Origin of the sequence: Azoarcus taiwanensis (assembly GCF_012910885.1) — a bacterium.
Taxonomy (GTDB): domain Bacteria; phylum Pseudomonadota; class Gammaproteobacteria; order Burkholderiales; family Rhodocyclaceae; genus Azoarcus_F; species Azoarcus_F taiwanensis.
Genome location: NZ_WTVM01000017.1, coordinates 1 through 44,545, shown reverse-complemented (window position 1 = coordinate 44,545; position 44,545 = coordinate 1). Strand labels below are relative to the sequence as shown.

Genomic DNA, 44,545 nt, shown 5'->3' with positions numbered 1-44,545 from the left:
GAGCTGCTGCGCGCCGACGTCCCGGCCGCCGCCGAAAAGCCGGACTCCGAACTCGCCCACTGGTGCGAACGCCTCGGGGTCGACCACAGCCGCTTCGCCGCCCGCGAACAACCCGCCGCCGATCACTCCCACCCCGGCATCGCCGTCGACCTCTCCGCCTGTATCCAGTGCACCCGCTGCGTGCGTGCCTGTCGCGAAGAACAGGTCAACGACGTCATCGGCTACGCCCATCGCGGCGGGCACTCCAGGATCGTGTTCGACTTCGACGACCCGATGGGCGACTCCAGCTGCGTCGGCTGCGGAGAATGCGTGCAGGCCTGCCCGACCGGTGCGCTCAGCCCCGCGCTTCCGAAGGTGGAACCCGCCGACCGCTCGGCCACCCCACGCTTCGTCCCGACCCGCCAGGTCGACTCCCTCTGCCCCTACTGCGGCGTCGGCTGCCAGGTCAGCTACCACGTCGCCGGCGAAGGCGCCGCGGCACGCATCGTCTTCGCCGAAGGTCGCGACCGCCCGGCCAACGCCGGCCGCCTGTGCGTAAAGGGCCGCTATGGTTTCAGCTATGCGCGCAACCGCGAACGCCTGACCGTGCCGCTGATCCGCCGCCCGGGCGTGCCCAAAACGCTGGACGTGGACCCGGCGAACCCGCTCAACGTCTTCCGCGAAGCCAGCTGGGACGAGGCGCTCGACTTCGCCGCCCGGGGGCTCGCTCGCATCCGCGACCAGGTCGGGCCGAAGGCGCTGGCCGGCTTCGGCTCTGCCAAGGGCAGCAACGAAGAGGCCTATCTGTTCCAGAAACTCGTGCGCACCGGCTTCCGCACCCATAACGTGGACCACTGCACGCGCTTGTGCCACGCCTCCTCGGTCGCCGCGCTGCTCGAGGGCATCGGCTCCGGCGCAGTCTCCAACCCGGTGCGCGATGTCGAGCATGCCGATCTGGTCATCATCATCGGCGCCAATCCCGCCGCCAATCACCCGGTCGCCGCGAGCTTCATCAAAAACGCCACCGAACGCGGCGCCCGCCTGGTGCTGATGGACCCGCGCCGCACCCCGCTCGCACGCCACGCCTGGCAGGTGCTGCAGTTCCGCCCGGATGCCGACGTCGCGCTGCTGCTTTCCATCGCCTGCACCATCATCGAGGAAGACCTCACCAACCCCGACTTCATCGCCCGCCGCACCGAAGGCTTCGACGACTTCCGCGAGGCCGCGCTGCGCTTCCCGCCGGAGCGCACTGCCTCGATCACCGGCATCGCCGCCGACACCGTGCGGGAGGTCGCCCGCGCCTATGCCGCCGGCCCCAACAGCATGATCTTCTGGGGCATGGGTGTGTCGCAGCACACCCACGGCACCGACAACGTGCGCTGCCTGATCGCGCTCGCGCTGATGACCGGCCAGATCGGCCGGCCCGGCACCGGCCTCCATCCGCTGCGCGGTCAGAACAACGTGCAGGGTGCCTCCGACGTCGGCCTGATCCCGATGATGCTGCCGGACTACCAGCGGGTCGCCGAGCCCGAAGTACGTGCCCGCTTCGAAGCCCTGTGGGGCACCGAGCTGCCCACCGAGCCCGGCCTCACCGTGGTCGAGATCATTGACGCCGCCTGCGAAGGCCGCATCCGCGGCATGTTCATCGAAGGCGAAAACCCGGCGATGTCCGACCCGGACCTCGCCCACGCCCGTGCCGGCCTTGCGAAGCTGGAACATCTGGTGGTGCAGGACATCTTCCTCACCGAAACCGCGATGCTCGCCGACGTGGTATTGCCGGCCTCGTCGATGTTCGAGAAGACCGGCAGCTTCACCAACACTGACCGCGCGGTGCAGCTCGCCCGCCCGGTGCTGCCGCTTCCCGGCGAGGCCCGGGAGGACTGCTGGATCATCCAGGAGATCGCACGGCGCATGGGGCTGGAGTGGAATTACGCCGGACCCCACGAGGTGTTCGCCGAGCTGGCCGCGGCGATGCCGAGCTACGCCGGCATCACCTGGGATGCGCTGGAACGCGCGGGTGCAGTGGTCGCACCCAAGGCCGCGGTCGATGCACCGTCCCAGCCGGTGCTGTTCGGGGAGTCATTCCCGACCGCGGACGGACGCGGACGATTCAAGGCGGTTGAACCTTCGTCGGCCGCCGAGCTGCCGGATGCAGAGTATCCGCTGGTACTCATCACCGGTCGGGTGCTCGAACACTGGCACACCGGCAGCATGACCCGCCGCGCAGCGGTGCTCGACGCCCTCGATCCGTCTCCCTGGTGCAGCCTGCATCCACAAGACCTCGCGCACCTGGGAATGACGAGTGGCGACACCGCGACGCTGGAAACCCGGCGCGGCGCGATCCGGCTCGAAGTGCGCGCCGACGAAGGCGTGCAGCCAGGCTCGGTATTCATGGCCTTCTGCTACGTCGAAGCCGCCGCCAACCTGCTGACCCAGCCGGCCCTGGACCCCTTCGGCAAGATCCCGGAGTTCAAGTACTGCGCGACTAGGATCCGGCCGGTGGCATGAATGTCGAGCTGCTAGCCCCGGGAACTCCTTTCGATGACCGGGGCAGTCAGGGGACCGAATTCCAGTTTGACGACCCCGCCCTCACACTCGCCGCGAGCGGTGGCGGTGAACCGCCATTCTCTGGATGGGGGGCGGTAGATCGGACCGGTCCTGACCTCGACGAGTTCGTTCCTCTGGCTCAGGCTCAACGGACACCTCTCAATCACACGCGCGGTAAAGGGTACGTCTGCGGGAACCCGAATGTACTTGTCCGGTGAAGACCCCTGGTCGAAGGCGCCGTAGACGATCACGCGCGTTGGCAACCGGTCGTCCTGCGCACGCTCGACACTCGAGCAGTCCTGACTGGGTGGAAACACCACGGTGCGGCCCACACCGGCCTGGCGCAGGGGTAGACCCAGCCAGTCCGGACCAAACTGAAAGACGGTCTCGAAGGGCTCGCGATACTGAAGCTCAGGCGCGACTGCGCTGTAACTCGCCTCCATGGCAATCGTGCGGCCCGCCGTACTGTCGGCCGGGATGCTGACGTCCACGTACGCCCCATCCCGCGATCCGGGCACCACCCAAAGCTCGGCGGATCGCACCGGCGTGCCCAGATCGACCAGCCGTTCCGCGGCAACCGATGCGGGAACATCGAGCGCGCCGGACGCCATCAACCAGTCCGGCGGATCATCGCAGTCAATCGGCGGATACAGATCGACCGCAACCCGCATCAGGCTCATGAGCGGTTCCGGCTCGCGGGTGGAGTCGATGACAGCCCCGACCACCAGAGGTGGCTGGAGGCGCTTGTTCGCGCTCGATGCAGGGTGGTTGGGCCATCGCTGGTGATGCCGGGGTTCGGTCGTGCGACGATGCTCCAATGGGTCGGCAAGGATGAAACCGGTCTCCTTCGACTCGAGCAGCCTGTCCCCACAGGCACTCAGCGCAACAGCCGTCAGGCACGCCACAGCCAACGCGATGGCACGACGTACGGCGCAGTCTGGGAGTCTCATCGCTTCTCCAGCATGATCCATGAACGGTTTCGTGCAGGGTCGGCAGAGCCCACCTCCAGCACCAGGTTGCGGACGAGGTCATGGCCGCGCGAGGCACACAGCCGCTTGATCTCGCGGGCAAACTCGTCGGCCGAGCACACGGTGTTCCGGCACCAGCCCCCATCGAAGAGGATGTCTCCTTCGCGGAACGGAATCGACGGGTCGCTCGAGACGATCTCACCCTGACCGACGATGCGGATTCCTTCGAAACGCTCGTCCACGATGAAGGGCTCGCCCTGGATCGGCCGCTGGATGCGCTCGAAAGCCCTGCACAGATCGGGAGCGGATGCGCGCTCCCGCGAAGGGTCGCGTCTCATCCACGCTTCGATCGGATCCGGCTCGTCCTCCACGATGAAGATGTCGAATCGCATCGGCGCATCGACGTCGCGCGTCCGGTTTGCTGCCCCCGCCTCGCGTGTCGCAGCCGCGTCCTCTGCGAGGCACGCCTCCGGCTCCAGACGGCAAAGCGCAGGATGCCACACACCCGCACTCCGACTGCGGGCGAGCAGATAGTCGGCAAGCGTCAGTTCGGGCGCCGCGCCCGGAATCAATGCCGGGACGGAATAGGACTGGACCCGGACCGGTGGCGACGAGGTGAAGCCGGGCTCCGGAGTGAAGATCACGAGGTGCCGGGCGAAGTGACTTAAACGCAGCAGACCACCGGCTGACTGGCCATCGTCGCGCGGAATGCCTGGCCTGAATTCGTGGAGTGCCGCGGGGTCGGTCGCATCCGGCCGGGCCGGCGAGAGCTCGCGCGGGGGGAAGGTGCTCGCATCCAGGATGATGGGTCGCCGGTTGTAGCTGTCCCATGCGACCAGCAGCTTGCCGTCGTTGCTTGCGATATAGCGCGAGTGAATGTCGACCTGAATCGGCTCGAGCAGCGCATCGCTCGGCACGAAGGCACGTCGGGCGCGATCCCGCGCGCTCTCCGGCGATTGACTGCATTCGCTGAGCTCACGGCTGTTGTTTGCGGTGCAGGCCGAAGGCGAGTGACGCCGTGCCACCCAGGCCTTCGGGGACCAAGTCCCGCCCCTTGGATCGAACGGCAGGGCGAGAAGACGCAGCGAGGTTTCGTTCGCCCCCAGCAGCCCTGCGCCGAAGGCCACCCAATTGAAGGGATTGCCCAGGCTCCGGCCCGAGTCCTGCAGTTTTACCGGCTGAAGCTCTCCGGCGGCTCCAAGCTCGACCAAGTGGAAATTGTATGCCGGCACCTGCCGTGTCGCGTCTCCGATGAAGGCCAGCCAGCGATCATCGGCCGAAATGACGATGTTCTCGCCCCGATACATGTTCCAGGTGTCGCCGTTCCCGAGCAGTCTCAGCCGCCTGCCTTCTGGTATCGCGATGCGGTGGAGTTGCTGCTGCTCGTGATCCCACAGCATCACGTAATCGTTGTCCAGCGAAAACACCGCGAAACGGGTCGAATTCGTCTGGTGCGCGACAACGCGTCTGGCTTCGGGAAATCGTGCCTTGAACACCATCTGGTTCTGACCGGTGTCCCACACCTGGAACTCGGTGACGGACACCGACTTGTCTTCGGCCAGTACGGCCAGATGATCGCCGTCCTCGCCCAGCAGTGCGAAACCGTAGGCATCGCTCAGCGCAAGGACAAGCTCGCCGCTGGCCAAGCGCCAGACATAGCTGTGCATGCGCCGGCTCGATGCATCGCGACCCATCACGCGGTTGTGCGCAACCGTCTGCCCGCTGGGCGCAACCACGGTCCGGACCGCGGTCCGGTTGGTCGGGTAGAAACGCAGGCGATCGGAGGGGCGCAGATTCAGGTCATCGGGGAGGCGGGGGCTCATCGGCAGCACCTTGAGCATGCTGCCCTCCCGCGGATCGAGGACGACAAGATCCTGGAACCTGAAGCCATACGCGTCCGTGCCGGCTTCCATGATGATGAAGTCCTGCCGGGGCATCGAAAAGCCATCCGCTTCGGTCGCATGGGACAACGGGAGCAGAGCGAAGACGAGTAACGCCACAGCCAGTCGACGGATGCTCGGCCACCGCGCAGTGAAGAGGATTCCAGCCTTCTCCATCAGGCCGCGGCTCGGACCGGCCACCACGAGCGGTTTGGCAACCTTGTGCGTCATGCGAAGAATGTCCTCAACCAACGACCTCGACGGAGCAACTCGACGATGCGGAACGGCATGAAGCCGATCACGATGATGCTGAGCAAGGTAAGCAACCCGGCACCCCGCCAGAGGATGTAGCCATTGATCGCCCAGAACAGCCACTCGAGCGAAGGCCCCCAGAGGATCTGGATGACGATGCCCGCGATCATCCCGATCACAAGGACGCGGGCGACGAACATGAGCTTGTCGGTAACCCTTGGCAAGCCGATGCGTATGACCAGCAATACGCTCACCGCGAAAACGAGGACGAAGGGCAGCAGGGCGAGCAGGTAGGCGAAGACCTCGATCAGCGCAATGCTTACGAACGACTCGATGGTTTGCCTGAAGGTGACCGACCATCGCTCCCAGTGGTGGTCGGCGAGCCAGGCGGGCGCGCTGGCGTTGAAATCGGCCACCCAGGTCGCGGGCATCACGCTGGCAATCAACAGGCCCCAGAACATGCAGTTCAGGCACAGAATGAGAAACAGCAGGGCGGCACGCCCCTTGAAGCCCGGACGACTCCCGTCCGGGCGCTCGTTCCAGCCATCCATTCGGACCCGCCAGTACGCGTGGGCGGCCGTAGTCAGCGCACCCAGCGCGAGCGCCCACTTGGCCTGTGTCACGAGCAGAAACAACAAGGCGAACGGTGATACGAAGGCGATGATCAGGCCGACCAGAATCTCGAGCGAGCGCCACGCCTTGCGCAGCCCCCTGCCGACTGCCGAGACAGGGTCGCCTCCCAAGCTCGATGATTGCAGCAAACCGCTCGAGCCTGCGCCAATCCGAGTCTTACCGCGATCATCGGCTCCGGTCGGCGGAACCCAGGCTTTGCCGACCGCAGCCTGCACCTTGGTGGGCTGGTTGCTCACGGCATGCTGCTGAATGGACGGCGGTTCCGACATGCAACAGACCTCGTCAAAAGTGAGAGCAGGCCCGAAGCGGTGCGCGCCCATATCGCTGCAATTCACGCACACATCTGTCGGTCTGGGAGCGCCTTCGATCCGCAGACTTTGACGTCGCAGACAATGACGCACGGGTTCCCTTCAGAATCAACATGACATGAAAACCGGCGGATTATAATCAAGCTCTCGACGAGCAAGCGTCACTTTATGTTGGAGATGTCGATGCAGGATCCCAATCACCCCGATGAGGAACCGCAAGCCGGTATCGCGAGCATCTTCAAGTTCCTCGCTGGCGCCATCGTCATCGTGCTCGCCCTGCTTGCCATCCTGCTCATCACGGATGTCATCGACGGAGGCCGTTTCGTGCGACTGGCCGGCACCACCATCGCCGTCGGCGCGGTTCTCGCTGTCGCGAGTGCACTGGTTTCAATGCTCGGCAGACGCGAGCGTTAGAAGCGGCCAGGAAAGCGTGACATCAGACGGGGTGCATTCCTGTGCTCACGCAATTTTCCGGCTCAGTCCCACATGCCGCGCATCTTGGCGGCCAGATCGATCGCCGCCTGGCGCGACTCGGGGGTGCCACGGAGTTCGGGCGGTGGCTCCGGCCACGATAGCTGCTCGAAACAGGGCAGCAGACGGTTGGGAATGAAGCGACTGCGGCCGGCATAGACATGGCGGTCGCCCAGTCCCTGCTGCTGGGTGACGTAGAAGCGCTGCGGCACGACGAGGTCGAGCGAGTCGCGTGCGCGGGTCATCGCGACGTAGAGCAGCCGGCGCTCCTCGTCTATCTCCGCCTCGGCGCCGGTCGCCATGTCTGACGGGATGCAACCATCCACCGCGTTGAGCACCGTCACAGCACGCCATTCCTGACCCTTGGCCGAATGCATCGTGGACAGGATCAGGTAGTCCTCGTCGCGCAGCGGGATGCCGGCTTCATCGCTGGTTGCGTTGGGCGGATCCAGCGTGAGTTCGGTGAGAAACGCGCGCCGGCCGGGGTAGGTGGCCGCGATGCGCTGCAACTGCTCGATGTCACCCTGGCGCACTGTGGCATCCTCGTAAAGGCGGGGCATCTGCGCCAGATACCAGGTGCATGCCGCTTCGAACGCCGCCGGCCAGGGCGCCTGCGCCGCGCTCAGCGTCTCGGCCAGGACCGCAAACTCGCGCCAGGCCTCGCGTGCCGCTTCGGGCACCGGTTGCTCGGCGAGCAGGGCACAGCCGTCATGTGCCGCGCAGACGTTGTCGAGCACCTTGGCCGCGGTCTTCGGGCCGATGCCGGCAAGAAGCTGCAGCACGCGAAACCCCGACACCCGGTCGCGCGGATTCTCCAGCCAGCGCAGCAGCGCCAGCACATCCTTGACATGGGCTGCTTCGAGAAACTTCAGACCGCCGAACTTCACGAACGGGATGTTGCGCCGGGTCAGCTCCATCTCGAGGCGTGCGCTGTGGCTCGCGGCACGGAACAGCACCGCCTGCTGACGCAGCGGCATGCCCTGCTCGCGCCGGGCCAGTACCTCGGCGACGATGAAGCCCACCTGATCGGCATCGTCCCGCACCGATACCAGGCGCGGACGACCGCCGTCCTCACGCGCGGTCCACAGGTTCTTGGCGAAACCTTCGCCGGCCATCGCAATGACTGCATTCGCGGCTTCGAGGATGGGACGGGTCGAGCGGTAGTTGCGGTTGAGCACGATGCGCTCGGCAGGCGGGTCGAACTGGGCCGGAAAGTCGAGGATGTTGCGCACCGTCGCACCGCGAAAGGCGTAGATCGACTGGGCGTCGTCGCCGACTACCGCGAGGCCGCGGCCATCCGGTTTCATCGCGAGCAGAATTGCGGCCTGCAGCGGGTTGGTGTCCTGGTACTCGTCGACCAGGATATGGTCGAACAGCCCGCCGAGTTCGGCCGCCAGCGCCGGGTCCGCGACCATATGCGCCCAGTAGAGCAGCAGGTCGTCGTAGTCGAGCACCTGCTGCGTCTGCTTGGCCTCGACATAGGCTCGGAAAAGGCGCTTGAGTTCATCTTCCCACTCGAGGCACCACGGAAAGCTCGCCCGCAACACCTCATGGAGCGGTTTTCGTGCGTTCACCGCGGCCGAGTAGATCGCCAGGCAGGTGTTCTTCAGCGGAAAGCGCCGCTCTCGCGCGGACAACCCGGCCTCGTGACGCGCCAGATTCATCAGGTCGGCCGAGTCCTCGCGGTCGTGGATGGTGAAGCCGGCATCCAGCCCGATGCGCCCGGCGAAATCGCGCAGCAACCGGGCGCCCACCGCATGAAAAGTGCCGGACCAGGGCAGTTGCACCTGGGCGAGCCAGGCATGATCCGCCGCCGCGCGGGCGAGGATACGACGCACCCGACGCCCCATCTCGTCGGCAGCACGCCGCGAGAAGGTGAGCAACAGGATGCGCGATGGATCGGTGCCGTGGATGACGAGATTGGCGACACGATGGGCGAGGGTGCCGGTCTTGCCGGTGCCGGCGCCTGCAATCACCAGCAGCGGCCCACTGGGCGGCGCACCGCCCTCACCAATGCAGTGACAAACCGCAGCGCGCTGCTCGGGGTTGAGCTCGTCGAGCCAGTGGCGGGAATCGCTGGGGGTTCGGGTGGCGGTGGTCATGACTGTAATTATATCCAGTCTCCACGCCACCGACTCGCATCGCGATCACCGGCCGGATGGCAGCGTCCGGCCGGGCTGTCTCAGCCCTCGCGCGCCACCTGATCACGCCCGCCCTGCTTGGCGCGATAGAGTTGCCGGTCCGCCGATTCGACGAAATCCTCGAGCCTGTCGTCCGCACTCGGGGTCACGGTGGCGGTCCCCATGCTGACGGTCAGCAACTGGCCGACCGGCGACGCCCCGTGCTGAATCTGTTCCTTGAACACCAGCTTGCGGCAACGCTCGGCGACGACCGCCGCGGCCTCGGCGTCGGTTTCGGGCAACACCATGACGAACTCCTCGCCACCGTAACGGGCGAAGAAATCCCGCGAACGACTGGCGCCGCCGGCCAGCAATCGGGCCACCTTCTTCAGGCACTCGTCACCCTGCAAATGGCCGTGGAGGTCGTTGTACTGCTTGAAGTAGTCGATGTCGAACATGATGATCGACAGTGGCTGGGAATGTCGTCGGGCGTTGGACCACTCGACCTGCATCACCGAGTCAAACATGCGACGGTTGGCGACCCCGGTGAGACCATCCTTGAAGGACAGTTCCTCGAGTTCCTTCTGCAGCTTCGCGAGCTTCTCCTCGGTCTTCTTGCGTTCGCTTATGTCGAACATGAAGCCGACCAAGGCTTCGACCTCGCCTGAGGCGTCGCGCATCACATGCACCACATCACGAATCCACACATAGTCGCCGTCACTGGTCAGGGCACGGTAGTCGGCCTCGTGATCGACACCCGACTTCGACTGGGACACACAGAAATCGACCACCCGCTGATGATCATCGGGATGCATCCGGGTCGCCCAGTCCTCGACGCTCTGCCAGCTGTCCTGCGTCCAGCCGAGCAACTGCTCGATCTGGGGCCCGATGTAGGCGAACTTCATCGTCTTCCAGTCGATCTTCCACGGAATCGCCTTGGTGGATTCCAGCAGCGTCTTGTAGACCGCCGGATCCTTTTCCATCGAGTGGTTCATCTCGGTCATCGCGCCCTCGTCGGTTCAAGTGTGCCAGCCGCTTCGCAGCGCCTATGGTTACACGAGTCGGGGGATTTCTGCATGTGACGCATTTCGCAAGCACACCGGCTTGCATCGGCTCACCGCGGATGCGGCTCGTCGCCCACCCCGGGCGCAAGCCGTGTCGCCAGGTAATCCATGAGCACCCGCACGCGATGCGGCACGTGCCGGTTGCTCGGCAGCACCGCATACACACCCATGTCGGGCGCGATGAAATCCTCGAGCAGAAGCTGGACCCGGCCATCAGCAATGTAGTCGTCGGCGATGAAATCCGGCTGCATGGTGACACCCAGGCCGGCAACGGCCGCGGCCATCAGCGCATCGCCGTTGTTGGCCGCAATGCGGCAGCGGACGTGGACCTGTTCGGGGCGATCGTCCACCCGGAAATGCCATGACTGGGTTTCACCCCGCGCCGCATAGCCAAGGCATTCGTGCTGGGCGAGCTCGCGCGGTGTCGCCGGCACCCCGTGCGAGTCGAGATAGGACGGCGCGGCGACCACGCGAAGGCGGCTGGCGGCAAGACGACGCACGATGTCACCGGGTTCCAGACGCGAGGTCACTCGGACCGACAGATCGAAGCCTTCCTCGATCAAATTCACCCGGCGGTCGGTGTAGTCCAGTTCCAATCCGACTTCGGGATGTTCGCGACTGAAATCGACCAGCAGGGGCGTCAGCCTGCGCAGCCCGAAACTCAGCGGCACGCTCGCGCGAATGCGTCCTCGCGGCCGGCTCTGATCGTGTGCGACATCGGCTTCGGCGACATCGACCAGGTTGAGGATCACCCGACAACGCTCCAGATAGGCAGCGCCCTCGGAGGTCAGCGACAGCTGCCGGGTGCTGCGGGCAATCAGCTTGACGCCAAGATGCGTCTCGAGGGCAGCGATCCGCCGGGTCACCACCGAGCGGGCCACGCCGAGCTGTTGCGCCACGGCGGCGAAGCTGCCCACCTCGGCGACCCGGACGAAGAGTTGCATCGCATCCAGTCTGTCCATTGTTGCTCCTATTGCAACATAGCATTCTTGATTGTGCGGTATTTCCGCAATTAAGTCAGCGATAGACTGCGAACCATCGCATCACATCTTCACGGACCGATCAGACATGCGCCCACAATCCACGCTCTTTCTTCCGCACGGTGCGCCGACCTTTGCGCTCCAGCCCGGCGCGGCCGGTGCGGCGATCACGGGTATCGCAGATCGTCTGCCCGCACCCCGGGCGGTAGTCATCGCCAGCGCCCATTGGGACACCCCGAGCCCGCGCGTCGGTTTCTCCGTGCGCCCGGACACCATCCACGATTTCTATGGTTTTCCCGAGGCCTTGTATCGCCTGCGCTACCCCGCGAGCGGATGTCCGGAAGTCGCCCGCGAAGTCCTCGCGGCGCTCGATGCAGCCGGCCTCGACGCCACGGCCGATCCGGATCGCGGACTCGACCACGGCGCGTGGGTGCCGCTGATGATGCTCTATCCGGATGCCGACGTCGCCGTCGTGCCGGTGTCGATCCAGTCGGCCGCGGGAACACGCGGTGCCTGGGAACTCGGAAGGGCGCTCGCGCCGCTCACCGAACGCGGCATCCTCGTCGTCGGTTCGGGAAACATCACGCACAACCTGATGGATTACCGCACTGCGGTCTCGGGTGCGCCGGACTATGTGCGCGGTTTCGCCGACTGGTTCGCGGCACGCCTCGAAGAGGGCGACCTCGAGGCCTTGCTCGACTACCGCCGTCGGGCACCGGACGCGGAACGCGCCCACCCGACCGAAGAGCATCTGCTGCCGATCTTCGTCGCACTCGGTGCCGCCGGTGATGCGCCGCTGGCGGAACGTTTTCATGCCGGCATCCAGGACCGGGTGCTCGCCATGGATGCCTACCGTTTCGCACCGGGGAGCCTGGCATGAGCACGAGCTATACCCGCACCGCGAAAGCCCTGCACTGGGTGATCGCACTCGCGATACCACCGCTGATGGCGCTCGGTCTATACATGGAAGGCCTGCCGTTCTCGCCCGAGAAGCTGCAGTACTACTCGTGGCACAAGTGGGCCGGTGTGAGCGTGTTCATGCTCGTGCTGCTACGCCTGGTGTGGCGTTTCACCTACCGGCCACCGCCGTTGCCGCCGCACATGTCGAGCCTCGAACGCTTCGCCGCGCACGCCGGTCACACGCTGTTGTACGCGCTGTTGCTCGCGGTTCCACTCAGCGGCTGGTTGATGAGCTCGGCCAAGGGCGTACCCACGGTGTGGTTCGGCGTGCTGCCGCTGCCCGACCTGGTCGCCCGCGACGAAGGGCTCGGCGATCTGCTGCAAGCCACGCACAAGTACCTGAACTGGCTGTTCGCAGCGCTCATCGTCGGCCACACCGCGGCGGCACTGAAACACCACTTCATCGACCGGGACGACATCCTCACCCGCATGCTGCCAGGCAAACGCTGAGCGTGTGCCTCGAGACCCCACGGAGAAAACCATGAATACCTTGTTGAAACCCCTGAGCCTGGCCCTTGCCATCAGCGTCTTCGCGCCGACGCTGGCGCTGGCCGAAAACTACGACCGCATCCTCGCCGATGACAGCGCCATCGCCTTCACCTACAGTCAGATGGGTGTCGACCTGCAGGGCAGCTTTGGCAGCTTCGATGGCTCGCTGGCTTTCGATCCTCAACAGCCGGAAGCCGCCAGCGCGACCATCGAGGTCGCACTGGAGAGCATTTCCACCGGACTGGCCGAGGCCGACGTCGAAGCCGCGAAACCGACCTGGTTCAACATCGAAAGCTTCCCGGTCGCCCGTTTCGAGTCACAGGCTGTGCGCGTGCTCGACGATGGTCGCTACGAAGTCACCGGTACGCTGAGCATCAAGGGTCACGTCGAACAAGTCGTGTTCCCGGCGAGCTTCAGTGCCACCGACGGCGTCGGCCGCTTCGAAGGCGACCTCACCATCCGCCGCGGCGACTTTTCGATAGGCGAAGGCTCCTGGTCGCGCTTCAACATCCTCGCCAACGAGGTGACGGTGCGTTTCAGCATCGCCGCGGCATCCAACTAACCCCCACCACCCAACCCAAGCAAGGAGAGAAACCATGAACCGTCTTACCAGACTCGCTGCCACCCTCGCCCTCGGCGCCGGCCTCGCGCTGCCCGCCTTCGCCGCGCCGGAAACCTACGTGATCGACGACAGCCACACCTTCCCGCGCTTCTCGTACAGCCACTTCGGTCTGTCCACCCAGCAGAGCAAGTTCGACCGCGCCAGCGGCACAGTCACCATCGACCGCGAGGCACGCACCGGCGAAGTGGAGATCGTCATCGACATGACGTCGGTCAACACCGGCTATGCCGATTTCAATGACCACATCCAGGGCGAGGATTTCCTCAACACGGCAGTGCATCCGACCGCCACCTTCAAGTCCACCCAGGTGGTCTTCGACGGCGACACCCCGACCGCGATCGAGGGCGAGCTGACCATCAAGGGCATCACCCGCCCGGTCACCCTCGAGATCACCCGCTTCACCGCGATGCCGCACCCGATGCTGCAGCGTGACGCGATCGGCGCCGACGCGACGACCACCATCCTGCGTTCGGATTTCGAAGCCGGCATGTTCGCGCCGGCGGTCAGTGACGAAGTCCGCATCGACATCGCGGTCGAGGCGATCAAGGCTGAATAAGCCGGTCTCGCCTGCGGGCGGCCGAAGCGTCAAACGCCGCCCGCTGCCATGCAACCGGATCAGTCCATTGTCACCGCGACGATCCGGTTGCGGCCCGCCCGCTTGGCTTCGTACAAGGCCTTGTCGGCGCGAGCAATGAACTCACCCGCGGTCTTGTCGGCCTGGGCGATGCCGTAGGCCAGACCGACGCTGACCGTCATCGCCGAAACCGGCAGTGCACCGGTACCGGGCAGTGCCTCGACTGCCTCGCGTATCCGCGCGAAGCGTTGCTGCAACTCGCCAGCATCGTCCCAGGTGCCGAACATCACGAACTCCTCGCCGCCAAAACGGGCCAGGCGATCCGTTTCCCGACGCCCGTGAGTCTGCAGGCATAGCGCGAGCGCGCGCAGGCACGCGTCGCCGGCCTCGTGACCGTAGGTGTCGTTGACCGACTTGAAGTGGTCGATGTCGATCATCGCGACCGCGAAGCCCAGGCCATGCCGCTGACACCAGCGGTACATGCGCTCATATTCCTGATCGAAGAACTTGCGGTTGCCGATGCCGGTCAAGGCATCGGTGACGCTGACCGCAGCGAGTCGTTCGTTGGCCTCGGCAAGCTGCCGGTTGAGCTGTCCAAGCTTGCGGTTCCACGCGAACAGCAGCGCGAAAGCGAGCACCGCGGCGGCCAGGCCGCGCCACAGCCAGGTGTAGTCGACCGACGGTTCGGCCAGACGGAGCGCGCGCCACCGCGCGTCGATTTCGCGCCGCTCGTCGTCACCGATGCTGTCGATGAACGCACTGGCGATCTCGAGCAACAGGGGCTCGTCCTTGCGGGTTGCGATCGACAGCGTCCAGTCGCCGGGCACCCGCGCGATGACCTTGAGGTCGGCCAGACCAAGCTCCTGCATGTAGTGACTGGCTGTCGCCAGCGTACTCACGAAGGCGTGAATCTCGCCCCGCCGAAGCGCGCGCAGGCCTTCGACCTCGGTCGCAACGTCGACGAAATTGACCCGGGGGTGTCGATCGGCGAGCAACTCGGCGAACGCGTAGCCGCGCACCACGCCCACCCGACGCTCGTCGAACTCCGCCAGCCCGTCGACGAAGGGCGTCTCAATCCGCCCCAGCAGCACGTTGGGCACGATGTAGTAAGGCGTCGTGAAATCGAGCACCTTGCGCCGCTCCGGCGTACTCATCGCCATCGGCAACATATCGCATCGCCCCGCCAGAATGGCCTCAACGCTCTCGCTCCAGCTGACGGTCCGTACCACCTCGAATTCGACCGCAAACCGTCGGGCGAAGTGTTCGAGATAATCCGCCGACACCCCCACATGCCTTCCGTTCGCGTCGAAACCTTCGATCGGCATCCACTCCGGGTCAATGCACACTCGAAGGGTCTCGCCACGGCTGCTGAGAAATGCGCGCGCCTCGGCGCCGAGTGACACCCGACCATCGGATGATGCCGGGGGCGAGGCCGAGGCGCCCATCCAGCGGTTTTCGATCGTCCGTCGCTCAGTCGGCGAGACGCCTTCCAGTGCCGCGTTCATGATCGCCACCAGGGGCTCCAGCGCCGGTCGAACGCCGAAACGCAGATCTTCGCCCGCACTGCCGTCGTGCGAAAACTCCCCGGCGATCCGCACGTCTGCGAGCCGAAGCTCCCTGACCCAGTGGTTGCCGTTGGGCAGGGCGGCGAGCACCACATCCACACTGCCTTCGGCCAGCGCCTCGAACATCGCGCGCTGAGAAGAGAAACCAAGCACCGCATCGCCAAAGCGCTGGCGCACCCAGGGTTCGTAGTAGATCCCCGAACCAATTGCGATGCGCAGGCCGGCAAGACTGTCGGAATCAAGGTACTCGAGCGCCGGATCGCGTGTGAATACGACATTCGGAATCAGATAGTAGGGTTCGGTGAAACGGGTGTATTCCAGCCGTTCCTCGTTCGCCGACATGTTGGCAACGATATCGATCTCGCCACGGCGAAACATCTCCATCAGCACCGGCCAGCGGTCGGTCACCGTGATCACCTGGAGCCCGGTGAGATCCTGGATGCGACTGAGTACATCAACCGACAGCCCCTGCAGACTGCCACCATCGACAAAGCTGAAAGGTGCATAGTCGCGCATGAGCCCGACCCGCACCGGGCCCAGCCTGCGCACATAGGCCGCCGACTGGTCGCCCAGCCGGAAGCCGCCGGCCTGACGCAAGGGTGCACGACCGCCGAACTCCTGCCATCGCATCAGCATGTCGCGCATGTCCGCCTCGGGCAGGGCGCTGACCGCCGCATCGAGCCGGGAATGCAGATCCGGCCGGTCCGCAAGCACCGCAATTCGGAAATCCTCGAGTTCGTAGCGATCCAGCGCGAAGCGACCGGCGATCGCCAGATGATTGAATCCCGCCTGCTGCGCGAGAAACGCGAGCGTCACCTCGGGGCCGATCACCGCATCGACCCAACCGAAGGCCAGCGCCCGGATCAGGGTGTGAAGGCTGTCGTACTCGATGACGCTCTGACCACGGGAGACAAGCTCGTCCTTGTAGAAGATGTCGCGCACCACGCCGACGCGATACGGATGAAGACCCTCGAGGCCATCAAGCACTGGCAGGGGCCGATTGCCGTCGTGCATGATCACCGTACGGCGATAGTGATAAGGCTCGGTGAACAGCATGCGCTGCGCGCGGTCCTCCCGGTACGAGATCTCGTCGATCGCATCGAGCTCGCCGTCCAGGAAGGCACGGTAGATCTCCGGCCAATTTCCGATGCGGTAACTGAAGCGAATGTTTGCGAGCTCCGCCACCCGCTCGAGCACATCGATCGAGAAGCCGGCGAGCTGACCAGTCTCGTCGATCCAGGAATAGGGTTCGTTCTCGGCGACCACGCCAATGGTCACCACCGGGCGATCGATCTCCCCATCCGTGGCCGACGCCGGCAGCGAAACGGCGGACATTACGATCAGGACCGCCAGCCAGTGGAGCAATCCAAGCGACAGGTGACGGAGTTGCAGCATCGTGTTCGAAAGTCAGCCAGAATGCGATGGTCAGAACGCCCGGCCAGGAATATGGCCAGGTTCCGAGCTCATGTTAAGCAAATCATTATGCAATCCTACGGGACTATTTCACCATCGACGAATACTTCAGCGGAGAACGTGATGGATTCCCGGTACCCGGCAGACCGGCGCAGGCGCTTTGGTTCGCTCCTGGGGACTCTGGTCATTTTGCTGACACTCAATGGCTGCGGCCAGGGCGACAAGCCTCTGGAGATCAGTCTCGCCGAACTGGTCGAACGGCCGGCGGCCTACGACGGCCGCGTGATCCGGACTCGGGGAACGGTGCGCGGTTTCGATGACCCACGTCATTACTGGCTGGAAGACGCCAACCTGAACCGGGTCGGGCTCACGCCGGAAGACCGCATCGCGCCCCACCTCGGCCGCCAGATCACGGTGTTGGGCCAGTTCAGCTACACACGAGACCGCGGTCGCCGCCTCCGCGTCGGCACGATCGAGGATTACGACGGCCGGCGCTAGCAACCTGTCGGCCCGACCAACTGCTAGCCGGGAAAGACCTCGCGGTAGAGGGCTTCGCCGGCAAAGGCCAGCACCGGCAGAATGACGGTCAGTACCGGCGGCAGCACGATCGCAACGATGACCGCCGCGCCAAGCACCAGAGCCCAGACCAGGCTCGCGACCGGACTGCCGAATACCGCCTTGACGCTGGCAGCGACACCGGCGACGAGCGCGGCCCGCCTTTCGACCAGCAAGGGCACCGAATACGCGCTGATGCAGAACACGATCAGCGCGAAAACCGAGCCCATGAACCAGGCACCCAGCTGAAAGCGGAGCAGTTCTTCGCTGACCGGCAGCATCATTCGCCAGCCCGCGCCGGTGTCTCCCACCATGAAGCTGTACAGGATGCCGGCATCAGTCAGCCAGATGATGTAGAGCAGCACGCACACTGCGGAAAGACCAACCAAGCCACGAGGTACCTGCCGATAGCCGTGGATGACGTCACCCCAACCGGGTTTGCGTCCGGCACGCACCGCAGCCGAAAGCGACAGGAAACCGGCCAGCACAACCGGGCCGACGAGCAGGAAGCCGCCGGCGAGCGACCATGCGAGGGGCGCGAGACCGATCCTCGCCACCCCCCAAAGCAGCATCACGCCGATGACCGCGAAGATGGCTGCATAGGCCATCGAGACGCCTGTACAGGCCCGAAAGATTTGCCAACCTGCGGCCAGCGCGCGCGGCACCGACGCTGCGGAAATGGATCTGGGCCGCAATTCGGATTGCATGGGCGTGCTCCTCGCACATTGTGGGGAGCTTCATCGTGACCGAACCATCGACATGCATCCATGATCCAGGTCAGGAAAATACAACAGTCTGACGAAAAACCGTTTTTGCCCAAATGCGACTTGACCGATTCGACTTGCTCCCGGCGGATCATAGGGGCAGGATGAAGGGCATGCCTTCGCGGTACCCAGCTCCACCTCCGGTCGTCGAGCACCTTCACTGCCTGCATCCTCTGCACGGCTGGGGCCGACAGTGGATGCCCGAAGCACACTCCGAAATGGCGACAGACGGCTTCTCCCTCAACGCCGCACCCCCCGCTCCCCCCTTGCGGCCGGTCTGACGGCCTGTCGTCGCTGCGTCTCCCATTCCCTCCAGCAGACGGAAAACCACACCAATGAGTACATACCAATGAGTACATACCAAACCATCATCTATGCACAATCGGACGGCATTGCCGAGATCCGACTCAACCGCCCGGAACGTCTCAACGCGGTCACCGCCAAACTGTACGAGGAATTCAACACCGCGCTGTCGGTGGCCGAGGCCGATAACGACGCGCGCGTCGTGCTGATCACCGGCGAAGGCCGCGCCTTCTGCGTCGGGGCCGACCTGAAGGAACACAAGGCCGGCACCCGTACCGCCTTCGATCGCCGGCAGTACCTGCAGGGCGAGCAGATCGTATGCAAACGCCTGCTGCACCTCAAGAAGCCGGTCGTGGCGGCGGTGAATGGCTACGCGCTGGGCGCCGGCGCCGAGATCGCGCTGGCCTCCGACTTCATCCTGATGGCCGAGAGTGCGCAGATTGGCCTGCCCGAGATCAGCATCGGCAACTTTCTCGGTGGCGGGGTAACCTGGCTGCTGCCACGCCTGGTCGGACTGGCCAAGGCACGCGAACTGGTATTCCTGGGCGAGCGCATCAAGGGCGCCGAGGCCGAGCGCATCGGGCTCGCCAACCGCGTGCTGGCGGACGAAGGTTTCCTCGATGCCGCGCGCGCCTTCGCTGCCCGGCTCGCAACCAAGGCACCATTCTCGATGCAACTCGCCAAGGAACAGCTCAACCTGTCGGCCGAGCGCACGCTGGATGCCTGCCTCACCGCTGAACTCGAAGGCATGACCTTCGTCGGTACCACCCGCGACTGGCAGGAAGGCGTCGATGCCTTCGCCGAGAAGCGCAGCCCGGTCTTCAAGGGAGAATGACATGCAAGCCACCCCACAGAGCCTCGAACGCAAGAGCCCGTTGCACGATTTCCTCGCCCCGAATTCGATCGCCATCGTCGGCGCATCGAGCGATCCGACCAAACGCGGCTACAAGGCCATGGTCGGCCTGATCAAGGACGGCTTCAAGGGCGCGATCTACCCGATCAACCCCAAGGCCGACATGATCCTCGGCGCGCGAGCCTACCCGTCACTCGAGGCAATTCCTTACGGGGTCGACCTCGCGCTGATCTGTACCCCGGCGAACACGGTGCCGGGCCTGATCGAGCTGTGCGGCAAGAAGGGCATCAAGGGCGCAGTGATTCTCGCCAGCGGCTTCAAGGAAATCGGCGGCGAGGGGGTCAAGCTCGAACAGCAGGTCCTGGACGCCGCCCGCGCTGGCAACGTGCGCATCATCGGCCCCAACACCTCGGGCATGTTCAACCTGCACCAGAAGGTCAACCTGCTGGCGCTGGCCAACGTCAAGCCGGGCAACATCGGCTTCATCTCTCAGTCGGGCAACATGTTGCTCTCGCTGGTGCTCGAGGCCGAGCATAACGGCCATGTCGGCTTCTCGACCTACGTCGGTCCAGGCAACCAGACCGACATCGGCTTCAACGACTATCTGCGCTATCTCGGCGAGGAGCCTAACACCAAGGTCGCGACGCTCTACGTGGAAGGCTTTCGCGACGGCCAGCGCTTCCTGAACGTCGCACGCGAGGTCACCGCAAGGAAGCCGGTGGTGGTGTATAAGTCCGGCTCGACCGAGCAGGGCAAGAAGGCCGCGAGCTCGCACACCGGGGCACTGGCCGGCAGCTATGGCATGACGGTGGACCTGTTGCGCCAGGTCGGCGTCAGCGTGGTGCAGGATTCCGACGAGATCCTGCCGGTGGCCGAAGGTCTGGGCCTGATGCAGTTCGCTCGCGGCAAGCGCATCGCAGTGATCTCGGACGGCGGCGGTCAGGCCACGATCGCCTCCGACCGCCTGTCCGAGGCTGGCCTCGAGATCCCCGAGCTGAGCGCCGCAACCCAGGCGAAGCTGCGCGAGGTCCTGTTCCCGCAGGCTTCGGTAGTGAACCCGGTGGATGTGGCCGGCAGTACCGACGCCAACCCGGCACTGCTCGCCGACTGCATGGCGATCGCCGCCGGAGATCCCAACATCGACGCGGTGTTCCTGGTCGGCATGTTCGGCGGCTACAGCATCCGCTTCGCGGAAGACCTGCTCGGCGGCGAAATGCGCGGCGCCGAAGCGATGATCGAACTCGCCAAGCACACCGAGAAGCCACTTGTGGTCTACAGCCTGTATGCCCCGGTCAAACCCCCGGCACTGCGCCGCCTGCACGAGGAAGGCGTACCGGTCTATCCTTCGATCGAGCACGCTGTGCGCGCACTTGCGGCACTCGGCGAGCGTGGCATCTATCTTGCCGGACTCGATGCGCAGGCAACCGGTCCGGCGATCGAGGAGGATGCGGAAATGCAGGCCATGTTCGGCCGCGCCCAGAACGAAGGTCGCGATCTGTTCGAGTACGAAGCGAAGTCCCTGCTCCGGACCCACGGCGTAGACGTGGCGCCGGAGGCCATCGTCAGCAATCCGGCCGAACTCGGTGAAGTCGCCGCGCGCATGGGCGACCGGCCGTTGGTCATGAAAGTCGTGTCCAAGGACATCCTGCACAAGTCCGATGCCGGTGGCGTGAAGTTGAATCTGCAGGGCGAGGCGGCGCTGCGCGAGGCTTTCGACCAGATCATGACGAGCTGCAGAGCCTACGATCCGAACGCCGACATCCGCGGCGTGCTGGTCACCCCAATGGCCAGGAAGGGCACCGAGATCATCATCGGCGTCGTGCGCGACCCGATCTTCGGCCCGGTGCTGATGTTCGGACTCGGTGGCATTTTCGTCGAGATCCTGGAGGACGTCGCCTTCCGTTCGATCCCGGTCAGCCGCGAGGATGCACGTTCGATGATCGACCAGATCAAGGGCCGCAAGATTCTCGAAGGCGTACGCGGCGAACCGCCGGTGGACAAGGAAGCGCTGGTCGACCTGCTGCTCAAGGTCTCGGGCATCGTGTCGGCCTATCCGCAACTCTCCGAGCTCGACCTCAATCCGGTCATCGCCTATCCGGACGGCTATGCCGTGGTGGATGCCCGCATCATCACCAACCGCAGCGTCGCAAGCAACTGAGCCTGCACCGGCCCGAAGGAGAACGACCCATGACTCTTCCCCAGACCACCGACTCACGCCTGAGCCTCGACGGCCGCGTCGCCACCCTCACGCTCGACCGCGACGACGTGCGCAACGCGCTTACCGGCACCGCGCTGATCGACGACATCGTCAACGTCGCCGAGTGGATCAACCGCTGCGACGACGTTTCGGTGTTGGTCGTCACCGGCGCCGGCGCCGCGTTCTCGGCTGGCGGCAACATCAAGGACATGGCCAACCGCGGCGGCGACTTCGCCGGTGATGTGGCCGAGGTCGCCACGCGCTACCGCCGTGGCATCCAGCGCATCCCGCTGGCGCTGCAGGCGGTCGAGGTGCCGATCATCGCCGCAGTCAACGGCCCGGCCATCGGCGCGGGCTTCGATCTGGCCAACATGGCGGACATCCGCATCGCCTCCACCCGAGCGAAGTTCGGCGAGACCTTCCTCAACCTCGGCATCATTCCCGGCGACGGCGGCGCCTGGTTCATGCAGCGCCTGATCGGCTACCAGCAGGCCTTCGAACTGACCCTGTCCGGACGCATCGTCGGCGCCGACGAAGCGAAGCAACTCGGCATCGTGCTCGACGTGGTCGAACCCGACGATCTGATGAATCGCGCCCACCAGCTCGCCACCCGCTTCGCCGCCCAGCCTCCCAAGGCGCTGCGCCTGACCAAGCGCCTGATGAAGATGGCCCAGCGCATGGAGTTGAAGGACTTCCTCGACCTGTGCGCCGCCTTCCAGGGCATGTGCCACAACGAGGCCGAGCATCTTGAGGCGGTCAACCGCATGCTGGAGCAGACGACACGGGGCTGAAGTGCCCGTAAGCCGCGGTTCGCCAGTGGGGGTAGCCATTCGGCTCCAGCTGCCACTCGTGCTGCCGCTGTAAGCCTCGCTTCGCTGCGATCCCTGAACTCGCCCTGACGGGCTCTAACAGCAGGGATCTCGGGCGCTACGCTCGGCAACAGCGGCATGCACTCGGGCAGAGTCGCCTCACGGCTACCCCCACTGGCGAACCGCTCGACCTTGGCGTCTGCCTTCACGGAAATTCAGGGATAATCCGCTGACGATTCACTCACCGGTCATGACCCGATGAACGACCTGCGCGACCTCACCGCCCTGATCCGCTCCCGCACGCCCGTCATCGTCATCGAGACGATGGAAGAAACCCGCGCAATGCGCTTGCTGGAAACGCTCGCAGCCGAGCGCAACCTACCACTTTATCGCTGGTCGGCAGCAGCCGGTCTGGTTTCCCTCGGGAGTCAACCGGACGTGCGCTACGGCAGCCCGCGCGATCCGGGCAGAGGGCCAAGAAGTCTCGAGCTGGTCGATGACGAAGGCCCGGGTACGCCTGTACCGGAGTCAGGCGGAGAAATCCCCGACACCCGGGCCTTGCCGTCGGCGCTCAAGTACATCGACCAGCGCGGCCGGCGCGGCATCTACGTGCTGCTCGACGTCCACCCCTATCTCGAAGACCCGGTGGTGGTGCGCGGGCTGCGCGAGATCGCGCTCGATCACGCGATCGACGACCGCACGCTGGTGCTGATCTCGCCGCGGATGCAACTCCCACCCAAGCTCGGCAGACACGCCGCACACCTGAGCCTGTCCCTGCCGGACGAAGCCCGCATCCGCGAACTGCTCGAAGAGGAGTTCGCGCTGTTCGAACGCTCGCGCGGACGGCCTCGACGCAACCCGAAGCTTGAAGACGCGATGGTGCGCTACGCGAGCGGCCTGTGCGAGGAAGACGTGCGCCAGCTTCTGCGCCAGGCGATTCGCAACGACGGCACGCTGACGCCGGAAGACCTGCAACGAGCGGTGCGCTACAAGGAACAGTCGCTGCCAGGCCTGAGCCTCGAGGCACCGCTGGACGGGGTCGACGCCATCGGCGGCTTGCTCCGCCTGCGGCGCTGGCTCGCGCAGCGCCGGCCGATTTTCCTCGGCGAGGTGGACCGCCCCGGCCTGCCCGCACCAAAGGGTGTGCTGATCATGGGTGTGCAGGGCACCGGCAAGAGTCTCACCGCCAAGGCCACCGCTGCCTCCTGGGGTTTGCCGCTGCTCAAGCTCGACATGGGCGCGCTGTACGACAAATACCAGGGCGAGACCGAGCGCAAGCTGCGCGAGGCCTTGTCGGCTGCCGAGGCGATGCAGCCGGTGGTGATGTGGATCGACGAGATCGAAAAGGCCATGTCCGGCGGCTCGTCCGACCAGGACGGTGGCGTGTCCCGCCGGGTGCTTGGAACGCTGCTGACCTGGATGGCCGAGCGGCGCGCGCGCATATTCATCGTCGCCACCGCCAACGACGTCCAGGCCTTGCCGCCGGAACTGATCCGCAAAGGGCGCTTCGATGAGCTATTCTTCGTGGACCTCCCCGATGCACCGGCACGCGAGACCATCTTCCGCATCCACCTCGGTCGCCACAAGCTGGCGCTGGCAGGTTTCGATCTGCAATCACTCGCTCTGGAGAGCGAGGGCATGTCCGGCGCGGAGATCGAGCAGGCGGTGGTGTCGACCCTCTACGAAGCCCTGCCTGAAGGCCGGGATCCGGACATGGCAATGCTGCTCGCCGAAATCCAGCGCACCCGGCCGCTGTCGGTCGTCATGGCCGAGAAGATCGACCAGCTTCGGGCCTGGGCGCACGAGCGCTGCGTGATGGCGGATTGAAGCAGGAAGTCGGTAATCCCGCGCCTCAACCCGCCATGCGCAATTCCGCGAATGCGACCAGGAACCACACCAGGCTGCCGTACTGGCTGACGCGAATCGGCTGAATCTTGAACGTTTTCACGAAATGATCCTTGGGCAGCAACTGCGCGCCCACCATCAGTGCCGCGATGATACTGGCGAGCGAAAATCCCGCGCTGGCGGTGACCAGATACTGGATGACGTGAAAGACGATCAGCGCGATCTTGATTGCCAGAGGTGGCATCGACGATTCTCCGGGCGGTTTCGGCGGGCTGAAGTTTGACATATTTGTGCCCTGCCGCGCGTTCATGGAGAACTGGCCCGACCAAGCCATCGTGCACCAGACGGTGCGTTTTGCTGCGATTACCCCGGTAGCGGCAAGGTTCTGGTTCAGTCGTTCGCGGCCACCCAAGCGCTTGCGGCCAAGGACCGCGAGCGGTTCAGGCAACGTGTTGGTCAGCCTTCAGCCACTTCCTCCGCCTTCTGGGCTTTCGGTTCGGCTTCGACCGCCGGTGCGCCTCACTGGGTGAAGAAACGGTCGAAGAATCCGTTCTGCCAGGCGACGATTGCCGCGATCACGACCACGGCGAACAGCAGCCAGCCACGCCACGGTGTGCGCTTTTCGGCGTAGGGGTCGGCAAGCGAACGTTCGGCGCCGGCGGGCAGTTCGGCCACACCGGTCAGCGCCGCACCGAACGGAATGTTGATCCGCGCCCGGGTATTGACCGCCCAGCCGTTGGCGTCGAGCAGGGGGCCGAGATTGCGCTGGCGAAGCTTGAACCACGCGAGCAGCATCGACGGACCCGAGATCAGCAGCATGATGCCGGCCAGGACCAGCGGCATCTGCCAGCCCGGCAGCGACAGAAAACCGGCGACGATCGCGGCCAGGGCGGTGCCCAACGCACCCAGCGCGAGGCCGATGGCGGCGAAGATACCGGCGAACTTGGCGATGTCGAAGGCCTGAGGCGCCGCCGAAGCAGGCGCCTCGGCTCTCGCGCCGGCCTCCGCGACACCTGCCGCAGCCTGGTCTTCGACCGCCTTGTCACGCGAGGCGGCAAACTTCTGGATCTGCTCGCCGATCATGCGCCCAATACGTTTGTAGGGCGACCAGAAAGCCTGACGCACACTGATCGGGTTCTCTACCACCTTGATGACGCTGGCGTTCCAGTCCCTACACTGACGATCGTAAAAAACGCCGTTGCGGCCTGGCACCATCATCTCGTCGGCGTCGCCGCCGGTCATCGCGGCAACGATCGTCATTGGCGCCTCGCCCTGACGGACGCACTGGCAATAGACGAGATATGTGCCGGACAGCGGCGAAAGGGCGGCATGGCGGTCCATGTCCGCGACCCGCAGACACAGTTCGCAACTGCGTTGGTCGAGATACAGCGTGCCGGCCTGGAAGATCGCCTTGCGCTCGCCGCAGTAGAAGTCGGACAGGGAGACAAAGTTGCGCAGCAGGCGGACCAGGTCGCGCTGGTAACGCACGAGCCGCTCCACCGCCTCGACCTGCGTGGCGGCAGTCTCGGCGGCGAGGTCCTCGGCGATCAATGCCTCGATGGCCTGCCGGGTATCGTCGGCAAGCATCGTCCGCAGTTCCGCAGGCGGTAGCGAGGCGATCGGTGTGTCGGGCTGTTCTGCGATCCACGCCCGATAGCGGCTGAAACGTTCGGCGAGGGTGCGCCAGTCGGCCTCTGCGAGGCTCGCGCGCTCGCCGAGCAGTGGCGTGACGACCAGCGCCCTCAGCCGCGCAATGCGCTCCGCCCAGGCCGGGTTGAGTCCGGCCTCCAGCGGCAGCGGGCGGTCCTTGGCGACCAGGGCCAGGGGCAAGGCCGCGATGGCTTCGGCGGTCGGCTCGAGCGTGGCGACCGCGAGATCCAGGTAAGCCGCCTCCGCCGGGTTCAGCGCGCTTCCGGCGCGCTCGTCGAAACAGGCCAGCCGGCAACGGGTGAAGTAGTCTTCGATCTTGGCACGTACGGCCTCGAAGGCAGCAGCAGCGGTCGCGGTGTCGTCGCTCAGCGGCAACACCATGCCGGGCTCGGCCTCGGCCTGGGCAAGCCAATCGGATAGCGCCTGCGCCCGCTCGAAGAAGTTCTGCAAAGTCTCGGCATCGACACCGGGCTTGCCGCTGCGGTCTTCCTTGCCACCCAGGCACTCGACGATGCGGGAGATCGCAGTGGCGATCCGTTCGTCGCCGGCCAGTTCGGCAGGCACGATGCCGTCGCCATTGAAATGGTCGGGCGCAAACAGGCGGGTGGTATCGGAGACATCGTCGATGCCGATCGCATCGGCATCCGGCTTGTCGACATAGGCCAGGATTCCTCGTGCGCTGGCCAGCAGACGCGCACCTTCATCGTTGCCCTCGTCCAGCGCCGCCAGCGGCAACACATCCGAGCCGGAGAACAACACGCCTGGATCACACAACACGGTGCAGACCCAATCTACCGCGGCGACGATCTCCGGCGCACGAATGCGGCCATCGCCGTCGGCATCGAGCAACTGCAGAGTCCGGGTGTCGAACTCGAGGCCATTGGTCGGGCAGGCGAGCACCGACCACAGCTTCTGGTCGAGCTCTGCTAGATGCCGCAGATCGTCCGCTGTCTCGATCCTCACCTGGTCGAACCCACCCGACCGGAAAAAGCGCCACCTGTAGGATCCGCTTGCCTGTCCGCCTGCACTCATCTCTTATTCTCCGTTGAACAGTCCAAAGCCAATGCGGTGCCGGATAACAATGAATGTTACGCCCTCAGCATCCCGGAATGCAGATTAGTTAAGCAGGAAACTCAAATTCACCAACTCAGGCGTGACCGCGGAGAATTGATCGGACTTTTGACTGCAAGACCGGATAATGATCGCAGCTGAAGAGGAGAGTGGGTCAATGCATATCTGGGTGGATGCCGACGCGTGTCCGGTGGCGATCAAGGAGATTCTCTTCCGGGCAGCAACGCGCACCGGGTATCCGCTTACGCTGGTCGCCAATCACTACCTGCGCGTACCCGGAAACCCGGGCATCCGCATGATTCAGGTGCCCGGCGGTTTCGACGAGGCGGACAAGTACATTGCCGAGCATGCGCGCGAAGGCGACCTGGTAGTGACCGCCGACATCCCACTCGCGGCGGAGGTCGTCGAAAAGGGCGCGTGGGCCTTGTCACCGCGCGGGGAGGCCTATGGCAAGGACAACATTCGACAACTGCTCGACATGCGCAACTTCATGGACACCTTGCGCAGCAGCGGTGTGGATACCGGCGGGCCAGCCGCCTTCGGTGCCAACGACAAGCAGAACTTCGCGAATCGTCTTGATCGGCTCCTTCAGACGACCAAAAAGGACTGAGGGCGCCAGATTAGGCCCGGGAATCAGCTGCGGTATCTGCGGGCCTCCTCGCAGAGCCAATCCCTGAAACCGGTCATTGCCGCGCTCTCGGCCTTGCGTTCCGGGATGATCAGGTAATAGGCCTTGTCGCTCGGGCACACATGATGGAGCGGCACCATGAGTTTGCCGCTGTCCAGTTCCTCGCGGATCAGGAAAGGCGGGATCAGCGCCACGCCCATGCCCTGCATCGCAGCCTGGGCGAGCATGGAGAAGAGCTCCAGCCGGGTTCCGGTCATGTCGTGCGCGACACGCATGCCGAGCGACTCGAACCACTGACGCCAGGCATAGGGACGGGTGCTCTGCTGCAGCAAGGGCAGGCGCGCAACGTCGTCTGCTGTCAGCAAGGACTTGCCGCCAAGCAGCGCCGGGCTGCATACCGGTACCGACTCTTCCGGCATCAGGTAATGCGCTTCGGTACCCGGCCAGCCGGCATCGCCGTAGTAGACCGCAGCATCGAACTCGGTATCGACGAAAAGAAAGGGCCGCGTGCGGGTCGCCATATTGACGCCGACATCCGGGAAGCGGGCGTGGAAATCCCCGAGACGTGGCATCAGCCAGCGTGTAGCGAAGGTCGGCACCACTGCCAGCTCAATGGTCGCGCCATGGCCATGATGGGCCATCACCGACAAAGTGTCGCGCTCGACCGCGTCCAGACGTGCGGCAATCTGACGGCTGTAACTCAGACCGGCCTCGGTCAGGCGCACCCCGCGACGCGTACGCACGAAAAGGCGTAACCCGAGAAACTCCTCGAGCGCCCCGATCTGCCGGCACACCGCGCTCTGGGTCAGCGACATTTCCTCGGCGGCGCGAGTGAAGCTCTCGTGGCGCGCCGCGAGTTCGAAGGCGATCAAGGCATGGGTGCTCGGGATCTTACGGCGCATCGGTCGGGCTCCTTTGAGTGCTTCACACGACACAAGCATCGGCAAAGCTTTACAAGTGCGTTTCCCGCACAAGATACTTAAAAATCATCGTTTGTTCATCCTGTTGGTTGTTCGCTAAAGTACAAGCAGTGCAAACAACATCTGATGGAGACGACCGATGGCATCGAACCGCGTGACCTTCGACTGGGCCGACCCGCTGCAACTGGACGCGCAGCTCACCGACACCGAACGCATGGTGCGTGACGCCGCCCGCGACTATTGCCAGGACAAGCTCCTGCCGCGAGTCCAGAACGCGTTCCGGCACGAACAGACCGACCGCGAAATCTTCAACGAGATGGGCGCGCTCGGCCTGCTCGGACCGACGATTCCCGAGCAATACGGCGGTGCAGGACTCAACTACGTCTCCTACGGCCTTATCGCGCGCGAAGTCGAGCGGGTCGATTCCGGCTACCGATCGATGATGAGCGTGCAGTCCTCGCTGGTGATGGTGCCAATCTTCGAATTCGGCACCGAAGCGCAGAAGACAAAGTACCTGCCGAAGCTCGCGACCGGAGAATGGGTCGGCTGCTTCGGTCTCACCGAACCCAACCACGGCTCCGACCCGGGCAGCATGGTCACCCGCGCACGCAAGGTCGATGGCGGCTACAGCCTGTCCGGCGCCAAGATGTGGATCACCAACAGCCCGATCGCGGATGTCTTCGTGGTGTGGGCCAAGGACGACGAAGGCCAGATCCGCGGCTTCGTGCTGGAGAAGGGCTGGAAAGGCCTCTCCGCGCCGGCAATCCACGGCAAGGTCGGCCTGCGTGCCTCGATCACCGGCGAGATCGTCATGGACGAGGTCTTCGTCCCTGAGGAAAACGCCTTCCCCACGGTGCGCGGCCTGAAGGGTCCATTCACCTGCCTCAACTCGGCCCGCTTCGGCATCGCCTGGGGTGCACTCGGCGCCGCAGAGGCCTGCTACGAAACCGCCCGCCAGTACGTGCTCGACCGCCAGCAGTTCGGCCGTCCGCTCGCGGCCAACCAGTTGGTGCAGAAAAAGCTCGCTGACATGCTGACCGACATTTCGCTGGGCCTGCAGGGTTGCCTGCAACTCGGCCGCATGAAGGACGCCGGTAACGCCCCGGTAGAGGTCACCTCGATCATGAAGCGCAACTCCTGCGGCAAGGCGCTCGAGATCGCCCGTGTCGCACGCGACATGCTCGGCGGCAACGGCATCTCCGACGAATACTGCGTTGCCCGCCATCTGGTGAACCTCGAGGTGGTGAACACTTACGAAGGCACGCACGATATCCACGCGCTGATTCTCGGCCGCGCGATCACCGGCATCGCCGCCTTCTCCAACTGAGCCGCGGAGACCACGTCATGGCCGGCGCCCTGTCCCACATCCGGGTACTCGACCTGTCACGCATTCTCGCCGGCCCGTGGGCCGGGCAGATTCTCGCCGATCTCGGTGCCGACGTGATCAAGGTCGAGCGGCCGGGCGCCGGCGACGATACCCGTCACTGGGGTCCGCCGTATCTGAAGAATCGCGATGGCGAAGACACCGATGTCGCGTCGTATTTCCTGTGTGCCAACCGCAACAAGCGTTCGATCACGGTGGACATGACCCGGCCCGAGGGCCAGGCGCTGCTGCAACAACTCGCCGCGGAATGCGACGTGGTGCTGGAGAACTTCAAGAAGGACGGCCTGGTGCGCTACGGGCTGGATTACGCCTCGCTCGCAGAGGTCAATCCACAGCTGGTGTATTGTTCGATCACCGGCTTCGGCCAGGACGGACCCTACGCGGCCCGTGCCGGCTACGACTTCCTGATCCAGGGTCTCGGCGGGTTGATGAGTCTTACCGGACGCCCTGACGGCGAGCCCGGTGCCGGGCCGATGAAGGTCGGCGTCGCGCTGACCGACATCCTCACCGGGCTGTATGCCGCCAATGCGGTTCAGGCCGCGCTGGCCTGGCGAGACCGTTCCGGCAAGGGCCAGCACATCGACCTCGCGCTGCTCGACGTGCAGGTGGCCTGCCTCGCCAACCAAGCGATGAATTACCTGACCTCCGGTCGCTCGCCTGGCCGGCTCGGCAACGCCCATCCCAATATCGTGCCTTACCAGGATTTCCCGACCGATGACGGCTACATGATCCTGGCGGTCGGCAACGACGCCCAGTTCTCGCGCCTGTGCGAGGCGCTTGGCGATGGGTCTCTGTCGTCCGATGAACGCTACGCGACCAACAAGGCGCGCGTCGAAAACCGTGCCACGCTAATCCCTGCACTCAACAAGCTCACCATCCAGCACACCACCGCGGACTGGATCGCCCGGCTCGAAGCGGTCGGTGTGCCCTGCGGCCCGATAAACACGCTGGCCGAGGTCTTCGCCGACCAGCAGGTGCAGGCACGGGGGCTGAAGGTTGACATGGACCACCCGGCCATCGGCACGGTGCCACAGGTCGCCAGCCCCTTCCGGATGTCCGAAACACCGGTGGCCTATGACCGGGCACCGCCGTTGCTCGGTGAGCACACGGACGAGGTGTTGGCGTCGGTGCTCGGGATCGGTCCGGAAGAGATCGCCGCGCTGCGCGAGCGCGGGGTGGTTTGAGCGGCTGTTCGCGGCTTACGCCGGTCCCACAGGTAGTGGATGCCTTTGGTGCAGGAGCAGCGTGAGCTGCGAAGCCAGCACTGCAACAGGCAACCGGATGCTCAAGCCGCCTGCGCAAGCGGCTCCGCTACCTTGAGCTCGCCACCAAGCGCTTCGATGACCGCGGGCAGCAACTCGCGCAACTCGCCGGTCATTAGGGCGAAACCGGCATCGAACAGCGCACGGGCATCTTCGGCGCCGGACTCATCGACTTTCTCCTTGACCACGTCGAGAAAGTCGAGCCGTTTGATCTCCATCTTCTCGGTGAGGACGAAACTGACTCTGTCCTCGAAGGTCAGCGCGAGGCGGGTCGGCATCTTGCCTGCTTCGAGATGGCCACGCACTTCGTCGCCTTCCAGCGTGTGGCGGACGTAACGCACCGCCGCCTTCTCCTCGGTGACCGAGCGCAGTTCGCAGTCCTGGTCGATGCTGAAACCGGCCGGTGCTTCGCCAGCGGCGAGCCAGTCGGCCATGGCGCTCGCCGGCGAGCGTTCGGTGCGGACCAGGGCGAGCGGCAGGTTGTCCAGCGTCTGGCGCAGCATCTCGAGCACATCCTCGGCCCGTGCCTGACTCGGGGCATCGATGCCCAGCCAGCCGCCAACCGGGTCGATCCAGGCGAAGACTTTGCGCCGACGGGTGAACGCGCGTGGCAGGAATTCCTGCATGATCTGCTCGCGCAATTCCTTCATCTGCTTTCGACCCGGCTTGTAGCCCTGTTGCGCGGCGATCTCCTCGGCCCGCTCTTCGGCTTCCTGCTTCACGACCGAAGCCGGCAACAGGCGCTGTTCGAAACCGAGCGCGATCAACCAGTGACCGCCGACGCGATGCAGCAACACGTCGTCACCGGTGGGCGACACCCAACCGCGGGTTTCCTGATCCTGGCTGCCGCAGGGGTGAAAACGGCGGCCCGCAAGCTGCGACTCAATGGTTTCGGCGTCGATGTTCCAGTTCTGGGGAAGGCGATAAATCTGCAGGTTCTTGAACCACATGGCTTGATATTTCCGTTGCTGTCGGGTCGGCATGACACTGCCGATACCGGTGAATGAACAGGGGAAGCGCGGTCCGCTTCAGTGACTGATCTCTGACTCGGCAATCATGCGAATCACGCGCACGGTGTCGATATCGGAGGCATGGTAGGCCGATTTGACGAACTCGACGTAGGGACTGTCTGGATCGCTGATCCGCTCGGCAAGCGTTGTCCGATAGTGAAAGCGCAGCACCAGCTGTGCGACCGAAGGCTCCTCGATGCTGATTCGCAAGCTGCCACCGGCATGGTGCTCGGTGGCTTCAGAACGAAAAGTCACCGCCTCCATCGGTTCCAGCGTGACATGGTCCCGGATGACGGTATCCCCGAAATGGAGATCCCTTACCAGAGTCGTGTCGTCCCGCTCAACGATGACGCAATGCTCGAGACCTGGCAGAAAGGGGCGGGGGTTTTCGGCACGGCACAGCAACCCGAACCACAGTTGCTCGCGGCTGAGGTCGATGAGCAGGGGGTTTTCCGGTTCGTTGACGATGACGACGTGTTCGAAATTCAAGGCGCTGCCCGCTCCGTTGAGGCCCGGTCGGAACCGGACATGAACTTTGGCCCCGAGGAATCGGGAGCGGTGGAGTTTAACCCGGATAGAGTGCTTTCGAAAAGCCCGTTGTTTCCTCGAAGTTGTTGTTTTATTTATGTTTTTAATTAAACAATAAAGATGTTAACAGGGGCTCGAAAGCTGTTGATAACCGCCTTTTCGATCGTTATTTCAATCGCTTGGCGTGAGGAAAAAGCGGTGGACAAGGCGTGGGTTTCCTGTGAGGTGAATGTGGGCTGGAAATTCGCCCGCACAGATACCGCGAGGTTTCGCACAGCTCTTCCACCTCCCATACCGGGTTGTCCACCGTTTGCACGCCAAAGCCGGTGCATCGGGTAGTATCGACCGCGTTCCTCCCACCCCCTATCGCCATTTTCATTCCCAGCAGGCCCACACAGATCATGAAAGCAGAACGTATTCTCCAGTCCCAGGGTTTCGGCAGCCGCAAGGAGTGCCGCGCCATCATCCGTGCCGGGCTGTTCTCAGTGGGGGGCGAGGTCACCGAGGATCCGTTTGTCGAGTTGAGTGCCGAGGGGCTCGACTTCGAAGTCGATGGCGTGGCCTGGCGTTACCGTGAGAAGGCCTACCTGATGCTGCACAAGCCAGGCGACTACGAGTGCTCGCACAAGCCCCAGCATCACCCTTCGATCTTCGCGCTGCTGCCGCCGGAACTGGTTCGTCGCGATGTGCAGTGCGTCGGACGTCTGGATCATGACACCACTGGCTTGTTGCTTCTGTCCGACGATGGCCAGTTCATCCACTACTGGAGCTCCGGCAAGAAACGCATTCCCAAGACCTACGAGATCGTCGTCCGTCATCCAGTCAGCGACGAAATGGTCGCGATGTTGCTCGACGGCGTCCAGCTCCATGACGAACCCGCACCGATCCGCGCAGCCGCCTGCGAGCGAAAGGGAGAACTCGCATTGAGCATGACGGTGACCGAGGGAAAGTATCACCAGGTCAAGCGCATGATCTCGGCCGCCGGCAACCGGGTCGAGGCACTACATCGCAGCAAGGTGGGTGGGCTTGAGTTGCCTCAGGATCTCGAAGCAGGTCAATGGCGCTGGCTCACTGAGACCGATCTGGATAGCTTGTCCTCGTTTCCGCCGGTCTGAGCGAGCCGATTGGTTTGTTCTTTTCTTTTCTCTTTAATTAATAACAATAAAGATTAGTTATGTCGGCAAAACTGTGGACAAATCAGTGGATGCCAATAGCCATGGCGTTTTCAGGGCGGGAAAAACCAGTGGGAAAGCGCGGCACAAACTGTGTCGAGAATGTGATCCTTTTTTCATTTCATTGCTTTGGGACCCTTTGTTCACAAGGCATTCACAGCCTTTCAGGTATTTCTTCCCCAACCCGTGAGCACGATTGACAAGCGTTCCGAACGACGCTGGGACATCTTCTGTCGCCTTGTGGATAACATGGGGGATATCGGCGTTTGTTGGCGTCTGGCGCGGGCCCTGGCCTTGTATCACGGCCGTCGTGTGAGGCTGTGGGTGGATGATGTCGATGCCTTCCGGCGCTTGTGCCCTGAAGCGGTGGGCGAAAGTGATCCGATCGTCTTCGAGCGGGTGGAGGTCTGGCACTGGCGCGAGCCTTTTCCCCGTGTGGACGCTGCGGACGTGGTAGTGGAGGCCTTTGCCTGCGATCCGCCATCCGCCTATGTCGAGGCGATGGCATCGCGCCCGTCGGCGCCTCTGTGGATCAATCTCGAGTATCTGACGGCGGAGGCATGGATTGACGGCGTGCATGGCATGGCGTCACCGCATCCTCGTCTTCCCTTGGTCAAGCGCTTCTTCTTTCCGGGTTTCTCGCCCGCCAGCGGCGGACTGCTACGCGAGCCGGATCTGTTTGCGGAACGCGATCGCTTTCTCGCCGATGCGAGTGCAGTCGATGGCTTTCTGCGTCGTATCGGATGTGCGCCAGGCGAACCGGAAGCGCGACGAGTGTCCATGTTTGCCTACGAGCAACCGCGATTGCCGGCGCTGATGGCCGTGTGGGCAAGTGGCGGTGCGCCGATTCGGCTTATCGTGCCGGAGGGGCGTGTGATAGCGGACGTCGCCGCTTTCTTCAGCCGCGATTCCCTGGTGGTTGGCGAGAAGCTGAGCAGCGGCGACCTGTCGGTCGAGGTCGTGCCCTTCATGTCGCAGCGCGACTACGATCGTCTGTTGTGGTGTTGCGACCTCAATTTCGTACGTGGCGAGGATTCCTTCGTGCGCGCTCAGTGGGCAGGGAAGCCTTTCGTCTGGCACATCTACAGGCAGGATGAGGGTGCGCACCGGGTCAAGCTCGAAGCCTTTCTTGATCGTTACCTGAGCTGCGCCGAGGAGCCCATGGCGACAGCAGTGCGCGATATGTGGCGGGCCTGGAACGACCACGACGACGCTGCCGCCGCCTGGCCGGCCTTGTTGGCGGCGATGCCGGCGCTGGCAAGCCATGGAAGACGCTGGGCGGATGATCTCTCGGCAGGCGAAGATTTGGCGAGTGCGCTGGTAAAACTGGAAGAAGTCCCTGTAAAATAGCGGATTTATCCAAATAGCGGTTTCTCGATTGTCGGCGGCTCAGCGGGCCGCGCCAGGCGAACACTCGAAGGGCCGCACGCCACATCGTCAGGAAACAGCATGAAAACCGCTCAGGAACTCCGCTCCGGCAACGTCATCATGGTCGGCAGCGACCCGCTCGTGGTCCAGAAGACCGAATACAACAAGTCCGGCCGCAATGCTGCGGTCGTGAAGATGAAGCTCAAGAACCTGCTCACCGGTGCACCGTCCGAGTCGGTGTACAAGGCTGACGACAAGTTCGAAGTCGTCATGCTCGAGCGCAAGGAAGTCACCTACTCGTACTTTGCCGATCCGATGTACGTGTTCATGGACGAGGAGTACAACCAGTACGAAGTCGAGTCCGAGAACATGACCGACGCGCTCAAGTATCTCGAAGACGGTCTCGCGTGCGAAGTGGTCTTCTACAACGGCAAGGCCATTTCGGTGGAAATGCCCAACTCGGTCGTGCGCGAGGTGACCTACACGGAACCGGCAGTCAAAGGCGACACCTCCGGCAAGGTGCTCAAGCCGGCGAAGATTGGAACCGGCTTCGAGTTGATGGTGCCGGCCTTCGTCGAAATCGGTGACAAGATCGAGATCGACACCCGTACCGACGAGTACAAGAACCGCGTCAAGTGATACCGTCCTGACGCGCCGCCTGATCACCTGTTCAACAGGCTGTCACGGCGTATCGATGTTACGGAAGCCCGCGAAAGCGGGCTTTTTTCACATTGAATGTTATTTTTTCGCAACATATTGTTGTTCGATGGTCACAGAGCTTGCATTTCTCTGCATCAAGCGTAGGGTTGAGTCAGAGAGTTTTTCTTCAGTCAAGCTTTTTTTAAGGATCGTAGCGATGAATCGGGTAGCGGCCCTGGCGGTCGCAATAATCGGCCTGGCGCTGACAGCTTGCTCGCTGGATAAACCGGCAGAGTCGGTGGAGCGTGCAGGATCCGAAACCAGGTTGGCCGGTGCAATGCCGGTTGCGGAGAAACCCGAAGAGCGCGCTGCTGATCCGGTGGTTCAGGTTCGAACCGACGTGTCGGACGATACCGATGCCGCAAGCGCACAAGCGTTGAGGGATCGCGATGCCAAAGAAGCAGCCGAAGAGGCGGCCCGTCGTATTCGCGATGTGACCTTGGGTGCTGCCGCCCGCATCAAGGAGGTGAGTCTCGGTGCGGTACAGGCCGTGCGGGAGCCATCGACGATGGTCGAGCAACCCGTGGCTGACACCGGGTCTGGCGCGGACGAAGGCTGACTCTCGGCATCACAGGTGCCGGGGCATTGGGTACTTGCGGGTAAACGCCGCGTAGAGCTGCCGCAACTCCTTTTCGCGTGCCAGACTTCCTTTCTCTGCCGCGATCGCAATTAGGTTGCGATGCATCTCGTGAATCCGGTAGATACCCTTCTGCGTTGCGAGCAGCTTGTCACCGAGCTCAGTCGCAACCACCGTGGGCAGATGCTCGTGTTCGGCGATGATTTCGACCGTGGCACGGTCTAGATCGATGAAATCAAGGCAGTCGGTCAGGCTCAACATGCTTGTCTCCTCGGGGGTCGTCCGACCCGCGCGACGCACCGGTTTGAACGGCGAGTGCACTCTGATGGTGCATTGAACCGGGTATTTGGTTCCTTGGCAGCCTGGATCTATCCCCGGGCAGAGGTTGTCGACGCAATTAGTGTGCCTGGAGCGTGTTTCTCACGCGTGCACGTTCCGAGGACGCCGAACTGCTCGCAGCGGTACGGGACCAGGAGGAAGTGGTGTCGCCTGTGAAGGCCGTTTCACACGCGGCTGGAAAGCTTCCAGCGCTACTGCCTACGTGATGAGGCAGATTCGGGGTGGATGCCGTGAGGCCGCGATTGCGACCCCACGGATGCGGCGTTTCAGCCGATCAGTCTCTGAGCCTGACCCTTCCAGTCGTCACGCTTGATGCGACCGGGGAAGCGGATCACCGTCTTCTCGAGCTCTTCGATCTGAGCGTCGGTCAGCGCGGCGAGTTGCGCCAGACTTGTGTAGCCACGTTCCTTGAGCTTCTTTTCAAGACCGGGGCCGATCCCCGAGATCTGTTTCAGGTCGTCGTCGGCGACAGCGGCTTCGGGTTTGCTGGTTGCCTTGGTGCGCTTGCCTTTTGGCGCAGTGGCCGGCTCCGCGCTCATCGCGAGGGCGGCTTGCTGGAAACCGTCGAACCACGATGACCAGAGCTTTTGCTGGGTGTCGATAGACTTCTGCATCGACTTCGCAATCTGATCGGCGAGCTTGTTCATCTCTTTCAGCGACAGCGATTCGGCATTACCCATGCGCGACCACTCAGTGAGCAGACCCATCTGGCGCTGGGTCGCGTCACGGAATGCGGCATCGAAGTCTGAGTGACCTGGTAACTGGGCACCGCTACTGCGTACCAGCTCCAGCCAACGGTTCCACAAGTCCTGCTGGTGTTCGAGCCAGCGTTGCGCAGAGCGTTGCGCTTCGCTGTTGAGCTCCGAGAACAGCTTGGGTTTGACCTTCTTGTCGTTGGCACGCCCAGACCACTGATCGAGCCAGGCTCGCTGCAGTTCGAGTGATTGCTCGACGGCTTGCTGTGCCCAGGCGTTCACGTTCTCGAGCAAGCCTTGCTGCCAGCTTTCCACCTCCAGTGGCGTCCTGGTGCTCGCTGTCCAGGCGGTCGATTCGGCCCAGAGCTTCTCCTGTGCGTCACGCATTTCCTTGAACAATGCCTTGTAGTCCTTGAACATTTCGCCGCTCCCCGTCTTAAAAGAAAACCCGAACTCCGCATGGCACCTTGGCCGTCGCAATGCAAACCGATTACCACTGTCAACACTAATCCAGACATGTGACAAGTCAAGCATGTTCCGCCAGGCATCACCATTTGCCGCCGACAGTGCGTTTCAAGATTCTGGCCAAGTCGTGTCCGGGCTGCGCTATCCCGGGACTGCGTTCTGAGGTTATGCTCGACGCGACTTGGAGCCTGATCAAAGCCGCTCACCTGATGAACACCAATCCTCGAAACTGGAACGAGTACTGGAAGCGCCTCACCGATGCGCTGATGGAACCGGCCGTGGATAGCGATCGGTTACGTGACGCGCTGCGCGATGCTTCGGCGCGGATGCCGGTGCCGGTGATCTGGTTGGTGGGCAAGACGCAGGCCGGCAAGACATCGATCATTCACGCTCTGACCGGACACCCGCGTGCCGAGATCGGCAACGGTTTCGCGCCCTGCACCCGTGATGCCGCGTTTTTCGATTATCCGGAAGGCAATCCGCTGGTGCGTTTTCTCGACACCAGAGGGCTTGGTGAGCGGGATTACGATCCGGCGGAGGACATCCGTTACTGCGAATCGAGGGCGCATCTGGTGCTGGCGGTGATGAAGGTTGCCGACCAGGATCAGCGATCGGTGCGTGAGGTGCTGATGGCGGTAAGGCGCAGGCATCCGGATTGGCCAGTCCTGGTTGCGCAGACCGGTTTGCATGAACTCTATCCGCCCGGCTTCCGCCACCCGATGCCGTGGCCGTTCGGTCAGGTGCCGCTATCGTTGTCGCTGCCAGCCGACCTGCGTCGTGCCTTGCTCGCGCAGCGCGAGGCACTGGTCGATCTGCCGGGTAGCGTGCCGGCTCATTGGGTGGCGGTGGATCTGACTTTGGCCGAGGACGGCTTCGAACCGGTCGATTATGGGCTCGACGCGCTGTGGCAAGAGATCGAAGCGGCATCCTCCTTCGGCCTGCGCGAGATGCTGGGCGCCGATGCGGGTGTGCGCGATCTCTACGCCCGAACCGCACACCAGCAGATCGTCGGCCATGCGCTGACTGCCGCTGGTCTGGGCGCACTGCCGGTGGTGGATCTGGTCGCCGTCACAGCCGTGCAGGCGAAGCTGGTTCATGCCTTGGCAAGAGTGTATGGGCAGACGCTGGATCGTCGCATGGCGGGCGAGTTCCTCGGTCTGGTGGGCGCAGGAATTGCCACCGGCTATGTCACTCGGGCCCTGGGGCGGACAGTGGCCAAGCTGGTGCCAGGCTGGGGGCAGACGATCGGTGCGGTCTGGGGTGCGAGCGCGAGCGGCGCCAGCACTTATGCGCTGGGCAAAGCAGCGGTGTATTTCTTCTCGCGTCGACGTGACGGCTTGCGTGTGGATGGCGAGGCCTTGCGTGCGGTCTATCGCGAGGCTATGGAAGATGGCCGCGCGCTGCTTCGCAAGCAGGTCCGAAGATGAAACTGATTCGGGGGCTGGATCCATTGCAGGTCGTGGCGCTCGTGCTGTTGTCGGCGCCGGCGATCGGTGTGGTGTTCCTCGGGCTGTACGCTTTGTGGCGTTCGGACCAGACCCTGTGGTGGCTGGCGGGCTTCGTGCTGAGTGCGATGATTGGCTATGGCCTGCAACAGTGGTGTGTCCGGCGCGATCGGCGGCTGCTCGAGGAAGCGGTCACCCAGGCGGATCCGGACTGGCCGCCGGAAGCCGATGAGGTGTGGCAGCGTGTGGACGCACTGGCCGAATCACTGGAGCCGGACGACTGGCCGCTGGACGACGGCGGCAGGCTGCTGACGCTTGGCCGACGCACGCTCGAGGCGGTAGCCGAGGCCTACCATCCCGGCACCGAGCGCCCCTTGCTCGAGCTCACCGTTCCGCATGCGCTGCTGATCGTCGAACGTGCGAGTCGCGACCTGCGAGGCGACATCGTCGAGCATGTGCCGCTGAGCCACCGTCTGACAATCGGTGACTTGCTGAGGGTACAGCGCTGGAAGGAACAGGCCGAGAGGGCTTATGACTTGTATCGTGCCGGTCGCGTGGTGATCAACCCGCTGGATGCGCTGATCGGCGAGGCTTGGCGACAGCTCCGCAACCGCAGTTTCGGCCTTGCGCGCGTTGAGTTGCACCGCTGGCTCTTGCGCGCTTATGTGCGCAAGGTCGGCTTCTATGCGATCGATTTGTACAGCGGCCGGTTGCCTCTGGACGAGCGTGAGACAAGCCGACCAGCCGGGGCTACAGGCGAGCATCAGTCGTCCACTCAGGCCAGCGAAGCCGAGACCGCGACTGAACTCGCGCCTTTGTCCATCGTCGTGCTCGGACGTGCCGGCGCGGGAAAATCGAGTCTGATCAATGCGCTGTTCGGGCGTCTGACCGCAGCCACCGATGTATTGCCGGGAGCGACATCGGGCGTGTGCGCCTATGAGCTCGAGCGGGAAGGTTTCACCCGTGCACGCGTTTTCGACGCACCGGGCTGTGATGGTGAGGACAGCGATCCAGCGGCGCTTCAGCGCCTGGTGGGCGAGGCGGACCTGGTGTTGTGGGTCAGCATGGTGACCCGGCCCGATCGTGCTGGCGAACGGGCGATGCTCGATGACTTGCGCGCTCGCTCGGCTCAACGTCGCAATCGCAGGCCGCCGCCGTTCATCGTTGTCGCCACCGGCATCGACCGCCTGCGCCCGGCGGCCGAATGGGCACCGCCTTACGATCTCGAGACGGCGGCCCGGCCCAAGGCGGTCTCCATCCGCGCGGCGGTGGAGGCACTTGCGGTTGATCTCGATATTGATCTCGCCGGAGTGGTGCCCGTGTGCCTTGCCGAGGGCCGCGAATACAACGTCGAAGACGGCTTGTGGTCGAGCATGCTGGCGGTGCAGGACGAGGCCTTGCGCGCCCGCCTCCTGCGTTGCCTCGAAAACCGTCGCCGAAACGAGAACTGGACCCTGATGATGCGACAGCTCCGCAGCGCCGGGCGCCTGCTGGGCGCATTGCCCGAGCGCTTCGCCGATCGCATGCGACGCTGAGTGTTGCCGAAGGGAGTATCAGCAAGGGCGATCACCTTGCTGCTGCCATCGCCGTTGAATACCGCTCCAGCATACTGCACTAAGCCAGAGTGCCCTGGTTTGTCATCTATAGTGAAACAAACCGGGGGAGCAGATGATGATTCTTTCACGCGAGTTGCTGCTGGCGCTGGGTGTGAAGCCGACCGCTGCGGATCGTCATCTCGACGCGCTGGTTCCGGCACTGCTGCTGCACGGCGTCGATACGTCGCTGCGCATCGCCCATTTTCTTGCCCAGGTGGTGCATGAGTCGACGCGGATGGCGCGCGTAGAAGAGAACCTGAGCTATTCCGCTGAGCGTCTGCTAGGGAAGCGCTGATTTATTCCGAGTGCGCTGTCCTGTGACCGGATGCGCTTTGAGACAATAGCATCAGCAGATCGACAGCGAGACCTCCGATGCAATCGAGCTTTTCCGACTTCGAGTACGCCAACAAGAAGAAGCTGACCCGACGCGACCGTTTCCTCGCAGAAATCGAGGCCGTGACGCCGTGGGCTGCGATGCTCAGTGCGCTTGAACCGTTCTACCCCAAGGGTGGCGGCCGCGGCAGACCGCCGATTGGCCTTGAGCGCATGCTCAGAATGTACTTGGCACAACAGTGCTTCGGCCTGTCCGACGAGGGGATGGAGGACGCGATCTACGACAGCCAGGCGATTCGCCGATTTGTGGGCATTGACTTGGCACGTGAATCCGCGCCGGATGCGACGACCTTGCTCAAGTTTCGGCGACTGCTCGAAGCGCAGGGGCTGACCAAGCAACTGTTCGAGACGATCAACGCACATCTGGCCGAGAAGGGCTTGATGATGCGCGAGGGCACGATTGTTGACGCGACCATCATCGCCGCACCGCCCTCGACCAAGAATCGCGCCAATGCACGCGATCCAGAGATGCACCAGGCCAAGAAAGGCAATCAGTGGCACTTCGGGATGAAGGCGCACATTGGCGCCGATATCGACTCCGGGCTGGTGCATACGATCGTCGGTACGGCCGCCAATGTGGCCGATGTCACCCAAGCTCACGCGCTGCTGCACGGTAAAGAGACTGATGTGTTGGCCGATGCGGGCTATCAGGGTGCTCACAAGCGCGACGAGAACAAGGCGCTGGATGTTCAGTGGCATGTGGCCATGCGCCCAGGCAAGCGTCGCACACTGCCCAAGGATCGGCTCGGTCGTCTGATGGAAGCGTACGAGCAAGGCAAGGCGCGCATCCGCGCCAAGGTCGAGCATCCGTTCCATGTCGTGAAGAACCTGTTTCGTCACCGCAAGACCCGATACCGTGGTTTGGCCAAAAACAATGCGCAGTTGCTCTCGTTGTTCGCCATGGCCAATCTGTTCATCGCGCGCCGACGCCTGTTGGCGCTCGACAGTCGAATTGCGTCCTGAGAACCGGAGCGCGACGAAAAAGGGGCCAATACGACCTGAATCGACCTGCCCAGCAGCGGTGAGACGCAAAATTTATGCATATTTCAACCATTCAAGCTGAACATCCGTCCGCCTGTACGGTGGAAGCGATTACTTCAGCGCTTCCCTAGTGGTTTTCCCGCGGTATTTCGCCGATCTCGAGGAGGCACGGGCCTACGCCCACCAGCCGGAGCGCATCGGCAGCCGGGTCTACGGCGGGCGGATGGGCAACGGGAACGAGGCCAGCGGAGATGGTTACCGCTTCCGTGGTCGGGGTCTCATTCAGCTGACCGGCAAGTGCAACTACCAGGCCTTTTCGGACTGGGTCGGTGAGGATGTGGTCGCCAAGCCGGACCTGGTTGCCGAGAAGTATGCTGCTCATTCAGCGGTGTTCTTCTGGACCAATTGCGATCTCAATCCGTTGGCCGACATTGACGATCTGACCGCGATCACGAAGCGGATCAATGGTGGGTTGAATGGTTTCGATGATCGCTTTCAGTTGCTTGAGCGGGCCAAGGTCTGGTTTCAGAAAGACAGTGTTCAACCGGAAAGCGCTGCCTCAATCTCTCCCGAGGTCTTCTCGCCTGGCCACCGGGTATGTGCCACCGCGCTGAATCTGCGCTCGTCGCCAAAGGTGACGCCCGCAACATGGATTTCCACCCTGGCGGAGGGTGCAGCGGTTCAAAGGCTTGGGCAAGCCGGGAGCCCCGGTTGGGTGCAGGTTCGCGCCATGGTGGGCGACGCCTTGCGCGAAGGCGTGGTTGCGGAGCGATTTCTAGCGCCGATCGAGTCGCAACCGGAACCGCTCAACGTCACGGAAGCGCTGGCACCCGTGCCGCCAGGGGAGGAGTCCGCGCGGGCGCATCCAGAGGTGGAGCCTGCGCATCTGCGCCGTGATCGCGCGGACATCACCCGCCAGCGCGACGGGGGCTGGGCCTTCTCGCTGGGCGAGAGCGGCAGGCCGGCTCGCGCCGTGGATGCGGCCCCCGCCGACAAGGCGGAAGCCCTGCTCACGATCGTGGACTGGCTGGACGTCTCGAATCCTCAGCACCTGCGTTACCGGCCTCGAGGCAACACCACTTTCTGCAATATCTACGCGCACGATTTCTGCGACCTCGCCGGGGCCTATCTGCCGCGTGTATGGTGGACCGATCGCGCCCTGCAACGCTGGCAGGCCGGTGAGATGCCGCCGGTCCGCTACGACGACACGGTGCGCGAACTCAATGCCAACGCGCTGCACGACTGGCTCGCCGATCATGGTCCGGGTTTCGGCTGGCATCGTGAGATCGACCTGACCACCCTGCAGGCCGCTGCCAACAGCGGAGAAGTCTGCGTGATCATCGCCAAGCGGCGCGATCTCAACCGTTCGGGTCATGTGTCGGTGGTGATACCCGAGCATGGCGAGTGGCTGGCTCGGCGCGACCGGGCAGGCGCAGTGACGCGGCCGGTCGAGTCGCAGGCGGGCACCCGCAATCACCGTGTGATCGTGCACGCGGACCGGCCCTGGTGGTCGAACGATCGCTTCAGCGCACACGCTTTCTGGCGACATCGCTGAAAGGCCACTGCGGAGACTGTCGGGTGATGGTCTGGATCCCGACGATGCGCTAGGCTAACAGGCTTTCCTCGCACATTTGGCTGTATGTCCCTGCCCGACCAGCGTCGCGCGATGTTGCTGGGGCTGTCCGCCGTGGTCTTGTGGTCCACGGTCGCGACCGCCTTCAAACTGTCGCTGCAGCATTTGAGCCCGACGCAGTTGCTGGCGTGGGCGGGGCTGTTCTCGACTCTTGTGCTGGCGGTCTTCGTCAGTCTGCAGGGCAAGTGGAAGGAGGTCGGCGCGACGTTGCGCGAGCGCCCGCTCTACTACCTCGCACTCGGTGCGCTCAATCCCTGCTTCTATTATCTGGTGTTGTTTCGTGCCTATGACCTGTTGCCCGCACAGCAGGCTCAGGCCCTGAACTACACGTGGGCGCTCACCTTGTCGTTGCTCGCGGTACCGATGCTCAAACAGCGGCTCGGCGGCCGCGATGCACTCGCCCTGCTGCTCGGCTATTCCGGCGCCGTGGTGATCGCGACTCGGGGAAATCTCCTGGCGCTGGAGTTCGACAGCGGTCTTGGGGTTGCGCTGGCGCTGGGTAGTACCGTGTTGTGGGCGCTGTACTGGATTCTCAACACGCGTGCGAGCGCATCGCCGTCGGCTGGCCTGTTCCTGTGC

At 63.8% G+C, this 44,545-nt stretch carries 39 protein-coding genes; 24 read left to right on the top strand and 15 right to left on the bottom strand.

Annotation, left to right across the window (positions count from 1 at the left end):
• Window positions 1-2,487, top strand: a 2,487-nt coding sequence (gene fdhF, locus GPA21_RS04550; protein WP_168987030.1) for a formate dehydrogenase subunit alpha, incomplete at its 5' end; no start/stop codon positions are given.
• A gap of 11 nt (window positions 2,488-2,498) precedes the next feature.
• On the opposite strand, the gene GPA21_RS04545 is transcribed toward fdhF, so the two are convergent.
• Genes GPA21_RS04545 through GPA21_RS04535 form a run of 3 tightly spaced genes read right to left on the bottom strand, consistent with a single transcriptional unit; the run spans window position 2,499 to window position 6,495 of the window.
• On the bottom strand, window positions 2,499-3,476 hold the full coding sequence (locus GPA21_RS04545; protein WP_168987029.1) for a hypothetical protein: 978 nt from the start codon (window positions 3,474-3,476) through the stop codon (window positions 2,499-2,501).
• A complete protein-coding gene (locus GPA21_RS04540) occupies window positions 3,473-5,605 on the bottom strand; it encodes a WD40 repeat domain-containing protein (RefSeq protein WP_168987028.1) in 2,133 nt (710 codons plus the stop codon). Before GPA21_RS04540 ends, GPA21_RS04545 begins: the two co-directional genes overlap by 4 nt.
• A complete protein-coding gene (locus GPA21_RS04535) occupies window positions 5,602-6,495 on the bottom strand; it encodes a hypothetical protein (RefSeq protein WP_168987027.1) in 894 nt (297 codons plus the stop codon). The genes GPA21_RS04540 and GPA21_RS04535 overlap by 4 nt, the downstream gene beginning before the upstream one ends.
• 255 nt (window positions 6,496-6,750) lie before the next feature.
• Here GPA21_RS04535 and GPA21_RS04530 point away from each other — a divergent pair, with 255 nt between their 5' ends.
• A complete protein-coding gene (locus GPA21_RS04530; RefSeq protein WP_168987026.1) occupies window positions 6,751-6,981 on the top strand; it encodes a hypothetical protein in 231 nt (76 codons plus the stop codon).
• Window positions 6,982-7,043: 62 nt separating this feature from the next.
• On the opposite strand, the gene GPA21_RS04525 is transcribed toward GPA21_RS04530, so the two are convergent.
• The 3 genes from GPA21_RS04525 to GPA21_RS04515 all read right to left on the bottom strand — a co-directional run bounded on the left by GPA21_RS04525 (window position 7,044) and on the right by GPA21_RS04515 (window position 11,184).
• Window positions 7,044-9,140: an ATP-dependent helicase gene (locus GPA21_RS04525; protein WP_168987025.1), complete on the bottom strand. Its 2,097-nt coding sequence runs from the start codon at window positions 9,138-9,140 to the stop codon at window positions 7,044-7,046.
• Between the two features lie 80 nt (window positions 9,141-9,220).
• Window positions 9,221-10,162 (bottom strand): sensor domain-containing diguanylate cyclase, encoded by a 942-nt coding sequence (locus GPA21_RS04520; RefSeq protein ID WP_168987024.1) that lies wholly within the window; start codon window positions 10,160-10,162, stop codon window positions 9,221-9,223.
• Between the two features lie 110 nt (window positions 10,163-10,272).
• Window positions 10,273-11,184 carry a LysR family transcriptional regulator gene (locus GPA21_RS04515; protein ID WP_168987023.1) on the bottom strand — a complete coding sequence of 304 codons (912 nt, stop codon included), beginning with the start codon at window positions 11,182-11,184 and terminating at the stop codon, window positions 10,273-10,275.
• Between the two features lie 106 nt (window positions 11,185-11,290).
• Between GPA21_RS04515 and GPA21_RS04510 the strand changes: the two genes are divergently transcribed.
• Genes GPA21_RS04510 through GPA21_RS04495 form a run of 4 tightly spaced genes read left to right on the top strand, consistent with a single transcriptional unit; the run spans window position 11,291 to window position 13,829 of the window.
• The gene (locus GPA21_RS04510; protein ID WP_168987022.1) at window positions 11,291-12,082 is read left to right on the top strand and encodes a DODA-type extradiol aromatic ring-opening family dioxygenase; all 792 of its coding nucleotides are present in this window, start codon (window positions 11,291-11,293) and stop codon (window positions 12,080-12,082) included.
• The gene (locus GPA21_RS04505) at window positions 12,079-12,612 is read left to right on the top strand and encodes a cytochrome b (RefSeq protein ID WP_168987021.1); all 534 of its coding nucleotides are present in this window, start codon (window positions 12,079-12,081) and stop codon (window positions 12,610-12,612) included. Before GPA21_RS04510 ends, GPA21_RS04505 begins: the two co-directional genes overlap by 4 nt.
• Window positions 12,613-12,643: 31 nt before the next feature.
• Entirely contained in the window at window positions 12,644-13,213 is a 570-nt protein-coding gene (locus GPA21_RS04500; protein WP_168987020.1) for a YceI family protein, read from the top strand.
• A gap of 34 nt (window positions 13,214-13,247) precedes the next feature.
• The gene (locus GPA21_RS04495) at window positions 13,248-13,829 is read left to right on the top strand and encodes a YceI family protein (RefSeq protein ID WP_168987019.1); all 582 of its coding nucleotides are present in this window, start codon (window positions 13,248-13,250) and stop codon (window positions 13,827-13,829) included.
• Between the two features lie 59 nt (window positions 13,830-13,888).
• Here GPA21_RS04495 and GPA21_RS04490 read toward each other — a convergent pair whose 3' ends face one another.
• Window positions 13,889-16,807: a transporter substrate-binding domain-containing protein gene (locus GPA21_RS04490; RefSeq protein WP_211163418.1), complete on the bottom strand. Its 2,919-nt coding sequence runs from the start codon at window positions 16,805-16,807 to the stop codon at window positions 13,889-13,891.
• Window positions 16,808-16,948: 141 nt separating this feature from the next.
• Here GPA21_RS04490 and GPA21_RS04485 point away from each other — a divergent pair, with 141 nt between their 5' ends.
• On the top strand, window positions 16,949-17,323 hold the full coding sequence (locus GPA21_RS04485; RefSeq protein WP_168987018.1) for a hypothetical protein: 375 nt from the start codon (window positions 16,949-16,951) through the stop codon (window positions 17,321-17,323).
• Between the two features lie 23 nt (window positions 17,324-17,346).
• Here the strand turns inward: GPA21_RS04485 and GPA21_RS04480 are convergent, their stop codons facing one another.
• Complete coding sequence (locus GPA21_RS04480) at window positions 17,347-18,087, bottom strand: DUF2189 domain-containing protein (RefSeq protein WP_168987017.1); 741 nt, start codon at window positions 18,085-18,087, stop codon at window positions 17,347-17,349.
• 406 nt (window positions 18,088-18,493) lie between these two features.
• On the opposite strand from GPA21_RS04480, the gene GPA21_RS04475 reads away from it, so the two are divergent.
• From GPA21_RS04475 to GPA21_RS04460, 4 genes are all read left to right on the top strand, one after another.
• On the top strand, window positions 18,494-19,282 hold the full coding sequence (locus tag GPA21_RS04475; RefSeq protein ID WP_168987016.1) for an enoyl-CoA hydratase/isomerase family protein: 789 nt from the start codon (window positions 18,494-18,496) through the stop codon (window positions 19,280-19,282).
• A 1-nt stretch (window position 19,283) separates the two neighbouring features.
• Window positions 19,284-21,458, top strand: a complete 2,175-nt coding sequence (locus tag GPA21_RS04470; protein ID WP_168987015.1) for an acetate--CoA ligase family protein — start codon at window positions 19,284-19,286, stop codon at window positions 21,456-21,458.
• A 29-nt stretch (window positions 21,459-21,487) separates the two neighbouring features.
• Window positions 21,488-22,288: an enoyl-CoA hydratase-related protein gene (locus GPA21_RS04465; protein WP_168987014.1), complete on the top strand. Its 801-nt coding sequence runs from the start codon at window positions 21,488-21,490 to the stop codon at window positions 22,286-22,288.
• 276 nt (window positions 22,289-22,564) lie between these two features.
• Window positions 22,565-24,133, top strand: a complete 1,569-nt coding sequence (locus GPA21_RS04460) for an AAA family ATPase (protein WP_168987013.1) — start codon at window positions 22,565-22,567, stop codon at window positions 24,131-24,133.
• Between the two features lie 25 nt (window positions 24,134-24,158).
• Here GPA21_RS04460 and GPA21_RS04455 read toward each other — a convergent pair whose 3' ends face one another.
• Together GPA21_RS04455 and GPA21_RS04450 are read right to left on the bottom strand one after the other, a co-directional pair.
• Window positions 24,159-24,599 carry a hypothetical protein gene (locus GPA21_RS04455; RefSeq protein ID WP_168987012.1) on the bottom strand — a complete coding sequence of 147 codons (441 nt, stop codon included), beginning with the start codon at window positions 24,597-24,599 and terminating at the stop codon, window positions 24,159-24,161.
• A 71-nt stretch (window positions 24,600-24,670) separates the two neighbouring features.
• Window positions 24,671-26,833 carry a phage holin family protein gene (locus GPA21_RS04450; RefSeq protein WP_168987011.1) on the bottom strand — a complete coding sequence of 721 codons (2,163 nt, stop codon included), beginning with the start codon at window positions 26,831-26,833 and terminating at the stop codon, window positions 24,671-24,673.
• A gap of 196 nt (window positions 26,834-27,029) precedes the next feature.
• Here GPA21_RS04450 and GPA21_RS04445 point away from each other — a divergent pair, with 196 nt between their 5' ends.
• On the top strand, window positions 27,030-27,482 hold the full coding sequence (locus GPA21_RS04445; RefSeq protein ID WP_168987010.1) for a YaiI/YqxD family protein: 453 nt from the start codon (window positions 27,030-27,032) through the stop codon (window positions 27,480-27,482).
• A gap of 23 nt (window positions 27,483-27,505) precedes the next feature.
• Here GPA21_RS04445 and GPA21_RS04440 read toward each other — a convergent pair whose 3' ends face one another.
• Window positions 27,506-28,402, bottom strand: a complete 897-nt coding sequence (locus GPA21_RS04440) for a LysR family transcriptional regulator (RefSeq protein WP_168987009.1) — start codon at window positions 28,400-28,402, stop codon at window positions 27,506-27,508.
• A gap of 157 nt (window positions 28,403-28,559) precedes the next feature.
• Here GPA21_RS04440 and GPA21_RS04435 point away from each other — a divergent pair, with 157 nt between their 5' ends.
• A complete protein-coding gene (locus tag GPA21_RS04435) occupies window positions 28,560-29,747 on the top strand; it encodes an acyl-CoA dehydrogenase (RefSeq protein ID WP_168987008.1) in 1,188 nt (395 codons plus the stop codon).
• Between the two features lie 17 nt (window positions 29,748-29,764).
• Window positions 29,765-30,988 (top strand): CaiB/BaiF CoA transferase family protein, encoded by a 1,224-nt coding sequence (locus GPA21_RS04430; protein WP_168987007.1) that lies wholly within the window; start codon window positions 29,765-29,767, stop codon window positions 30,986-30,988.
• A 101-nt stretch (window positions 30,989-31,089) separates the two neighbouring features.
• Here GPA21_RS04430 and GPA21_RS04425 read toward each other — a convergent pair whose 3' ends face one another.
• Complete coding sequence (locus tag GPA21_RS04425) at window positions 31,090-32,016, bottom strand: recombination-associated protein RdgC (protein ID WP_168987006.1); 927 nt, start codon at window positions 32,014-32,016, stop codon at window positions 31,090-31,092.
• 78 nt (window positions 32,017-32,094) lie between these two features.
• Window positions 32,095-32,565, bottom strand: a complete 471-nt coding sequence (locus tag GPA21_RS04420) for an SRPBCC family protein (RefSeq protein ID WP_168987005.1) — start codon at window positions 32,563-32,565, stop codon at window positions 32,095-32,097.
• 440 nt (window positions 32,566-33,005) lie between these two features.
• On the opposite strand from GPA21_RS04420, the gene GPA21_RS04415 reads away from it, so the two are divergent.
• The 4 genes from GPA21_RS04415 to GPA21_RS04400 all read left to right on the top strand — a co-directional run bounded on the left by GPA21_RS04415 (window position 33,006) and on the right by GPA21_RS04400 (window position 36,402).
• A complete protein-coding gene (locus GPA21_RS04415; RefSeq protein ID WP_168987004.1) occupies window positions 33,006-33,719 on the top strand; it encodes a 16S rRNA pseudouridine(516) synthase in 714 nt (237 codons plus the stop codon).
• A gap of 243 nt (window positions 33,720-33,962) precedes the next feature.
• Window positions 33,963-35,126 carry an elongation factor P maturation arginine rhamnosyltransferase EarP gene (gene earP / locus GPA21_RS04410; RefSeq protein WP_339379817.1) on the top strand — a complete coding sequence of 388 codons (1,164 nt, stop codon included), beginning with the start codon at window positions 33,963-33,965 and terminating at the stop codon, window positions 35,124-35,126.
• Window positions 35,127-35,225: 99 nt separating this feature from the next.
• Window positions 35,226-35,783: an elongation factor P gene (gene efp, locus GPA21_RS04405; RefSeq protein WP_168987003.1), complete on the top strand. Its 558-nt coding sequence runs from the start codon at window positions 35,226-35,228 to the stop codon at window positions 35,781-35,783.
• Window positions 35,784-35,838: 55 nt separating this feature from the next.
• Window positions 35,839-36,402, top strand: a complete 564-nt coding sequence (locus GPA21_RS04400) for a hypothetical protein (RefSeq protein ID WP_168987002.1) — start codon at window positions 35,839-35,841, stop codon at window positions 36,400-36,402.
• Window positions 36,403-36,411: 9 nt separating this feature from the next.
• On the opposite strand, the gene GPA21_RS04395 is transcribed toward GPA21_RS04400, so the two are convergent.
• On the bottom strand, window positions 36,412-36,681 hold the full coding sequence (locus GPA21_RS04395) for a hypothetical protein (protein ID WP_168987001.1): 270 nt from the start codon (window positions 36,679-36,681) through the stop codon (window positions 36,412-36,414).
• 344 nt (window positions 36,682-37,025) lie between these two features.
• A complete protein-coding gene (locus tag GPA21_RS04390) occupies window positions 37,026-37,874 on the bottom strand; it encodes a hypothetical protein (protein ID WP_168987000.1) in 849 nt (282 codons plus the stop codon).
• 254 nt (window positions 37,875-38,128) lie between these two features.
• Here GPA21_RS04390 and GPA21_RS04385 point away from each other — a divergent pair, with 254 nt between their 5' ends.
• The 6 genes from GPA21_RS04385 to GPA21_RS04360 all read left to right on the top strand — a co-directional run.
• Window positions 38,129-39,346: a YcjF family protein gene (locus tag GPA21_RS04385; protein ID WP_168987031.1), complete on the top strand. Its 1,218-nt coding sequence runs from the start codon at window positions 38,129-38,131 to the stop codon at window positions 39,344-39,346.
• Window positions 39,343-40,899 (top strand): GTPase family protein, encoded by a 1,557-nt coding sequence (locus tag GPA21_RS04380; RefSeq protein WP_168986999.1) that lies wholly within the window; start codon window positions 39,343-39,345, stop codon window positions 40,897-40,899. The genes GPA21_RS04385 and GPA21_RS04380 overlap by 4 nt, the downstream gene beginning before the upstream one ends.
• A 136-nt stretch (window positions 40,900-41,035) precedes the next feature.
• Window positions 41,036-41,254, top strand: coding sequence for a hypothetical protein (locus tag GPA21_RS04375; RefSeq protein ID WP_211163417.1), 219 nt, complete (start codon window positions 41,036-41,038; stop codon window positions 41,252-41,254).
• 77 nt (window positions 41,255-41,331) lie between these two features.
• Complete coding sequence (locus GPA21_RS04370; RefSeq protein WP_168986997.1) at window positions 41,332-42,315, top strand: IS5 family transposase; 984 nt, start codon at window positions 41,332-41,334, stop codon at window positions 42,313-42,315.
• 148 nt (window positions 42,316-42,463) lie between these two features.
• Window positions 42,464-43,888 carry a glycoside hydrolase family 19 protein gene (locus tag GPA21_RS04365; RefSeq protein WP_168986996.1) on the top strand — a complete coding sequence of 475 codons (1,425 nt, stop codon included), beginning with the start codon at window positions 42,464-42,466 and terminating at the stop codon, window positions 43,886-43,888.
• A gap of 84 nt (window positions 43,889-43,972) precedes the next feature.
• On the top strand, window positions 43,973-44,545 hold a 573-nt coding region (locus GPA21_RS04360), incomplete at its 3' end, for a DMT family transporter (protein ID WP_168986995.1).

Bases quoted from the DNA above. Each gene is read 5' to 3' on its own strand.
- GPA21_RS04545 (WP_168987029.1), bottom strand. From the start codon at position 3,476: ATGAGACTCCCAGACTGCGCCGTACGTCGTGCCATCGCGTTGGCTGTG.
- GPA21_RS04540 (WP_168987028.1), bottom strand. From the start codon at position 5,605: ATGACGCACAAGGTTGCCAAACCGCTCGTGGTGGCCGGTCCGAGCCGC.
- GPA21_RS04530 (WP_168987026.1), top strand. From the start codon at position 6,751: ATGCAGGATCCCAATCACCCCGATGAGGAACCGCAAGCCGGTATCGCG.
- GPA21_RS04525 (WP_168987025.1), bottom strand. From the start codon at position 9,140: ATGACCACCGCCACCCGAACCCCCAGCGATTCCCGCCACTGGCTCGAC.
- GPA21_RS04520 (WP_168987024.1), bottom strand. From the start codon at position 10,162: ATGACCGAGATGAACCACTCGATGGAAAAGGATCCGGCGGTCTACAAG.
- GPA21_RS04515 (WP_168987023.1), bottom strand. From the start codon at position 11,184: ATGGACAGACTGGATGCGATGCAACTCTTCGTCCGGGTCGCCGAGGTG.
- GPA21_RS04510 (WP_168987022.1), top strand. From the start codon at position 11,291: ATGCGCCCACAATCCACGCTCTTTCTTCCGCACGGTGCGCCGACCTTT.
- GPA21_RS04505 (WP_168987021.1), top strand. From the start codon at position 12,079: ATGAGCACGAGCTATACCCGCACCGCGAAAGCCCTGCACTGGGTGATC.
- GPA21_RS04500 (WP_168987020.1), top strand. From the start codon at position 12,644: ATGAATACCTTGTTGAAACCCCTGAGCCTGGCCCTTGCCATCAGCGTC.
- GPA21_RS04495 (WP_168987019.1), top strand. From the start codon at position 13,248: ATGAACCGTCTTACCAGACTCGCTGCCACCCTCGCCCTCGGCGCCGGC.
- GPA21_RS04490 (WP_211163418.1), bottom strand. From the start codon at position 16,807: ATGCTGCAACTCCGTCACCTGTCGCTTGGATTGCTCCACTGGCTGGCG.
- GPA21_RS04485 (WP_168987018.1), top strand. From the start codon at position 16,949: ATGGATTCCCGGTACCCGGCAGACCGGCGCAGGCGCTTTGGTTCGCTC.
- GPA21_RS04480 (WP_168987017.1), bottom strand. From the start codon at position 18,087: ATGCAATCCGAATTGCGGCCCAGATCCATTTCCGCAGCGTCGGTGCCG.
- GPA21_RS04475 (WP_168987016.1), top strand. From the start codon at position 18,494: ATGAGTACATACCAAACCATCATCTATGCACAATCGGACGGCATTGCC.
- GPA21_RS04470 (WP_168987015.1), top strand. From the start codon at position 19,284: ATGCAAGCCACCCCACAGAGCCTCGAACGCAAGAGCCCGTTGCACGAT.
- GPA21_RS04465 (WP_168987014.1), top strand. From the start codon at position 21,488: ATGACTCTTCCCCAGACCACCGACTCACGCCTGAGCCTCGACGGCCGC.
- GPA21_RS04460 (WP_168987013.1), top strand. From the start codon at position 22,565: ATGAACGACCTGCGCGACCTCACCGCCCTGATCCGCTCCCGCACGCCC.
- GPA21_RS04450 (WP_168987011.1), bottom strand. From the start codon at position 26,833: ATGAGTGCAGGCGGACAGGCAAGCGGATCCTACAGGTGGCGCTTTTTC.
- GPA21_RS04445 (WP_168987010.1), top strand. From the start codon at position 27,030: ATGCATATCTGGGTGGATGCCGACGCGTGTCCGGTGGCGATCAAGGAG.
- GPA21_RS04440 (WP_168987009.1), bottom strand. From the start codon at position 28,402: ATGCGCCGTAAGATCCCGAGCACCCATGCCTTGATCGCCTTCGAACTC.
- GPA21_RS04435 (WP_168987008.1), top strand. From the start codon at position 28,560: ATGGCATCGAACCGCGTGACCTTCGACTGGGCCGACCCGCTGCAACTG.
- GPA21_RS04430 (WP_168987007.1), top strand. From the start codon at position 29,765: ATGGCCGGCGCCCTGTCCCACATCCGGGTACTCGACCTGTCACGCATT.
- GPA21_RS04425 (WP_168987006.1), bottom strand. From the start codon at position 32,016: ATGTGGTTCAAGAACCTGCAGATTTATCGCCTTCCCCAGAACTGGAAC.
- GPA21_RS04415 (WP_168987004.1), top strand. From the start codon at position 33,006: ATGAAAGCAGAACGTATTCTCCAGTCCCAGGGTTTCGGCAGCCGCAAG.
- efp (WP_168987003.1), top strand. From the start codon at position 35,226: ATGAAAACCGCTCAGGAACTCCGCTCCGGCAACGTCATCATGGTCGGC.
- GPA21_RS04400 (WP_168987002.1), top strand. From the start codon at position 35,839: ATGTTACGGAAGCCCGCGAAAGCGGGCTTTTTTCACATTGAATGTTAT.
- GPA21_RS04395 (WP_168987001.1), bottom strand. From the start codon at position 36,681: ATGTTGAGCCTGACCGACTGCCTTGATTTCATCGATCTAGACCGTGCC.
- GPA21_RS04390 (WP_168987000.1), bottom strand. From the start codon at position 37,874: ATGTTCAAGGACTACAAGGCATTGTTCAAGGAAATGCGTGACGCACAG.
- GPA21_RS04385 (WP_168987031.1), top strand. From the start codon at position 38,129: ATGAACACCAATCCTCGAAACTGGAACGAGTACTGGAAGCGCCTCACC.
- GPA21_RS04380 (WP_168986999.1), top strand. From the start codon at position 39,343: ATGAAACTGATTCGGGGGCTGGATCCATTGCAGGTCGTGGCGCTCGTG.
- GPA21_RS04375 (WP_211163417.1), top strand. From the start codon at position 41,036: ATGATTCTTTCACGCGAGTTGCTGCTGGCGCTGGGTGTGAAGCCGACC.
- GPA21_RS04370 (WP_168986997.1), top strand. From the start codon at position 41,332: ATGCAATCGAGCTTTTCCGACTTCGAGTACGCCAACAAGAAGAAGCTG.